52 protein-coding genes and 1 tRNA gene (2 of these 53 only partly in view) are annotated in these 57671 nt (G+C 59.4%); 35 read left to right on the top strand and 18 right to left on the bottom strand.

The window, feature by feature from the left end:
- A protein-coding gene (locus Mal15_RS20145; RefSeq protein WP_233902912.1) for a sulfatase family protein crosses the window boundary here: on the top strand, positions 1-1127 show its 3' portion. The gene continues 1000 nt to the left of window position 1, outside the view; 1127 of the gene's 2127 nt are visible here — the last part of the coding sequence; the start codon falls outside the window, past its left edge; its stop codon occupies positions 1125-1127.
- Positions 1128-1435: 308 nt separating this feature from the next.
- On the opposite strand, the gene Mal15_RS20140 is transcribed toward Mal15_RS20145, so the two are convergent.
- Entirely contained in the window at positions 1436-1972 is a 537-nt protein-coding gene (locus Mal15_RS20140) for a MarR family winged helix-turn-helix transcriptional regulator (protein ID WP_199773697.1), read from the bottom strand.
- Positions 1973-2257: 285 nt separating this feature from the next.
- On the opposite strand from Mal15_RS20140, the gene Mal15_RS20135 reads away from it, so the two are divergent.
- The 18 genes from Mal15_RS20135 (at position 2258) to Mal15_RS20055 (ending at position 24217) form a co-directional block, all read left to right on the top strand.
- The gene (locus Mal15_RS20135; protein ID WP_147869401.1) at positions 2258-3097 is read left to right on the top strand and encodes a glycine/sarcosine N-methyltransferase; all 840 of its coding nucleotides are present in this window, start codon (positions 2258-2260) and stop codon (positions 3095-3097) included.
- A 14-nt stretch (positions 3098-3111) separates the two neighbouring features.
- A complete protein-coding gene (locus Mal15_RS20130) occupies positions 3112-3942 on the top strand; it encodes an SAM-dependent methyltransferase (protein WP_147869400.1) in 831 nt (276 codons plus the stop codon).
- Positions 3943-4087: 145 nt separating this feature from the next.
- On the top strand, positions 4088-5800 hold the full coding sequence (locus Mal15_RS34435; RefSeq protein ID WP_199773696.1) for a BCCT family transporter: 1713 nt from the start codon (positions 4088-4090) through the stop codon (positions 5798-5800).
- A gap of 12 nt (positions 5801-5812) precedes the next feature.
- The gene (locus Mal15_RS20120) at positions 5813-6037 is read left to right on the top strand and encodes a hypothetical protein (RefSeq protein ID WP_147869399.1); all 225 of its coding nucleotides are present in this window, start codon (positions 5813-5815) and stop codon (positions 6035-6037) included.
- A 71-nt stretch (positions 6038-6108) separates the two neighbouring features.
- The gene (locus Mal15_RS20115) at positions 6109-6651 is read left to right on the top strand and encodes a hypothetical protein (RefSeq protein WP_147869398.1); all 543 of its coding nucleotides are present in this window, start codon (positions 6109-6111) and stop codon (positions 6649-6651) included.
- 41 nt (positions 6652-6692) lie between these two features.
- The gene (locus Mal15_RS20110; RefSeq protein WP_147872264.1) at positions 6693-8240 is read left to right on the top strand and encodes a sodium:solute symporter family protein; all 1548 of its coding nucleotides are present in this window, start codon (positions 6693-6695) and stop codon (positions 8238-8240) included.
- Positions 8237-8359 carry a hypothetical protein gene (locus tag Mal15_RS34930; RefSeq protein WP_261344512.1) on the top strand — a complete coding sequence of 41 codons (123 nt, stop codon included), beginning with the start codon at positions 8237-8239 and terminating at the stop codon, positions 8357-8359. The genes Mal15_RS20110 and Mal15_RS34930 overlap by 4 nt, the downstream gene beginning before the upstream one ends.
- A gap of 13 nt (positions 8360-8372) precedes the next feature.
- Positions 8373-9449, top strand: a complete 1077-nt coding sequence (locus Mal15_RS20105) for an aspartate/ornithine carbamoyltransferase family protein (protein WP_147869397.1) — start codon at positions 8373-8375, stop codon at positions 9447-9449.
- 36 nt (positions 9450-9485) lie between these two features.
- Entirely contained in the window at positions 9486-11405 is a 1920-nt protein-coding gene (gene asnB / locus Mal15_RS20100) for an asparagine synthase (glutamine-hydrolyzing) (RefSeq protein WP_147869396.1), read from the top strand.
- A gap of 28 nt (positions 11406-11433) precedes the next feature.
- Entirely contained in the window at positions 11434-12687 is a 1254-nt protein-coding gene (locus Mal15_RS20095; RefSeq protein WP_233902910.1) for a Zn-dependent hydrolase, read from the top strand.
- A 37-nt stretch (positions 12688-12724) separates the two neighbouring features.
- Positions 12725-13507, top strand: coding sequence for a cysteine hydrolase family protein (locus Mal15_RS20090; protein WP_147869395.1), 783 nt, complete (start codon positions 12725-12727; stop codon positions 13505-13507).
- A 108-nt stretch (positions 13508-13615) separates the two neighbouring features.
- Positions 13616-15091 carry a sulfatase family protein gene (locus Mal15_RS20085; protein WP_147869394.1) on the top strand — a complete coding sequence of 492 codons (1476 nt, stop codon included), beginning with the start codon at positions 13616-13618 and terminating at the stop codon, positions 15089-15091.
- Between the two features lie 56 nt (positions 15092-15147).
- Positions 15148-16479, top strand: a complete 1332-nt coding sequence (locus Mal15_RS20080) for a TlpA family protein disulfide reductase (protein WP_147869393.1) — start codon at positions 15148-15150, stop codon at positions 16477-16479.
- Between the two features lie 131 nt (positions 16480-16610).
- The gene (locus Mal15_RS20075) at positions 16611-17771 is read left to right on the top strand and encodes a transposase (protein WP_199773673.1); all 1161 of its coding nucleotides are present in this window, start codon (positions 16611-16613) and stop codon (positions 17769-17771) included.
- Positions 17772-18454: 683 nt separating this feature from the next.
- On the top strand, positions 18455-20191 hold the full coding sequence (locus tag Mal15_RS20070) for an esterase/lipase family protein (protein WP_167546925.1): 1737 nt from the start codon (positions 18455-18457) through the stop codon (positions 20189-20191).
- A 261-nt stretch (positions 20192-20452) separates the two neighbouring features.
- A complete protein-coding gene (locus Mal15_RS20065) occupies positions 20453-22333 on the top strand; it encodes a potassium/proton antiporter (RefSeq protein WP_147872260.1) in 1881 nt (626 codons plus the stop codon).
- Positions 22334-22516: 183 nt separating this feature from the next.
- On the top strand, positions 22517-23338 hold the full coding sequence (locus Mal15_RS20060) for a hypothetical protein (RefSeq protein WP_147869391.1): 822 nt from the start codon (positions 22517-22519) through the stop codon (positions 23336-23338).
- A gap of 180 nt (positions 23339-23518) precedes the next feature.
- Positions 23519-24217: a CatB-related O-acetyltransferase gene (locus tag Mal15_RS20055; protein ID WP_233902909.1), complete on the top strand. Its 699-nt coding sequence runs from the start codon at positions 23519-23521 to the stop codon at positions 24215-24217.
- A 25-nt stretch (positions 24218-24242) separates the two neighbouring features.
- Here Mal15_RS20055 and Mal15_RS20050 read toward each other — a convergent pair whose 3' ends face one another.
- Positions 24243-24803, bottom strand: coding sequence for a dihydrofolate reductase family protein (locus Mal15_RS20050; protein ID WP_147869390.1), 561 nt, complete (start codon positions 24801-24803; stop codon positions 24243-24245).
- Positions 24804-24936: 133 nt separating this feature from the next.
- On the bottom strand, positions 24937-25278 hold the full coding sequence (locus Mal15_RS20045) for a winged helix-turn-helix domain-containing protein (RefSeq protein WP_167546924.1): 342 nt from the start codon (positions 25276-25278) through the stop codon (positions 24937-24939).
- A 594-nt stretch (positions 25279-25872) separates the two neighbouring features.
- On the opposite strand from Mal15_RS20045, the gene Mal15_RS20040 reads away from it, so the two are divergent.
- Complete coding sequence (locus Mal15_RS20040) at positions 25873-26259, top strand: tellurite resistance TerB family protein (RefSeq protein WP_147869388.1); 387 nt, start codon at positions 25873-25875, stop codon at positions 26257-26259.
- 383 nt (positions 26260-26642) lie between these two features.
- Positions 26643-27623, top strand: a complete 981-nt coding sequence (locus tag Mal15_RS20035) for a universal stress protein (RefSeq protein WP_147869387.1) — start codon at positions 26643-26645, stop codon at positions 27621-27623.
- A 58-nt stretch (positions 27624-27681) separates the two neighbouring features.
- On the opposite strand, the gene Mal15_RS20030 is transcribed toward Mal15_RS20035, so the two are convergent.
- The gene (locus Mal15_RS20030) at positions 27682-28152 is read right to left on the bottom strand and encodes a CBS domain-containing protein (protein WP_147869386.1); all 471 of its coding nucleotides are present in this window, start codon (positions 28150-28152) and stop codon (positions 27682-27684) included.
- 491 nt (positions 28153-28643) lie between these two features.
- On the opposite strand from Mal15_RS20030, the gene Mal15_RS20025 reads away from it, so the two are divergent.
- Positions 28644-29048 carry an FKBP-type peptidyl-prolyl cis-trans isomerase gene (locus Mal15_RS20025; RefSeq protein ID WP_233903560.1) on the top strand — a complete coding sequence of 135 codons (405 nt, stop codon included), beginning with the start codon at positions 28644-28646 and terminating at the stop codon, positions 29046-29048.
- Positions 29049-29244: 196 nt separating this feature from the next.
- Here the strand turns inward: Mal15_RS20025 and Mal15_RS20020 are convergent, their stop codons facing one another.
- Together Mal15_RS20020 and Mal15_RS20015 are read right to left on the bottom strand one after the other, a co-directional pair.
- Positions 29245-31266 (bottom strand): dipeptidyl-peptidase 3 family protein, encoded by a 2022-nt coding sequence (locus Mal15_RS20020; RefSeq protein ID WP_147869384.1) that lies wholly within the window; start codon positions 31264-31266, stop codon positions 29245-29247.
- Between the two features lie 223 nt (positions 31267-31489).
- Positions 31490-31954 (bottom strand): RidA family protein, encoded by a 465-nt coding sequence (locus Mal15_RS20015; protein WP_147869383.1) that lies wholly within the window; start codon positions 31952-31954, stop codon positions 31490-31492.
- Between the two features lie 182 nt (positions 31955-32136).
- Here Mal15_RS20015 and Mal15_RS20010 point away from each other — a divergent pair, with 182 nt between their 5' ends.
- Together Mal15_RS20010 and Mal15_RS20005 are read left to right on the top strand one after the other, a co-directional pair.
- The gene (locus Mal15_RS20010) at positions 32137-32922 is read left to right on the top strand and encodes an SDR family NAD(P)-dependent oxidoreductase (RefSeq protein WP_147869382.1); all 786 of its coding nucleotides are present in this window, start codon (positions 32137-32139) and stop codon (positions 32920-32922) included.
- Positions 32923-33120: 198 nt separating this feature from the next.
- Complete coding sequence (locus Mal15_RS20005; RefSeq protein WP_147869381.1) at positions 33121-34356, top strand: EAL and HDOD domain-containing protein; 1236 nt, start codon at positions 33121-33123, stop codon at positions 34354-34356.
- Positions 34357-34572: 216 nt separating this feature from the next.
- Here the strand turns inward: Mal15_RS20005 and Mal15_RS20000 are convergent, their stop codons facing one another.
- The 5 genes from Mal15_RS20000 to Mal15_RS19980 form a co-directional block, all read right to left on the bottom strand.
- A complete protein-coding gene (locus Mal15_RS20000) occupies positions 34573-35274 on the bottom strand; it encodes a DNA alkylation repair protein (RefSeq protein WP_147869380.1) in 702 nt (233 codons plus the stop codon).
- Between the two features lie 4 nt (positions 35275-35278).
- Positions 35279-36643, bottom strand: coding sequence for a GDSL-type esterase/lipase family protein (locus Mal15_RS19995; RefSeq protein WP_147869379.1), 1365 nt, complete (start codon positions 36641-36643; stop codon positions 35279-35281).
- 180 nt (positions 36644-36823) lie between these two features.
- Complete coding sequence (locus Mal15_RS19990) at positions 36824-37558, bottom strand: SDR family oxidoreductase (protein WP_147869378.1); 735 nt, start codon at positions 37556-37558, stop codon at positions 36824-36826.
- Between the two features lie 129 nt (positions 37559-37687).
- The gene (locus Mal15_RS19985; RefSeq protein ID WP_147869377.1) at positions 37688-38725 is read right to left on the bottom strand and encodes a hypothetical protein; all 1038 of its coding nucleotides are present in this window, start codon (positions 38723-38725) and stop codon (positions 37688-37690) included.
- Positions 38722-39525 (bottom strand): hypothetical protein, encoded by an 804-nt coding sequence (locus Mal15_RS19980; protein ID WP_147869376.1) that lies wholly within the window; start codon positions 39523-39525, stop codon positions 38722-38724. Before Mal15_RS19980 ends, Mal15_RS19985 begins: the two co-directional genes overlap by 4 nt.
- A gap of 384 nt (positions 39526-39909) precedes the next feature.
- Between Mal15_RS19980 and Mal15_RS19975 the strand changes: the two genes are divergently transcribed.
- Positions 39910-39983 (top strand) — tRNA-His (locus Mal15_RS19975).
- 59 nt (positions 39984-40042) lie between these two features.
- Here the strand turns inward: Mal15_RS19975 and Mal15_RS19970 are convergent.
- Positions 40043-41560 (bottom strand): sensor histidine kinase, encoded by a 1518-nt coding sequence (locus Mal15_RS19970; RefSeq protein ID WP_167546923.1) that lies wholly within the window; start codon positions 41558-41560, stop codon positions 40043-40045.
- A gap of 310 nt (positions 41561-41870) precedes the next feature.
- On the opposite strand from Mal15_RS19970, the gene Mal15_RS19965 reads away from it, so the two are divergent.
- The 3 genes from Mal15_RS19965 to Mal15_RS34430 are packed head-to-tail and all read left to right on the top strand — an operon-like array spanning position 41871 to position 46278.
- Entirely contained in the window at positions 41871-42992 is a 1122-nt protein-coding gene (locus Mal15_RS19965; RefSeq protein WP_147869374.1) for a sugar-binding protein, read from the top strand.
- On the top strand, positions 42989-44605 hold the full coding sequence (locus Mal15_RS19960; protein WP_233902908.1) for a sugar ABC transporter ATP-binding protein: 1617 nt from the start codon (positions 42989-42991) through the stop codon (positions 44603-44605). Before Mal15_RS19965 ends, Mal15_RS19960 begins: the two co-directional genes overlap by 4 nt.
- The gene (locus Mal15_RS34430; protein ID WP_199773695.1) at positions 44602-46278 is read left to right on the top strand and encodes an ABC transporter permease subunit; all 1677 of its coding nucleotides are present in this window, start codon (positions 44602-44604) and stop codon (positions 46276-46278) included. The genes Mal15_RS19960 and Mal15_RS34430 overlap by 4 nt, the downstream gene beginning before the upstream one ends.
- Before the next feature lie 82 nt (positions 46279-46360).
- Here the strand turns inward: Mal15_RS34430 and Mal15_RS19945 are convergent, their stop codons facing one another.
- On the bottom strand, positions 46361-46753 hold the full coding sequence (locus Mal15_RS19945; protein ID WP_147869373.1) for an acyl-CoA thioesterase: 393 nt from the start codon (positions 46751-46753) through the stop codon (positions 46361-46363).
- 126 nt (positions 46754-46879) lie between these two features.
- Between Mal15_RS19945 and Mal15_RS19940 the strand changes: the two genes are divergently transcribed.
- Positions 46880-47887 (top strand): peroxiredoxin-like family protein, encoded by a 1008-nt coding sequence (locus Mal15_RS19940; protein ID WP_147869372.1) that lies wholly within the window; start codon positions 46880-46882, stop codon positions 47885-47887.
- On the opposite strand, the gene Mal15_RS19935 is transcribed toward Mal15_RS19940, so the two are convergent.
- The 3 genes from Mal15_RS19935 to Mal15_RS19925 form a co-directional block, all read right to left on the bottom strand.
- Positions 47827-48093, bottom strand: a complete 267-nt coding sequence (locus tag Mal15_RS19935) for a hypothetical protein (protein WP_147869371.1) — start codon at positions 48091-48093, stop codon at positions 47827-47829. The genes Mal15_RS19940 and Mal15_RS19935 overlap by 61 nt on opposite strands.
- Before the next feature lie 783 nt (positions 48094-48876).
- On the bottom strand, positions 48877-49257 hold the full coding sequence (rnpA, locus tag Mal15_RS19930; RefSeq protein ID WP_147869370.1) for a ribonuclease P protein component: 381 nt from the start codon (positions 49255-49257) through the stop codon (positions 48877-48879).
- A 9-nt stretch (positions 49258-49266) separates the two neighbouring features.
- A complete protein-coding gene (locus tag Mal15_RS19925) occupies positions 49267-50250 on the bottom strand; it encodes a DnaJ C-terminal domain-containing protein (protein WP_147869369.1) in 984 nt (327 codons plus the stop codon).
- A 163-nt stretch (positions 50251-50413) separates the two neighbouring features.
- Between Mal15_RS19925 and Mal15_RS19920 the strand changes: the two genes are divergently transcribed.
- The gene (locus Mal15_RS19920) at positions 50414-51961 is read left to right on the top strand and encodes a CehA/McbA family metallohydrolase domain-containing protein (protein ID WP_147869368.1); all 1548 of its coding nucleotides are present in this window, start codon (positions 50414-50416) and stop codon (positions 51959-51961) included.
- Positions 51962-51985: 24 nt separating this feature from the next.
- Here Mal15_RS19920 and cmoA read toward each other — a convergent pair whose 3' ends face one another.
- Together cmoA and Mal15_RS19910 are read right to left on the bottom strand one after the other, a co-directional pair.
- Positions 51986-52717, bottom strand: a complete 732-nt coding sequence (gene cmoA, locus Mal15_RS19915; protein ID WP_147869367.1) for a carboxy-S-adenosyl-L-methionine synthase CmoA — start codon at positions 52715-52717, stop codon at positions 51986-51988.
- A gap of 18 nt (positions 52718-52735) precedes the next feature.
- Entirely contained in the window at positions 52736-53686 is a 951-nt protein-coding gene (locus Mal15_RS19910; protein WP_147869366.1) for a DNA integrity scanning protein DisA nucleotide-binding domain protein, read from the bottom strand.
- Positions 53687-53885: 199 nt separating this feature from the next.
- Between Mal15_RS19910 and Mal15_RS34425 the strand changes: the two genes are divergently transcribed.
- The 5 genes from Mal15_RS34425 to accC all read left to right on the top strand — a co-directional run.
- On the top strand, positions 53886-54113 hold the full coding sequence (locus tag Mal15_RS34425; RefSeq protein ID WP_199773694.1) for a PDDEXK family nuclease: 228 nt from the start codon (positions 53886-53888) through the stop codon (positions 54111-54113).
- The gene (locus Mal15_RS19900; RefSeq protein WP_147869365.1) at positions 54113-54877 is read left to right on the top strand and encodes a leucine-rich repeat domain-containing protein; all 765 of its coding nucleotides are present in this window, start codon (positions 54113-54115) and stop codon (positions 54875-54877) included. The genes Mal15_RS34425 and Mal15_RS19900 overlap by 1 nt, the downstream gene beginning before the upstream one ends.
- The gene (locus Mal15_RS19895) at positions 54874-55959 is read left to right on the top strand and encodes a M24 family metallopeptidase (RefSeq protein ID WP_147869364.1); all 1086 of its coding nucleotides are present in this window, start codon (positions 54874-54876) and stop codon (positions 55957-55959) included. Before Mal15_RS19900 ends, Mal15_RS19895 begins: the two co-directional genes overlap by 4 nt.
- 39 nt (positions 55960-55998) lie before the next feature.
- Positions 55999-56472, top strand: a complete 474-nt coding sequence (gene accB / locus Mal15_RS19890; protein WP_147869363.1) for an acetyl-CoA carboxylase biotin carboxyl carrier protein — start codon at positions 55999-56001, stop codon at positions 56470-56472.
- A 131-nt stretch (positions 56473-56603) separates the two neighbouring features.
- Positions 56604-57671: the 5' portion of an acetyl-CoA carboxylase biotin carboxylase subunit gene (gene accC / locus Mal15_RS19885; protein WP_147869362.1), read on the top strand. The gene runs 279 nt beyond the window's last position; only the first 1068 of its 1347 coding nucleotides appear in the window; the start codon lies at positions 56604-56606; its stop codon lies off the right edge, out of view.

The raw sequence follows: 57671 nt of genomic DNA, 5'->3' as shown, positions 1-57671 counted from the left end.
TTACTAGCGACAACGGGGCGGAAAAAAACAGCGACATCGCCACCGGGCCGTTTCGGTCGCACAAGGGATCGGTGTACGAAGGAGGGCACCGTGTGCCTTTCATCGCGGCGTGGGCGGCCGGCGGGATCGGTGACGGGGATGCATCGACCGATGGACAAACGAATCGCACGCCGATCGGGCTGCAAGACGTGTACGCAACCGTAGCGGAAATGATCGGTGCCGACCTGCCGGATCTGCGCCGCGGAGAAAAAGGCGCCGAGGATAGCTTTAGCATCCTATCGGCATTGCGGGGTGAGTCCATCGACCGACGTCCTCCCTTGTTTTTCAACGACCACAAGGAGGCCAAGGGAGATCCCGCGGCGGTCGCGTTGCGTTTGGATTCACCGACGATCAACGGGGAAACCTATCACGGGCAGTGGAAACTGTTTTTTGATGCCCGGTTGCTTCGCGCCGGCCAAGCGAATCCCTACGAGCTGTACAACTTGGCGGTGGACCAGTGGGAGACGAACGACTTGATCCACGATGCGGCGCTGGAGCCGCTGATTGATTTCATGACCGGCCAAGCCTTGCTTCATCGTAACGCGGGTGGCCACCGTACCGCGGCGATCGCCGATGACCGGCGCATCACGATCGACTTACGCTCCGGTTCGCAGGTTGCCAATCAATTGGAGGGGGCGAAAGTCGCCGAGACGGCGATCAAAGTCGGGGACACCGCAGTGTTGATGACGATGACGGCGGTGGCCGGCGAACAAGCCGATGCCGATGCCGAAGTGACGTTCAACACCGATGCCGTCGGACTGGGCATCGTTGGCGGCGGCGCGGACCGAGTCGATCATCGCGAAGCTTTATTGATTCAATTCGATCGTGACGTGATCGTCGAGTCCGTGGGGCTCGTCGCTGGCAAGGACGGAACGTGTGGCGGTTTCTACACGGTGGGCGACGCAGAACCCCTGGCCATCTATTGTGTGGACGCCGACATCGATGCGAAGGATCAAAGCGGCTTGCTAAGCGATTTGGGAGTGCTGCGGGCCGGAGCGACGTTGCGACTCGATAGCAGCCCGCACTTCGGCGTGGAAGCCGCGGGGAGTTGGCGGCTGCGTGAAGTGACAATCCGGTTGGTCAAGTGAATCGAAACCGTTTTCGCCAAGGCACCATCCCAGACGCGCTGCGTCGGTTTTGAAGTTGCGCTGGTGATACGAGCCCGACGCGTGAGCGAGTGGGCTTGGCTCGCCGGAAGCTTCGGTTCATCAGTCGTGGACGACGCGAGGAGTCCTTGCGAGTCGCAATCCGAATGGACTCCTCGCGTCGTCCACTACCAAAAACCAAGCTATCGAGAACGTAGCTACCGTCGCCAGAAGGTGGATCTCCGGGGCTTTCCACGCTCTGGCGAGCGTAGCTACGTCAAAGCGTCGCTATCCATCTAGAAATTAAAAACCTAGCCCACTTCGTTGCCGACCTGCTGGTCGATCGGCGGATCGGGCTTGGCCAGGTGATCTTCGTTGGCGGCGATTTCGCCCGGCGTCAAGTGAGGCGCCGCCTCCAGGTCTTCGGCGTCCATCAAATTGGCGACGCGTTGCAGCGTGGAGAGGATTTGCAGTCGCTCCCATTCTTCCAGCGAGGAGAGCGCGTCGCGGAAACGGTCTTGCAGCAGCGACGGAGAGGACTCGAGGACCTGCCGGCCTTGGGACGAGATTTCGATCAATACGGAGCGTCGATCGTTCGCGCTCGGTTTTCGGACAATCAATTCACGCCGCTCCAACCGCTGCAAAATCCCCGTCACCGTCGCTTGGCTCAGGTGGACGGCGCGGGCGAGGGCCTTGGGCGAGGCGGTGCCGAGTCGCTGCGTCTCCTGCAGCACGGCCAGTTGCGGGCCGGTAAAGCCGTGGCCGTTGACCAATTTTCGTGAATGCAGGTCGACCGCGCGGATGATCTGTCGGATCGCCGCAACGATCTGGTCCTCATGCGTCAACAATGCAGTGGATTCCAGATTAGAAGGGACCGGGAGGGGGGGGCGCCGATTCGCTCGACTCGGCGCTAAGGATTCAACTTATTTTAACGGAACATCAACGTTCTGCGCCAGTAACGCCAAACGCCGGGATCTGCGGGAAAACACGAGGTTGACGTGATGAGCTTGGCGTCCATAAGCTCTTGTCTGGGCCGGAAGTGCTTTCAACACAAACCATTTTCTGGTACCCTGGGTCGCTCGTCCAGTGCGGCCCGGCCGCAAGTCGACGATTTCTTTCCCAAGGCAAGATGTATGGCGCCCGACGAATTTCTGCTCGAATACAAATCTCAAGACTACGGCCCCGACCCGACCGAAGTGCGGTCAACAGATAACTACACCGACGAATATGTGCGCGGGTTTGTTGAGAAATGGGACGAGTTGATCGATTGGCAGCAGCGTTGGGAGTCGGAGGGTGATTTCTTTATCGAGCAACTCCGCTCGCACGGCGTCAAACGCGTCTTGGACGTTGCCACCGGGACGGGGTTTCATTCGGTCCGGTTGCTTGAAGCGGGGTTCGACGTGGTCAGCGTCGATGGCAGCCCCTACATGCTTTCGCGAGCGTTTGAGAACGCGCGGCAGAGGGGGAGGGTGCTGCGAACCGCCCAGGCCGATTGGCGGTGGCTCAATCGAGACGTCTACGGTCGGTTCGATGCCGTGATTTGTTTGGGGAATTCGTTCACGCACCTGTTCAGTGAGCGGGACCGGCGAAAAGCGCTGGCCGAGTTCTACTCGGCGTTGGTTCACGACGGCGTGCTGATTCTGGACCAGCGGAACTACGACGAGATCCTCGATCACGGTTTCAGTTCAAAGCATAAGTACTACTACTGCGGCGAAAAGGTTTCCGCAGAGCCGGAGCACGTGGATGAAGGTCTGGCTCGGTTTCAGTATTCGTTCGCCGATGGCTCGGTTTATCACCTGAACATGTATCCGCTGCGGAAAGACTATACCCGCGGTCTGATGCAGGAGGTCGGGTTTCAGTCGGTCAGCACGTACGGCGATTTTCAGGAAACCTATCACGAGCGCGAGCCGGACTTCTTTGTCCATGTCGCGTCGAAGAAATATGCGGGATCCCCCGAGGAGGCGCCGCAGTGAGCACGAGTTCGAACATGAGTTCAGAAATGGCCACCCAGGTCGCGCGGGAGTATTACAACAGTTCCGATGCGGACGGTTTCTATTCGGAGATCTGGGGCGGTGAGGATATTCACATCGGGCTGTACGGGTCGGACGAAGATGCGATCAAGGATGCCAGTCGGCGGACGGTCGATCATCTGTTGCAGCGAATCGGGGACCTGGATGCCGATTCGACCGTCATCGACATCGGGTCGGGATACGGCGGCGCAGCGCGTCGCATGGTCGAGCGGTTTGGTTGCCGAGTGGTGTGCGTGAATTTGTCGGAGACCGAAAACGAACGCAACCGGCGACTGAATGAGGCGGCCGGGGTTTCCGATCGGATCGATGTCGTCGACGGAAGTTTTGAAGACTTGCCGCTGGAGAATGGGACCTTTGATGCGGCGTGGTCGCAAGACGCGATTCTGCACGCCGGGAATCGGCCGCGTGTCTTGGGCGAGGTCGATCGGGTGTTGAAGTCGGGGGGGCGATTCGTTTTCACCGATCCCATGCAGTCCGATGATTGCCCTGACGGTGTGTTGGATCCGATTCTCGCTCGCATCCACCTGTCCGACCTCGGGTTCCCGAAGTTCTATCAGAGTGTCGCTCGTGACCTGGGCTGGGAAGACCTGGGATTCGAGGACTTGACCGGCCAACTCGTTAATCACTACTCGCGTGTGCTCAAGGAGACCGAGGACCGTCAGGCGGACTTGAGTCGCAAGATATCCGACGACTACTTGGAACGCATGAAAGCGGGGCTTCGGCATTGGATTGAAGGGGGCCGCAAGGGGCACCTCAGTTGGGGCGTGTTTTTGTTCGGTAAGCCATAAAGGCCAGATCATCGCAGCAGCGGCCGACACTGCAGCGGTCGCCGCTGCAGATCACGGGCTTCCGGCACGTTCCATTTCCTCCACCGATTGATTCTTGAGCCATACGACCACCACAGAGCGACCTTCAACACCCCTTGCCCGGCAGATGCCGCGCGTGGCAATCGGTCCGCATTTCGAGATGCACCCGGTCGTCTTTCTGACCAGTGCCGCGATCGTGTTGATGGTCGTATTGCTTTGTTTCGTGTGGCCGGCCAGCGAGTTGCAACGCGCGTTCGTTTCAATTCGTGAGTCGGTCGCGGTCAACTTCGGCTGGCTTTACGTCGCCTCGATGGCATTCTTTTTTGGTCTAGCCCTCTGGCTGGCGTTCGGAAGGCACGGCCATGTCCGGCTGGGGCGAGATGGCGAAACGCCGGAATTTAGGCGCGGTTCGTGGTTCGCCATGTTGTTCAGTGCCGGGATGGGCATCGGATTGTTGTTTTTTGGCGTCGCCGAGCCGATCGTTCACTATCAGGACACGCCGCCGGGTTTTGCCGACGGCCTGGACCGATCACGGTTGTCGATGGCCGTCACCATTTTTCACTGGGGGCTGCATCCCTGGGCGCTGTACTCCGTTGTCGGCCTCGCGATTGCCTATTTCGGTTTTCGCAAAGGGCTGCCGCTCAGTTTTCGCTCGTTGCTGCATCCCGTGCTGGGCGATCGAGTGTGGGGCCGTGCGGGTGACCTGATCGATGTGCTGGCCATCGTTTCGACATTGACGGGTGTTGCGACGTCATTGGGGATTGGTGCCCAACAGGTCAACGCCGGTTTGGCGCATCTGTTCGGCATCGGAACGGGGGTCGGCGTTCAGATGCTGTTGATCGCCGGGATCACCGCGATGGCGACGGCATCGGTCGTGGTCGGATTGCACGGCGGGATCCGGCGATTGAGTGAGTTGAACCTGTTGCTGGCCGCATCCTTGATGCTGTTGGTCGTCATGGGCGTCGGTGTGTTCACTTACCTGGGGGCCGCGATCGAAAACACGGGCGCCTACCTGCAAACCTTGCCATTCAATTCACTGAGAACCGGGGCGTTCAATCAACAATCCCAAGCGTGGGTCAACGGTCAAACCGTTTTCTATTGGGGTTGGTGGATTTCCTGGTCGCCATTTGTCGGGATGTTCATCGCCCGCGTGTCTCGCGGGCGAACGATCAAGGAGTTTGTGATCGGCGTGTTGCTGGTCCCGACGGCGGTGGGCATTGCCTGGCTGACGGCCTTTGGGACGACGACGCTGCGGCAATACACGGACCATGTCGATCGTTTGGCACATGACACAAGCTATGACCCGGAAAGCGTGCTGCCGAAGTACTGGGTGGGTGAGGTCGGCCCGTCGGGCGAGCTGGTGCGGCTGGCTTCCGGGGAGATCAAACGCGAGCAGCAACCCTTGACAGCCGTCGAATACTATCAGTCCAACGTGGTGACGGCGGACGGGCAGTCGACGGTCGAGACCTTGCCGACGGTTTTGTTTGTTTTGTTGGAAGGTCTTTTTTCTTCGGTTCTGATTCAAACGATCGCGATCGGGATTGCAACGATTTGCATCGTTCTTTTCTTCGTCACCTCGTCGGATTCCGCGTCGATGGTGATCGATATCATCGCGTCGGGCGGGTCTCGAAATCCGCCTGTTGGCACGCGACTCTTCTGGGCGATCAGTGAAGGGCTGGTCGCCGCTGCACTGCTTTATGGCGGAGGCCTTGTCGCACTGCAGGCCGCATCGATCGCGGCAGCACTTCCCTTGACGTTCCTCTTGTTGCTGGCCTGTTACGGGTTGGTGACTTCGCTTCACAGAGATTCTCAAATCTCTTCAACACCACTTTACTCCTAGGGAGACATGACGATGGAATGGTCGGATTCACTACACAAAACGTATGAAGTCAAACAGATCGATGGCGATGGCGCCGTGCTGGACTCCTTTCCGGTCGACGCCAAGAGCGGCGAAGCGGCCGCGAAAGAGCTGGAGAACATCGCCGCGGGAACCGAAAAAATTGCGGTTTGCTTAGACGGCGATCCCATCAATGAGATGGGCGTGGATTACTGGATCAAACGCGTGCGACGTCGTTAGACAAAAGGCCCGATCGGATGTGGAACTTTGGTCAATCAATCGGTCCGCGGAATCGCTGCGTCGCATCATCGATGGTTATTCCGGTGGGGCGTCGGGCGGTTACCGCCGCATTGTTCATCGGAATCATTGCGGCAACATTCAGTTCGGTTGCCATGGCGGACGAACATGAATCCGCATCGCCGCCCGTGTTGTCATTCGTTGAAACCGAGTTGGGCGAATCGCGCGAAGGCTACTTCACGCTGGAGTGGTCGGCGGTCGACGGGGCTGCCCTGTACCGCGTCCGAGACAGCGCGAACGAAATCGCCTATGAGGGCATTGCGACAAAATCTTTTCAATCGGGTTTGAGCGACGGGAGCTACCTGTATCGTGTCGAGGCGATCGGCGAAGACGGCCAGACCATCGCGATATCGGACGAGGCAACGGCAACGGTCAGGCACTGGGGGCTGGTTCCTTCGTTGACACTGTTCGCGATCGGAGCCGTCGTCGTCGCGGGAATCGTGTTTGTCATCTTGCGGGGCCGAACGGTCGAGTTGCGGCTGCTGCGGCAGGACGCCGCTCGCTTGAGCGATGCGTCAAGATTGCAATCCATGGTCGAGCCGGGGCATGTCGAATGAATCTTGAGATCGGCTTGGAAGAACCATTGATTGGCGGCGTGATGCTATTGTCATCCACCGACACCGGACGCATTCTCAGCCAGGAGGCCGGATACGGGATGCTGGTCCTGTTCGGGCTTGCGTGGATCGGGCTGGGCGTTTGGTGGGGCCGCCGGGCAACGACCTACGACGGCTTTGCCGTGGCGGGCCGGAATGTCGGATTGGCTCTTGGAACGGCGACGGCGGTGGCGACCTGGGTGACGTCCAACACGACGATGCTGGCGCCGCAGTTTGCCTTGCAGTTGGGCCTATGGGGAGCCTTGGCCTATTCCACGGCCAGCTTCGGCTTGTTTGCCTTTGCCCCGTTGAGCGGCCGGATTCGTCGTCTGATGCCGCATGGCTACACGGCGGTGGAATTCGTTCGGCGTCGCTACGGGCGTCTCGGTTCGATCCCCTTCCTGATCATCTCGCTGTTCTACGCGTTGACGTGGCTGATCTCGATGGCGATGGCCGGAGGCAAGTTGCTGAACGCCCTGTCGGGGATTCCCTATGAAGTGGGGATGACAGTCGTGTTGGTCGTTTGTGTGCTCTACACGCTGTTCGGCGGCATGTACGCCGTCATCGGCACCGACTTTATTCAAAGCATCATCATCCTGGTCGGATTGGTTGTCGTTGCGATCGCCGTGCTGGCCCATGTCGACGTTGCGGATGTGCATCAAAAACTGCAGGCAGATCGACCGATGCTGCTGTCAATTTTGTTTCCTGCCGCGTTGATGGCGTTGTTCAATAATATGCTGTTCGGATTTGGAGAGATCTTTCACAGCAACGTGTGGTGGAGTCGCGCGTTTGCGATGCGTGAAGGCATCGGTCCCAAGGCGTATCTGCTCGGTGGGTTGTTGTGGCTGCCGGTTCCGATCGTCGCCGGGTTTTTGGGGTTGGCAGCTCCGGCCCTGGGGATCGGTGTCAGCCAACCCGACACGGTCGGGCCGATGGTGGCCGCGACGCTGCTTGGAACCGGCGGCGCGTTGCTGGTTTTTGTGGTGGTGTTTTGTTCGCTGGCGTCCAGCATCGACAGTTTGCTGGCCGCGACGAGCGACTTGGTGGTCAACGACATCGCCGAGCCGATTGCTGGACAAATGATGAGTATCCAGGCGACGGACGCGATTAAACGCCGCTGGTCGCTGTTTGCGATCATCGGATTGGGGGTGATCACCTGGTGTGCGGCGTATCCCAACATCGGAACGCTGGCAACGGTGCTGTTTTTTGCCGGACCGATGGTCGGCAGCTGCATCTGGCCCATCATCGGCGGGCTGTATTTTCGCCGCTCGAGTCCGATCGCGGCCTGCGCGGCGATGGTGGCTGGGACGTCGCTCGGTCTGGTCGCGTACTTCATGATCGGCTGGTTTGTCGCATCCTTGGTCGGCGCGGCGGTCTCTGGCGTGGTGTTCCTAATTGCCATGGTTTTCTATCCCGACGACTTTGATTTTAAATTGCTGTCGGATTCTCCCGATGCACCGCTGGCTGTCGGATCGGCGGATGTCGCCCCCATCGACCCGGACGGACGAGGTGGTATGGTTGGGGATAGTCGTGTTGGAGGTGAGACGCGATGATGTTTCCTCTCTGGTTCTTGGAACTGATGGTGATGGGTGGGCTCCTGCTTTGTGGCGTGGGCGCGGCGGCACTCATCGTGTTTTGGATTCTCGACTTTAAAGAAAAACGAATCTGGTAGATCCGTATTGATAATGAACACGAAACAAATGCGCCGCGCGTTGACGGAGTTCGCGACCAATTCGAAGGGTCGCAAACTGGATCCGGTGGACCTTCTGCGGCGAACGGACATGCAGGTCGACTGGGAGACGCTTTCCAAACTCGCCGGTAACTCGATCGTTAATCCGCGGCAATTTGATCGCGAGACGGTGGTTGCCATCGCACAGCTGGCGGCGTTATTGGAGACTCGCAACGTCGAAATGAAGAAACCGCTGGACGGGAAAATCGCAATCACGGCGTTTTTCGAAGCGAGCACGCGGACGCGGCTGTCGTTTGAAAGTGCCGTGCTGCGGCTGGACGGCAAGGTGCTTTCGGTTCCCGACGGACAGGTCACCGGCATCGCCAAGGGTGAATCGCTGGCCGACATCGGCGAGATGTTCAACACCTATGGGGATGTCGTCATCATGCGGCATCCCGAAACCGAAAGTGTCGATGAGATTCAAAAGAATCTCGAGCGTCCGCTGATCAATGCCGGCAACGGCAGCGGTCACCATCCGACGCAGGCATTGCTGGATTGGTACACGCTGTTGAAATGGCGACCGGAATTGAGCGATCGGTCCTGCCCGAGCGAGAAAAAAATTCATTTGGGAATCGTCGGCACGCCGGGGTCGATGCGCGCGGTCAAGAGTTTTCTGCGACTGTCGCTGATGTTCGTCGATGCGGTTTCCAAAATCACCTTGGTTTCCGAGATGGCCGATCCGGTCGGGTTGGATTTGACCGAGCCGATCGAAGAGTCGCCGATCCCGATCGAAATCACCAACGATGTTCAGGAGGTCCTGCCCGACTTGGACGTCGTCTATGTCAACTCGATCGCGTTCCTGGGCGACAGTTACCGGAATCTGGACAGCCGATACGGATTGGATGCGTCCAGCAAGTTGAAACCGGGGGCGGTGATCATGCACCCATTGGCCCGCAACGAGGAGTTGTCCGAAGACCTGGACGACACCGTTCACAACCTTTATTTCGCCCAAGCCGCGGGCGCCGTGTTTGTCCGTCAAGCCGTGCTGGCCGCCGTCCTGAATCGGTTGGACCGGATTTCGGACCTCTGCTAACGACACCACGATCAAAACATTTAACGAAGATACACCATGTGCGGAATCACTGGATTTTGGAATCCCGGGCGGACGAATGAACGCGAATTGCGTTTCACGCTCGACCAGATGTTGGACGTCTTGGACCACCGCGGTCCGGACGAACGGGGCAGCAAGTTTTTTCTCGACCAAGGGTTGGCCCTGGGGCATACCCGTTTGTCGATCATCGGATTGGACCATGGGCACCAACCGATCGAAACCGCCGACGGTGACTACGCGGTCACCGTCAACGGCGAATTGTACGGCTATAAGCGCGAACGAACCCGGTTGGCCTGTCAGTCGTTGCCAAGTGATGGCAAGAGCGACAGCGCGATCACGTTGCCCATGTACCTCCAGCACGGTCTGTCGTTTGTCGAACGGCTTCGCGGTGAATTCGCGATCGTGCTGTACGACCATCGCGAAAAACGGTTGATCCTGATCCGTGATCGATTCGGCATTAAACCGCTGTACTTCGCGGTCAGGGATGACGGAATTGTTTGGGGGTCCGAAGTCAAGTCGATCCTGAAACACCCCAGTGTCGAACCGCGGTTGTGCCCCAAGGCCGCGATCCATCAAATGATGCAGGTGATGGTGCCCGGGACGACCGCGTTCGAAGGTGTGCAGGCGATTCAACCGGGACACATGTTGATCGTCCGGCAGGACGGCGATCGGCTGGTGACCGAATCGAAGCGCTGGTGGGACCTGGAGTTTCCGACGTCGCACGAATCGGGGGCTGATCCGGCGGAATACGTTCAAGGGGTTCAGGACCGATTGATCGATGCCGTCGCAACCCGTTTGGAGGCGGATGTGCCGGTCGGATGCTACCTTTCCGGCGGCATCGATAGTTGTTCCATCTTAGGTTTGGCGACGACGCTCCAGCAGTCACCGGTCAAAGCGTTTACGATCGCGTTTGACAGCGACGAGTACGACGAATCGAATATCGCCAAACTGATGGCCGAGCGGACCGGCGCCGAGCAAGAGCTTTTGCGGCTGACGGAAAAGGAACTCTATGGTCCTGCGTTCGAACGCGCGACCTGGCATGCCGAGCGGACGTTCTACAACACGTTGGCGGTCGCGAAATGGCACATGAGCCGACGCGTGCGGGCCTGTAACTACAAGGCGGTGATCACCGGCGAAGGTTCGGATGAATTGTTCGGCGGGTACCCGTTTTTCAAGCGTGACTGGCTCGGTCGCGATGACGAGGGCGGGATCTTTGCCGGCGCGATTTTGGCCGAGGAGGACCAATTGCACCCCGCTTGGCAAGATCTTTGCGGATTCACTCCGTCGTGGATTCAGCCTTGGATGCTGACGTTGCGTGCCGCCCGAGCCCTGTTGTCGGACGATTTGATCGAGCTGCTGGAAACCTACGATCCGATCGCGGAAATCGCTGCGGCGATCGACCCCGATCAGGTTCGCGGAAGGCATCGTCTGGACATTTCGCAGTACACCTGGAGCAAGACCATGCTGGAAGGGCAGATCCTGACTTGGGGCGGCGACCGGATGGACATGGCCAACAGTATGGAAGCCCGCCCCGCATTCTTGGATCACCACGTCGCCGAGTACGCAGTGACGATTCCGCCGGACGTTCGGATCCGTAACGGAGTTGAAAAATGGGTGTTGCGTGAGGCGATGGTCAACGTGTTGCCCCGAGAATTGTACGAGCGAAAGAAGTTTGCGTTCATGGCGCCGCCGGCACACACGGATCCCGTCAAACGAAACGCGGTGCAGGAGATGATCAATCATTGGTTGACTCCCGATCGGATGAACGAACTTGGGATTCTTAATCACGAACGGTTTGATCAGTTTGTCGACCAGGCTTGGCAGGAAACCGACGGCACGATCGCTCGGCGAAATGACATTTTGATGAACCATGCGTTGCAGTTGCACATGTTGCAGGGGCAGTACGTCGAGGGCATGCCGCTGCCGACGGTCGACTGAGGGACAGACATCTAAGGGACAGACTTCGATGAGACAGGCATCGATAGATTTGAGCGTCAAGCTAGATCGAATCAAGAACGACATTCATGAACTCGCCCAGATCGGTCGTTGCGAGGACGACCGGGGCATTTACCGCATGGCATTTACCGATGCCGACATGCAGGGTAAACGCTGGCTGGAGAATCGGATCAAACAGGCCGGTTTTGAGCCACGAACCGATGGCGCGGTGAACGTGTCGGCCGAACTCACCGGGGCGACCGATGATCCGAGAATCTTGGTGGGGTCGCACATCGACACCGTTCCGTGTGCGGGACCGTTGGACGGGACGTTGGGCGTCATTGTCGGCTTGGAGTGTTTGCGTTGTCTTCGCGAAAACGGCATCGTGCCCCGGCGGACGGTCGAACTGATTGCCTTTAGCGATGAAGAAGGACGCTTCGGCGGCATGTTCGGATCGCAATCGGTCTGTGGTCAATTGAATCCCGACGCGTTGGCCACGCTGTCGGATTTAGATGGCGTGCTGTTGGCCGATGAACTGAGACGCCACGACGTGGAACCGCTCGGCGCGTTGGATGCGGCTCGCGATCCGGAGAGCATTGCCGGCTATTTGGAGCTGCACATCGAACAAGGTCCGGTGTTGGATCGCGGTCAAAAATCCGTCGGCATTGTCGATGAGATCACCGGGTTGTTCACGTGGTCGGTCACGCTCAAGGGCGAGGCCAACCATGCCGGAACGACTCCCATGGAAATGCGTCACGACGCGTTTATGGGCCTGGCCGACTTTGCCCACGCCATCCCGCGAATTTTGGATGAAAACGGCACGGCCCGAAGCCGGGCGACGATCGGCAAAGCGCAAATCTTGCCGGGGGCGGCGAACACGGTTCCGGGGATCGTCGAGTTTTCGCTCGATGTTCGAGACACCAGCGCCGAAATCCTGGCCGACCTTGGCAATGCGTTTCGCAAGGCGCTTTCGGCGATCGGACGTCGCCGAAACCTGATGTTCGAGTTCCAGCAAAAAAGTTATTTGCCACCGGTCGCTGCCGACGCGGGCATCGTCAGCGGGTTGTTGCAGCAGGCCGAGCGGCTGGGATTGCTGCACCTGCAAATGCACAGCGGGGCGGCGCACGATGCGCAGATTATGGGTAGCATGGTGCCGGTCGGAATGATTTTTGTGCCCAGCAAGAATGGGCAGAGTCACTCGCCGGCCGAATGGACATCGTGGACGGACATTGAAGCCGGAGCGAACCTGATGCTGCACTCGATCATCGATTTGGCCAATCGCTAAGGCGGCGTTGCACTGTAAGAAAAAGGAAACCAAACGCATGAATCAAGATCCGTCCGAGCCATTTGTATCTCCCTATCACGATCCGTCTCACGTCGACCCGCTTCGAGAGGTCTATCACGAGGCGATCGTCGACAATCCCTTGCGAGAGGAATTGTTGGTCGAGGGGCACACGGCGTTGCTTTGCATCGACATTCAGTATTTGGACGCGGCGCGCGGTCACGGCGTCTTTCGCGATGCAGAGAATAGCGGCGTGCCGTTGGAGGCTCAGGAGTATTATTTCGACAGGCTGGAGCGATTGGTGCTGCCCAATGTCCGACGGCTGCAGGACGCCTTTCGTGCTCGCCAATTGGAGGTCATTCATACACGGATTCAGTCGCTCACTCGGGACGGTCGTGACCGCAGCAAAGGGCATCGACGATTGGGGTTGCTGGCCGCGCCCGGTTCGCGTGATGCGGAATTCATCGAGATGGTGGCGCCGGATGAAACGCGGGACGAGATCGTGATCAACAAGACCGCCAGCGGAGTGTTCTCGTCGACCAACCTGCACTACGTCTTGAACAACATGGGGATTGAGTCGTTGATGGTGGTCGGCGTGTACACGAACGAATGCGTGGAAACGACGGTCCGGGACGCCTGTGATTTGGGGTATCTGGTGACGGTCGTAGAAGACTGTTGTGCGACGGTGACGCCGGAGCTGCATGAGGCGTCGTTGGCGACTTTGTGTGATCGCTATGCCCGCGTGGCGCGTCTGTCGGACGTGTTGAAGACGATTCGCACGGCGCTGCCATCCGAAGCGGCGGTCGAAGCGGCAGATTCTTGACCGAAAACGCGATGCGGAGCTGACTCGACGGTCGCGAGGATCGACTACAATCGTGCGCGTCAGGCACTCGATGCCGTTCGATTTGCAATTCCCCTACGCGACCGAATCATGCTCTCCCATTCCAAACAATTCGCGATCGCCGCGCTGGTCGCCTTATTGTGGCTTCCGACCGCGTTGAGTGATGCGGCCACCGCGCGCCCGAATCTGGTCTTTGTCATCGCCGATGATTGTACGTTTCGTGACATCGGGTGTTACGGCGGCCAGGCTCACACGCCAAACATCGATGCGTTGGCCGAACAGGGAATGAAGTTCACGCGGTGTTTTCAAGCCGCCCCGATGTGTTCGCCGACGCGGCACAACATTTACACCGGTTTGTATCCGGTCAAGTCGGGGGCGTATCCCAACCACACGTTTGCCAAGGCGGGGACGCAGAGCATCGTCCACTATCTAAAACCGTTGGGTTATCGCGTCGCATTGTCCGGAAAAACGCACATCGACCCGAAAGAAGTGTTTCCGTTCGAATACAGTGGGGTGAAGAACAACCCGGATATGTCGGCGATCGATCAGTTGCTTTCGGAATGCGCTGAATCGTCGACGCCGTTTTGTTTGTTTGCGTGTTCCAATGAACCGCATTCACCGTGGAACAAGGGGGATGCGTCGCGGTATCCGCCGGAGCAGGTCAAGCTTCCACCGTACTTGGCGGACACGCCTGTCATGCGGGAGAACTTCAGCCGCTACTTGGCCGAGATCACGTATTATGACGACCAGGTCGGTCAGATTTTGGAACTGATCGACAAGCATGAGATGGCTGACAACACCTTGGTGGTCGTCGTCTCCGAGCAGGGTAATTCGTTTCCGTTTGCCAAATGGACGTGTTATGGGAATGGGCTGCAGTCCGCGATGATCGTGCGTTGGCCGGGGCGGGTGCAACCGGGGGCGGTCAGCGACGCGATGGTGGAATACGTCGATGTCACGCCGACGTTTGTTGAAGCGGCCGGTGGGGAGCCGGCGGAGGTGCTCGACGGAAAGAGTTTTGTCCCGGTGTTGACGGGGCAAACCGACACTCACAAGTCAGTCACCTATGGCATCATGACGACGCGGGGGATCATCAACGGCAGCGACGCCTATGCGATCCGTTCGGTGCGTGACGATCGGTATCGGCTGATTTGGAATCTGAACCACGAGACGAAGTTTACCAACGCTTGTACCAAGGCGGATTATTTTCAATCGATGGTCCAGGCCGGGAGGGGCGGTGACGCCGAAGCGGCAAAGTTGGTGCGGAAGTACCAATACCGTCCCGAATTCGAGTTGTTCGATTGTGACGTCGACCCGTTGGAGATGAACAACATCGTCGACGATCCCCAACACATTGAAGTCGTCACGCGGCTCAAGGGGCAGCTTCGCCAATGGATGCAATCGCAGGGAGACGAAGGGGTCGAGACGGAACTCGACGCGCTGGCGCATCAAGGTCGGTACAAGGGAAAGAGTCGCGCGGAAGCCATGGAAGCGTTTCGGCGTCGCGATTCGGGGGCGAAGCCGAAATCGCAAAAGCGACCCGGCGGGAAGAAAGAGAACGTGAAATAGGGGCGGACCGTAGAAACGCGTCGATCTGATCTGAATTGGTTTTGTGGAGTGAAGTGATGCAGCGTCGATCGACGGTTTGGTTGACAGGCCTTAGCGTGCTCGTCGTTGCTGTTTCGCCATTGGCGCGGGGCGATGAAGGAGGCAAAGTGCTGCCGTTTTTTGCGGCGGCTATTCGTACCGAGGCGCAGCGGAGCGAAATATCAGCCACGGCGAGCGCGTTTGCGATTGTTGACTGCAATGCGTTTCTGGTTGATTCCAAATTTGATTCCGATGCCGTTGACCGATCGGGGCTGGCGTCACAACTGCGGAGGGTTGCCGCGGTCGCACCGGAAGAGTTGAAGCTGGTGATGCGATTCCATTTTCCCGTCGAAGTTACGGGGCCGGTTCGCACGGAGATCAAGAAGACGCTTGACCGAATCAGCCGAGCGGCAGGATTTCGATCCGTTTTCATCTCGGAAGTCAACACCTCGGTTCGTTGGGCGGACCAGTATGCGGCGTTAGGGCAGCGTGACGATTCGGAGTCCAATGTCGAACCGATCATTGCTGATCGATGGATCAAGGCGTATCCGATTCGTACCAAACTGTCCCGCCTTGCCATCGGCGATGCGGATGGTGTGATCGAGATTAAGCAGCCGTTTGATGGTCGGCAGATGGATTTGTCACCCGAACTCCGCTCTGTGATTGAGCGTGCGGTCCGGTCAATGGGGCTGGGGCCGGCGAAAGAGAAGCTGCTATTCCGGGTGCATAGTACCGACGCGGGGCGGGAGCTGGTGGAACAGCTCTTTGATGCCCGCCGACCGCCAACCATTCCGGAGAATGTCACGGAGGGTCCCCTGTTTGAGTTTATCCAATCCCAGCAAAAACGGTATCGTCCTTCACCGGCGATGGCATTGGCGCGAACGTTAGGGTTCGAATCGATCGGGTATGTCCATTCTCCGGGAGGAGGGGCGCCGGAAAAACTGATCGGACAGACGGTACCCACGTTCGACTTGGATCTTTTGGGCGGGGGCAGATTGGAGCTGAGTCGGTTTATCAGTGGCCGGCCGGCGCTGGTGACCTTCTGGGGTGTCGCTTGCGGGCCGTGTCGCCAAGTAGCCCCGCATTTAACTCGGATGAATCAGAAATACGAAGGTCGTTTCGCGATCGTTGCGGTCAATGGGTACGACGAAGCACCGGACGTGGTGGCCGAGTTCGCGGCGCAGAACCGGTTGGAGCATCCGATCGTGCTTGGGGGAGGTGAGGTCGCATCGAACGCGTACTTTGTTGGCGCCTACCCGACGACCTTCTTTGTCGATCGCCAAGGAACGGTGGTCGACTACAGCGTCGGATTTGACTCGGCCGAGGCACTCGAAAGCCGGATTAGTGAGCTAGTCGCTGACGACCGCTAGCAGACCGCGCAACCGGCCCAAGCACCTCATCCATCTATCTCGTGCCACCCATCTATTTAGGTGCCACCCATCTATTGACCATCGGGGGGTGAGTGCTAGAATTGCCGGACTCACTTTTGGGGGGGACAACCATGGGACGTGCATTGCGGTCGGAGCAGTTTGATCCGGCGGAGATTTCGATGATGCACTGCGTGCAGCGGTGCGTGCGAAGGGCCTATCTGGCCGGCGTGGATCCGCAGACCGGAAAGGATTACGGCTTTCGCCGTGAATGGATCCGGCGGCGGATGGAGGCCCTCGCTTCGGTTTTTGGCGTCGATGTGCTGACCTACGCCATCCTCTCCAATCACATGCACCTGATCCTTCGCAATCGCCCCGACGTCGTTCAAGCCTGGTCGGATCAGGAGGTCGCGATTCGCTGGCTAAGAGTCTTCCCCGGGCGGCGATTGGAAGAACACCTCGCCGAACCGACCGAAAATGATGTCGCCACTTTGGCACGTGACAAGGAAAGGCTGGCAGAGATTCGACATCGACTATCGGATCTGTCCTGGTTCATGCGTGCACTGAGTGAACCGATCGCCCGCATGGCCAACAAACAGGATGAATGCACGGGACGGTTCTGGGAGGGCCGTTTCAAGGCGCAGGCGATTGCCGATGAAGCGGGCTTGCTGGCCTGTGCGATGTACGTGGACCTGAATCCGGTTCGGGCGGCGATGGCGGAAACGCCGGATCAGGCCCCTCACACCTCGGCCTACGACCGCATCAAAGCAGATCAAGGTGACCAGATCGACTCAGCGGCGTTTGACTTGGTTCCCGTTGACACGGCGGAGGCAGGGAAAACGATTCGCGAAACGCCGGTCGAAGCGTTGAAGGAGCGACGCAAGAAGAAACGCGTCAATCCGACCGGCAAGCGGATTCGGCGTGACGGCTGGCTGGCGCCGTTTCGGCTGGGGAAGAAGCCGGCGAGTGACCCAGAGCTCAGCGAAGGCGGCGTGCGCGCCAGTGACAAGGGGTTTCTGGATCTGGACTGGGGCGACTATTTGAAGTTGCTGCGGTGGACGGCCAAGCAAAGTGACGAAGGGTCGGGGCGCGAAGTTCCCGAGGGCATGCAGTCGGTGCTGACCCGATTGGGAATCGATCTGTCGATGTGGCGTGACTTGGTATGGAACTTCAAGCGGTACTTTGGCCAGAGCTGTTGCGCGGGATCACCGAGCGCGATGGGCAAGTTCGCTGAATCGACCGGCCGTCACTGGTCCAAGGGGCAGCGGAGCGTCGCCCAATGCTTCGCCGCGTGAAAGTGATGGTGTGCGGCAGGTGACGCCTTCGAATCGCTGTGGGGTCGCGCGGCGGAACACTTTCCGGCAGTCCCGCGGTCGGCCGCAAGGGAGTGACGAGGGCAGGGCGACGCGTCTGAGCCTTGATCACCAACCGTCGATGCGCGGCCGCGATCTTCTGCGGAGCAATCTGCTCAGCGGTTATGTCTCTAGGCGATCTGCTGGATGATCGAAAGATCCTCCGCCGTGCAGCACCGGTGGTCTCCTCAGCGCCGCCGCATTGCCCTGCGCGGGAGAATCTCTGGCGGCTCGTAAAATGAGCTGGTCGTGCGGCTGCCTGTGCTTTGAGAAACCGCGAACACCATGACTGAAGGCTCCGGGGGGCTGCGCGCCCGAACAATTAGCGAATGCCAAACGGAAGGGGCATAGTTAGATGGGTGGCACCACTTGGAAGGTGGGGTTGGAGTGTGTCGTCCGTGCGACCGGAACTTGTTGCGCAGACCGTGGACTTCTTTTAAATGTGACGATGGCAAAAACTTTTGTGGCGCGTTCAATCGGCGCCGATACACATCTCCCGGGCCGGTCTTGTTCCGCTCCCGGCGACGTCTTCCGCGAAACTTTCCGCGGGGCGTCTGACATGGATGTCAAGGTTCTTGGGTACTCGAGATCATACTTTGTCTGTCCATGGCATGCTGAATCGGTCCGTGCTCCTTCTGCTCCAGCTGCTCTGGTTTGCTGGACCGGGTGGGAGAGCCTGCGCACGTGACATCTGGCGTTCGCCGACCTTCGCACTGCCCGCCAGCAATGCGTCTTCTCGTGATGATCTATCCGAAGTCGAACGGATATATGCATACGCGATCGAATTACAAGATCGGGCCGACGAGTCTTGTGTCGACTTTTTCTTTGCAGCCGCGCGACTGACTATCAACGCAGACGGGGTGCCAATTCAAACTGGTGATCAGCGGGTCGGTCGCGCCCGCCAATTGCATCAATCTTCCTTGCAAAAGCTGGTCATCACCGGCCAGCAGTACGGGCGACTCGATCCACGTAGCGGACTCACGGTGATCCAATGCGGCAAGGTCGTACGTATTCCTATCCGTCATCGAGGATTTGTTTGGCAGGCTGAGGACTTTGATTTCCTTTCTGCTGTTGGGGATTACCAGACTGCGAAGCTGAGCAAGTACTACGCCCGTCCAGGCGTAGGGATCCCGCTCGTTGTCTCAAGCTGCCGGCGGCAAGATCGGTCATTCCGGCCACGAGAGAGCGTCTTTGCTGCAACAATGAGGCTAGAGGATTCGCAACAACCTGATCCCATCACCGATAGGTGTTCTCAGCACTTCAATTGGTCGAGGCAGACACTTGCAATTGCGCTTTATGATCCGTTGCGAGTGGATACCGTCCAGGTCGGTGCAATGCCGTGTCCGATTGCGAAGGATCTGTCGGCGCCGATCGTCTATCGCTTGTCGACACGACAAGGCGGTGTATTCGAGGGGTTCCTGCAGCCTTTCGCGACGGGGCCAAGATTGGGCATCTCGGGTGCTCGTCTGTACACACTTGAGCCCTATCAGCCAGGTAAAATCCCAGTCGTATTCATCCATGGATTGCTTTCGGACCGCTTCACGTGGGCCGAAATGGTCAATGAACTGAAAGCCCGTCCCGGGTTTGATGAGCGTTTTCAGATCTGGGTTTTCGAGTACCCGACCGGCCGCACTTTTCTAGGCAGTGCAGCGGAGTTGCGAAGCCAGCTTGAAACCATGTGCCGAAGATTCGATCCTTGTGGAAGAGACCCCCAACTGTCCAACGTGATTTTGGCAGCCCACAGCATGGGAGGCCTCGTCGCCAAAATGCAAATCACTTCCAGCGGTGACCTGTTATGGAGGAGCGTCGCTGACCGTACATTTGACCAGGTCTCCATGACTCCAATGACGCGTCAGCGCCTCGCCGAGACCTTCTTTTTCGATCCATCACCCAGAATCTCACGGGTTGTCTACTTTGCGACGCCGCACCGGGGATCAGAATTCGCAGCTCGCTTGATTGGCAGAATCGGTTCGGCCTGCGTTGAAGAGCCGGAAAACGAGGTGCGGATGCATCGGATGCTTATCACCGCCAACCCCGACGTGTTTGCGCGCGAAGTGCGTCGCAGGATCCCTACAAGTCTGGATCTGCTTGAACCCCAAAGCAAGCTCCTGCAAGCCTCTGACAGGTTGCCGATCCGCTGTGGGGTTGTGACCCATTCCATTATCGGAGCTCACTGCTGGACGCTCTCATTGGGGCGATCCGACGGCGTGGTCTCGGTCGAGAGTGCGAGGGATAGAAATGCAACAACCGAGCGACTCGTTGAAGCAACACATTCGCGTGTGAAATCTGCCCCCGAAGCAGTCGAAGAATTTCTGGCGATCCTAAAGTGGCACCGAGGGAGTGGAATTGGCCTGGAGCCCTGACTCCAGCTCAACTCGCCGTGTGGCAGCTCCGACGAAGTTCGCTTCAATTTGCTAGCGGATACGATCTTTATTGGGGGAGTTGCTAGATTGTGGGTGGCACCAATAGAGCTAATTGAGATTGATGGGTGGCACCAATTGAGCTATTGAGCTGGTGGCACCAATAGAGCTCTCGCTCTGTTTCGATACGGTAAATTGGACGGGGGAGGGCTGATGTTCATGTAATTGCCCCGCCAAGGGATCTCGCGGCAGGTTGAGACGTTGTTGTTAAGTATCGAATCGTTGATCCTGTTCACCGGGATTCTGCTTCTGTTGGGCATCGCGTCGAATCAGTTTTCGACGCGGATGGGCGTGCCGGTTCTGTTCTTGTTCCTGGTCGTCGGGATGCTGGCCGGCTCGGAAGGGATCGGCGGGATCGAGTTTGAAAACTACTCCGCCGCGAACACGATCGGCACGATCGCGCTTTGCTTGATCCTGTTCGATGGAGGCCTCCGCACAACACTCGGTGCCGTGCGAACGGCCTGGAAGCCGGCCGCGTTACTGGCAACGCTGGGCGTGGTGGTGACAGCGGCGATCACCGGCTTGGCCGCCTCATGGATTCTGCAAATCACGATCCTGCAGGGACTGTTGATCGGCAGCATCGTCGGTTCGACCGATGCTTCGGCGGTTTTCTCGATCCTCCGTTCCGGCGGCGTCAACATTCGCCGGCGACTGGCCGACACGCTTGAGGTGGAAAGTGGATCGAACGATCCGATGGCGATTTTCCTGACGGTCGGATTGATCCAGGTGCTCACCGGTGCCGTTCCGCTCGGCGGGGGGCTGTTGATGTTATTCCTGACGCAACTTGTCTTTGGGGCGATCGTCGGGTTGCTGGTCGGTTACGTCGGTGTTTGGATTCTGCAGCACGTTCGGCTGGGCGCCGCCGGTTTATATCCCGTACTGGCAACGGCACTGGCCTTGCTCGCCTTCGGCCTGGCCGCGGTCTTGGGCGGCAGCGGGTTTTTGGCGGTCTATCTGACCGGCATCGTGATCGGCAACCGGCGTCCGGTCTTTCACCGAGGCATCTTGCTGTTCCATGACGCGGCGGCGTGGATTTGCCAGATCCTGATGTTCATGACGCTCGGGCTGTTGAGTTTTCCCAGCCGTTTGCTGGACGCCGCGGGCCCGGCGTTGTTGATCTCGGCCGTGCTGATCTTGATCGCCCGCCCGATCGCAGTTTTCGCGTTGGTGTCGTTCTTCAAATTTCCCAAGCGAGAAGTGCTGTTTCTGTCGTTGGTGGGATTGAAGGGGGCCGTTCCCATCACGTTGGCAACGTTCCCGATGCTGGCCGGCCTTCCGATCGCGGCGCAGATGTTTGATACGGTGTTTTTTGTCGTCCTGGTCTCGGCCCTGATTCAGGGTTGGCCGCTGCCGCTGGTGGCTCGCTTGATGAAGGTCAATGAAGCGGTGAAACGACCGCCGCCGGTCACGCTGGAAATCAGCACGCTGCAGAATGTCAACGGAGACATCGTGGACTACTATGTCGACACCGGATGTCTTGCAGCCGGCCGAATGATCAAGGAACTCGCGTTGCCAGATGGCGTCGTCGTGGCCTTGATCGTCCGCAACGACGAGATTACGCCGCCCCAGGGGCGTTCTCGAATCGAAGTCGGTGATCACATTGTTGTCATCCTGCGGCCCGCGGTCCGAGCGATGGTGGACCGCGTGTTTTCCCATCGCCAGCAAACGCCTGTCACGCTGCCTGCATCCTTGGAGTTTCCGCTGCGTGGTTCGACCAAAGTGGGGGCGATTGAAGAGTGCTACGACGTGAAGCTTGGCGAATCGCCCGAGATGACCGTCGACGAATTGATGCGTTCGCGGCTGGCCGGGCAAGCGCTGGTCACAGGCATGGCGGTGCCCTTTGACCAGATCGTCCTTTACATCCGTGAAGTCACCGAAGACGGATCGATTCAGTACGCCGGAATGGTGATCTTGCCGGTCGAAGAAACACCGTGGCTGGAAAAGGAAATGGCAATGGGGCCAGACACTCAAGCTGCCGCCAATCCGACGAATTCAGTTGGAAAGAACGATGCGGCGGAGGAAAGGTCTGCAACGGGCGATTCCCTCGAACCGCAGGACGCTGATCGACCGAACGAGTCGACGTAGACGACGGCAGAATGATACGGGGCAGAATGATGGGGCAGAATCATCGCGTTCTGCATCATTTTGCCATCCAACATGCTTTCTTTCATCCTGCTCAATTCGATTCGATGCCGGCAATCGGGGAACACTTCTGGTACACTCTAGACGGTTTGTCGTAGATTGCGTGTTTTTTACCGAGGAGTCGTGATGCGCTGGGAATTTGCTGTTGCCCTGCTGTCGTGTTGCTTGCTTTCGCCGCCTGTCAATGCGGACGATGACAACGTGATCCAGTTCTGGCTGGATGTGGCCGAAGAGACGGCCGAAGCCCAATCGATTTCACTGTTGGATGACCAGCAGCAGGTCTTCGAGCTTCACAAGCCAGCCGTCTTTCGGCACACCCAACCGATTCGTGGTGACGATATCGGGTCGATGTTTGTCTGGAAATCAACCACGGGACGACCAGTCGCGATCGGCGTTTTCTTTTCCTGGTCGCAGGGACGCAATCGTTGGGTGATGGAGGAGTTTCACTCACTGCACGATCATGCGATCCAAAAGCAGATGCCTGGTCATGAAACGTGGCGTTGCCCGAATCCCGGGTTGGATTGGAAACCCTTTCCGGATGCTCCGCCGGCGGTGGGCTCGACCGCTCGGATGAGACTGCAGGCCAAACAACTCGCCAACCAAGTCGAGGCGTACACCGAAAAGACTCCGGGCGAACGCGTCGTGTTGCGCGCCGTCCCCAAGCCGATTTACGAGTACGAAGATGCCGAAGCCGGAGTGGTTTTCGGCGCGATCATGGCTTTCTGCCAAGGAACCGACACCGAACTGTTGCTATTGGTGGAAGCCAGAAAGCAGGGAGAGGATGTCGCGTGGCATTACGCGCCCGCCTCCTTCACCGACTATGGGTTGAATCTTCAGTTGCCCGACGGAACGAAATGGACCAGCCGGAAAGGACAGCTCGCTGAAAACGGTCAGCCGCATTACTGGAATTTTGTGGAGCAACGCGCGAAACCGGATTTCGAGAAATAGCCGGATCGCGGTGATCGAAGGCGGGGACGCGTTGGAGAACAGGCAGAATGATACGGGGTAGAATGATGTTTCAACCCCAGCGCGGCCCACCATCCTTCTGCCTTTCATCGTTTTTCCCCCATCGTTTTGCCCAAAAACATTCTGCCATCATTTCCCAATCAAACCGGAGTGTTTGAGCCATTGCTTGATCCCACAAAAAAACACCCGATGGTCCTGCCCGACGGAACGGTCATCAAGACGGTCGTTCATCTGAATCAGGTCATCGACCACCCTCGCATCTCGATCGGCGATTTCACTTACTTCGGCCACCTGGAAGAACTCGAGGACTACGCCGGCTACCTCGCGCAGTTCCTGTTTCCGCTCAGCGGCGAGCGCCTGGTAATCGGAAAGTTTTGTCAGATCGCTCACGGCGTGCGATTCATCACCAGTTCCGCCAACCACAGCATGCGCGGTTTCTCAACGTATCCGTTTGCCAACTTCATGATGAATGAAGCGACCACGGCAGATGACATGAAGGCATTGTTTGACGTTGCCGACCGGAAAGGCGACACGGTGGTCGGCAACGACGTCTGGATCGGAACCGAGGCGGTAGTGATGCCGGGGGTGACCGTCGGCGACGGCGCGATCATCGGCGCGCGGGCTGTGGTGGCTCGCGACGTACCGCCCTACACCGTGATTGCCGGCAACCCGGCCAAGCCAGTCAAGAAGCGATTCGATGACCAAGTCACGGGGGCGCTGCGTGATCTCCGCTGGTGGGATTGGCCGATCGAGACCATCCAAGCGAACATCGACGCCATCTCCGGGGCTGACATCGATACCCTGAAACGCGTGGGTGATCGTATTGACGCCGCTCCGAAGCGTGATTCAAAACTGTCATGAAGTACCCGACCGACGAACTTACCGCTCAGCTATACCGACCGCCATGTGCGACAGCGTATGTTACCTGCACGAATCCGCAATCATAAGTCGTTGTGTTGCGATGGGTCAGGTGGATGTCATTGCCCAGCGGCCCGAACAGGGGAATGCCTTCGCCGAGCAGGACGGGGATGATCGTGATGATCAATTCGTCGATCAGGCCGGCCGAGAGGAATCGTTGAATTGTGATCCCGCCGTCCACGTACAGCTTCTTCGCACCTTCACCGGAAAGACGTCGGTGCAACTGCTCCGGTTCTTCCGACGAGAACGAGACACCGGGAGGCAGTTCGATTGAAGGATCGGCCGGATGGCGGCTCAGGACAACGACGGGCGTTTCGCCATATGGCCAATCACCGAGCGTTCGCACCTTCTCGTACGTGTTTTTGCCCATGACCAACACATCGACCGATTCCATGAACGCTGCGTAGCCACAGTCCTCTCCCGCAGACACGGTGCTGCTGGCTTGATCGAGCCAGTCCAAATTCCCGTTGGTGCGAGCGATGAATCCGTCCAAGCTGGTGGCGATGTAGACTGATGCTGTCGCTGCCATCAGGTCTCCGTGACACTCGTTGAAGAAAATGGGTCGGGTAGGTTCAGGGAACCGTTCGGAACGACGTGTCTTCCAGGTTGTCGGTGCGTCACGCGACGGTCCGGAAGGGCCAGCGTACGTCAGGAACCGATTTTTACTGCAGCGTCACTTTGGTGGTCCGTCCCGACTGGACGAAGCGGAGTTTGTTTTCGCGGGCCAGCCAGCCGACCGCCGCGGTCACGAGGTCTCCCGGTGCTTCGACGCTCTTTTTGACTTTGGTCAGGGTTTGCTCACCACCACTTTCGAGCGTCTGCCAAACCTCTCCGGCGACCAGACCGATCTCGGAGTTGTCGAAGCTTCGCCGCGGCGCCGGAGGTTTCTTGGCGGCACCATTGGACTTCTTCGCCGCCCCATTGGTCGGCACCGGGGTCGGCTTGGCGTCTGGCGTTGCCGCCGCTTTTGCTGCCGAAGTTTTGTCCGCTTTCTTCTTTGCCATCGATACGTCCCTTGTCAGGTAGTGATCTAAATTCGGGGAACGCGCACGACTCCATTTTGCAGACCCGCCCGCGGTCACACAACCTCTCGGCCCGGCTTCGATTGCCATCACGGTAGGTTGCCCATCAAAAACCTGCGTCAATCTGACGCGACTGGGTGCTCGGCGCGTCCCGTGTCCTTGCCGATCGGCGGTCAGACTGCCGCAAGAGGGGGCAACAAAAGAGTTCGCCGTAAACTGAGAAAAAGGGAGGAGCGGTCGTGTTGTGAGCTGGTTTTACGGGCCTGGGAACGCCTGCAAGTCCAGTAGCACGCAACACGAACCGCCGTCGGCTTGGCGGTGGCATCGTTCGCGCGGACGCTCTCTAGCAATCCGTCGTCGGTCGATCCTGGGCTGACGAACACGCTGCCCGAAGAGAGGGATGTCATACAGCTGGCCCCGGTTTGCGTGGAGAGAAGTGGGTGGGGGAATCGGGATGGCCGTCAAGCAGTAGAAGGCAGAATGGTTCGGGGCAGAACGATGATTGGGGGGCTGTTCGGCTAACGGTGACCTAGATTCCGATTGAAAACCCGTCTCCAATCGCGCGAGGATCGATCTGTGCCCCATCTGAAACAACTGAAGTCCGAACTGCTGAGCGACGGCGTCATCAGCCCCAACGAAGTCGCGCGGATTCGACGGCACATCGAACAGGACGGCGCCCTGGACTTTGACGATGTGGCGTTTCTGGTTGAGCTGATCGGGGAAGCCGGCGAAGTGTGTCCGGAATTTGACGAGTTGTTTTTGCCGCTGATGCGACATGTTCTGCTGAAGGACGGCAAGATTGATTTGGACGAACAAGCCATCCTGGTCGAAATGCTGATCGCCGGCGGATCGATCCGCCCGTCGGAATTGAAGCTGCTGCGCGATCTGCAGATCGAAGCGACCGAGACGACGCCGGGGTTTGAGAAGCTGTGCCAAACGCTCGATGCGATCCCGGCGAGGTGAGCCGACCAATTGAGGCGACCAGTTGAGCCGCCCGCCGTCGCTGCGTCGCAGCGAGGGGAGTCGCCTGAAGGCTAAACACCAACGATTGCGAATCCCTTTTTGCCTCGGCCTGTGCCATTCGTTTCTGGCGTCTTTCTCCGTTGCTCATTCACCTTTCGGCGTTTGTCACACCTGGTTCGCATTGTCGCGCTGTTGGCGTTGCAGCCTGTGCTTATTTGCACAGGCCGCGGTATTCGATAGGGCCCGGTGCGCAGTTGCGATCCGACCACCGGCATCGTCTTGCTGGTCGCAGCGCTGTTTCGCGTCCGAGCGCGACGATGGTACATGGTTTGCATTGAAGTGGTTGACGAGCGATCAATCACGTTGATTCCGAGGGCCCAGAGATGGAACGCTTCAAAAAGTTGTTGGTGTTTACGGGGACGGAGGAACCCGAAAGTGCGATCGCCCGCGCGGTGGTTTTGGCGATGGAAAACGGTGCCTCGTTGACGTTGATGGACGTGATCAAGCCGATCCCGCGGATCTTGCGTCTATTCAAGGGTTCTGCGACACCCGACGAGTTACAGCGGCTGTTGATCGAGGACCATCGCGCCAAGCTGCGGGATCTGGTCAGCGAATTCGACGAGTCAGAGATCGACATCGACATCGTGGTGACGGTCGGCGACCCGGCGATGGAGGTGATCCGCGAGGTGATGCGAAACGAACATGATTTGGTGATCAAGGCAGCCGACGGGTTTCGCGGTGCCGGGCGCGTGGTTGGAAGCGTGGCCCGCGCGCTGTTGCGAATGTGCCCCTGTGCGATGCTGTTATTGAAACCGCAGGTGCACGGCGATTTTGACCAAGTGTTGGCGGCCATCGATGTCGACCGACAAGACACGCCACACAAAAAACTCAATGAAGCGATCGCCGAGTTATCGCTGGAGATCGCGCGCAGTGATGACGCGACCGTGCACTGGATCAGTGCTTGGGAAATGCCGTTGGAAGTGCCTTTCGAATTGCCCTTGGAATCACCGCTGCAACCGTCGCTCGGTGAGGGCCAAATGGACGACGTGTTTTCGATCCACGCGGAGAATATCCGCACACACCTCGGCGAGCTTTACGGGGAAACGGGAATCCAAGGCGTGACGCCGGAAATTCACGTCCAACGCGGACCGGCTGCCGAAATGATCGCGGAGATGGTCGAGGAGGTGCAGGCAGATCTGTTGGTCATGGGAACCGTCTGCCGCACCGGCATCGCGGGGCTGTTGATCGGGAACACCGCCGAATCGGTCCTGGCCGGCGTTTCGTGCAGCGTTTTGGCACTCAAGCCGCCGGGGTTTGTTTCCCCGGTGGGCGGGGAAATCGTCGAGTCGCACGTTGCATCGTGAGGAGCGATCGTCGACGAGCAGGAAGCTTGACCCACGTTTTCATCAGGCGTCGGATTCATCAGTCGTCGGCTGCGAGGCGAACGAAGTCCATCGACGACAGGATGCCCAACAGCTTCATGTCCTTGCCGACAACGGGCAGATGATGGAGTTGGTGTTCGACCATCAAATTCGCGGCACTTTTGAGCGTGTCTTCTTGTTTGACTTTGAACATCACGCCGGACATCACACTGGCCACTTCATCGGTCCCCAGGGTTTCGCGGATCATGTCCGCGACCAGGAAACTGTTGTCGTAAATCGCCAAATCGCTGTCGAGCGTTCGTTCGGCATCCTGAACCAGCCGGACCAGGTCGCTCATCGTCAAGATGCCTCTTAGATAGTGGCCGTCGTCGACGACCGGCAACGCCGAAACATGATGCTCGGTCATCAAGTCAACGGCGTCGTGGACGGTTTGATAGTCATGGATGGTGACAGGGTGCCGCTGCATGACGCTCTGAACCTGAACGGGCAAATGGGTGTTGGTCGTCGTCATCGAGCTTTCCTCCGGCGTGAAACGGATCGAATGGCCCCCCGCCGTGGCTGTCGGTCACCGAGAGGGGCCTATCGGAGATGAGACCATCTCACGCAGCAAACCGTATGCCGGTCACGGGTGCCGTGACCCGAATCGACCCTCCCCCGTCTCGTTCCCAGGCGGAGCCCGGGAACGAGGTGTTGATGGCATGGCGTACATTCGGCGGCCAAACGTGTTTTGTTTCTCGCCAGAAACCACGTCGCGCGTGCCCCTTCAACGATTCGGCTACAATTTCGCTCTCGGGTGATCTTCTGATCGCGACAGCCGCGTTCGGCAGACCCCCATTCCTCTGACAGGTAGCCTCGATGAAACAATCCGTTATGGTTGGAGCCCCGCTGATCATGGTATTGCTGCTGGCATCTCCCTCGTGGGGGCAGGGCAGCGCGATCGGAGGCGTTTTAAAGACCGCGGACAAACTGCAACAAGATGTCCAGAAGAAACAAGGAGCAAGCATGACAGGACCGGCCGACAAATCAGAGAAAGTCTCACCGGGAAAAGTAGATTCGGATGCCCCCGAAGAATTCACCAAGACAGACTCGGGGCTTCAATATCGGATTTTGCGAAAGAGCGACAAGAAGAAACCTAAAGCCACCGACAGCGTGGTCGCCCACTACAAGGGCTGGCTGGATTCCAAGCAGATCTTCGACAGTTCCTACCGCCGGGGACAACCGATCCCGTTTCCGCTCAACCGCGTCATCGCCGGCTGGACCGAAGGGCTGCAATTGATCGGTGAAGGCGGGATGATCGAATTGGACATCCCCCATGAACTCGGGTACGGGGAACGTGGCACCCCGGGCGGCCCGATTCCTCCGCGGGCCCGTCTCCACTTTTTGGTCGAGCTTGTCGAGATCAAGTGAGATTGGCGTCGTTCGGTGCGGACGAAACACTTGACGGCTTGTTGATTTATTCCGATCACACGTGGGATCAGCCGTTTCGCGCGAGCGTACGGGCCTCGAACACCAAGAGAACGCATTGGCGCCCGTAGGCTCGCGCCAAACGGCTGATTAAATCAACAAGTCGTTGACGTGTTCCGCTACGGGACGGACGAGTGGTTTACTCGTCGCGCGCACCGGACCACTTCAGCATTTGCGTTTCCAGGTCTTGGGGGTAGCTGATCGTGACGTCGGTGATTTCGCCTTGGGCGTTGGTCACCGGGGTCAGTTCGGGCTGGACGAATCCGGTGTAGGCGGGTTGATCCAAGTCGGCGTAGCGTCGTAGCACTTCGTCACGCAGGGCGACGTTGATATTGATCGCGTAATCCTTCATCAACCGCTCTGCCGAAGGACGGTCGCCTTCGGATTTGATCCGCTGCACCTCGGCCAACAAGTCTCCGACCCCGCCGTGCCATGCGTCGACGTCGGCGACCCGGAAATAGGTCTTGCCGTCACGCACGTCGACGGTGATGGCATCGGTGTTAGCGGCCAGCCAGCCGACGATCATCTGCCGATTCCGCATGTGGTCTTCTTCGATGGTCGTGCCGGATTTGATCCGCCGCAGTTGAGTCATCACGTTGCGGGTGTAGGCCTCGTAGGCGGCCAGTTGCATTTCTCGCAAGTCGTCTTCGTTGTCGACCAGGCCCAATTCGATCAGCTTGGGGTTGCCGATGAAGTACAACGCGACCAAGTCGGCGCGGCCTTCCTCCAGGGCGCTGTAGTACTCCTTGATGGAGACGGCCGGATCGATGCCTTCGTTGACTTGACCGGAGGCATGGCCGATGACCTCGTGCATGTTGACCTCCAGCGCCAGCGCGGTGGATTTCCACTTGTCGGCTCGTGCGAATTCCGCATCATCGAAACAGAATTCCGCCCGCGCCGACGGGGTGCTCGCTTTTTCGTAGGCTTCCATGACGTTGCTGAGCGAAACGGATTTGCTGCCGTAGCGTTGGCGAATGGTGGCATCGTTGGGCAAATTGATTCCGATCGGCGTGACGGGCCCGGAATCGCCGGTTTCCATCACGACCTGGATGGCTTTGGCGGAGATTCCCTTGACGTTGTCCTTGCGAAACCGTTTGGCATAGGGCATGTGGTCTTCGAACCACTGGGCGTTGTCGGCGAATTTGCGAATCATGTCCATCTTGATCGGGTCGTTGAAGTACACCGCGGCCTCCCACGATCCCTTCATGCCCCGGGCGTCCATGTAGACTTCGATGAATCCGTTGATGGTATCGACCGGACTGTCTTTGTCGGCGACCCAGGCGATGTTGTACCCATAGAAATCCGCCGCTTCGCCGGTCCGGTAATAGTGAATCAACGCGCCCAGGGCACGTGCCATTTCGGGCGTGGCAAACGGGATGGCCGCTTCAAGATGGGAGACGATGTTTTCAATCTGCCGGGCGTACATGCCGGCCGGGACCAAGTGATCCAATCCGCTGCGATAGACGCGTTCGACCAGTTTCCCGTCGTCGCCCTTGGCCAGTTGAGAATTGAGCGGGTAGCGTTCGTTGAACCCTTCCAAGTCCGCCATGGTGACGTCGTCGTACAGGTTGTTGGCGCTGGCGGTCAGGATGTCGATGCTCTCGCCCGGCGATTTTTGCGTGACATGCGTTTCGAAGTCGGGGTCTAGCAGGACGGGACGAATCCGGCCGATCAACGTCGACAATGCTTCACCCTCAGCCGGCATCGTCGCACCGTTGTCGACGGCTTGTTGCACTGCATCGTCGAGCGCCTCGGCGGAGCACTCCAGCAGGTTTTTCTGGGCCGTCAGAGCGCTGTGGGGGCCGTTGTTGACCCAAAACAGTTTCATGTACTTTCGAACCGCGGCGATCGTCGCGTCGTCGATCCCCTGGGGATGCGTCAACACGGCTTCAAGCACGCCGCGGATGTCGAGCGAATGGCGATAACGCTGGTCGATGTAGATGTCGCGGCCGGCGATCGCGGCCTGGGACAGATGGTAGATCAGCGTTTTTTCCCGCAACGACAGCTGGTCAAACCCGTCCACATACAGTTGCACGATCGCAACATCGTCGACACGGTCGAGGAGATACTTGCGTTGATCCGACGATTCGTCCTGGGCAGACAGATTGCCGCTGCAAACGAGCGTCGCGGCGGTGAGCAAACAATTCAGAAACAGACGCATCGGAGACTCTCGAATGCAGTGACGGTAAACTCGGAGAAGTGACCTGGCGGATGTCGCGACAACCGCCGACGGATTCAATACGGAAATGGCTAACTGGACAGTGCCACTTTCTACATAACGCGTCGAGAATTAGCCTGCCAACGTAGCTACCTTCGCCAGAAGGTGGAGCCCGGCGCATTCCACGCTCTGGCGAGCGTAGCTACGTCAAAGTGGGGTTGTCCTGCTAGGCGTCGACTTCAAAGATGGCTTCGATTTCGACGGAGATCTTGCCGGGCAAGCTGTTGGTTCCGATGGCACTGCGGGCGCCGACACCGTTCTCTTCGCCGAACACGTCGCGGAATAGTTCGCTGCAACCGTTGATCACGGCGGGGGAATCGGGAAAGCCCTCGATGCACTGGACCAGTCCGAGCAACTTGACCACACGTTTGACCTTGTCCAGCGACCCGAAGTGGCTTTGCAGCGTCGCCAACATGGCCAGCCCGGTTTGACGGGCCGCGTCATAGCCGGCTTCGACATCCAGGTCCAAACCCAGTCGACCGGTCATCAGCGTTCCGTTGGACTTCAGCGGGCCATGGCCGGAAACATAGGCGATGCCGTCGACCACGACGACGGGTTTGTAGACGCCGGCCGGTTTGGGGGCCGGTGGTAGTTCGAGACCGAGTTCTTCGATACGTTTTTGGTAGGACATGGTTTGGCAGGGTTGGAAGCATCGGGATGGAAAGCCAAAGTGTGTCACGATGTCAGCCGTCTTTCAAGCTGCCGTTTCATTCCTCCCCGTCATCCGACCCGCGAGGTCCTTGTGACGAACCGATGCGGCGGTGCAGGTTGTCGGCTTCATAAACACGCTCCCACCCCCAACTAGAATCGATCATGAACGAATTGCGTGGCCGAAAGGCATTGATCACCGGCGGAACCCAAGGCATTGGCGGGGCGATCGCGGTCGCGGTCGCAAAAGCCGGTGCGGACGTGTTGTTGGTCGGATTGCGTCGTGATGCGGCGGCCGAACAGACGCTCCAGCAGTGTCGCCGGCACGGCGTCCAGGCAGAATTGGTGCTGTGCGATCTTTCACGCCAGCCGGGGGAATACTTGGAATCGTTGCTCGCGGACATCGACGTATTGATGCCGGGGATCGATTTGTTGGTCAACAATGCGGGCACCTACATCGACGTGCCGTTTTTGGAAATGGACTTCGATCGCTATCTGACCACGATGCACCTGAACGTCACTGCGGGTTACTTCTTGACCCAGGCGATTGCCCGACGCTGGGTTGATGGCAAAGTCCAGGGACGCGTGGTGTTCACCGGTTCGATCAACGGCCTGCTGTCCGAACCCAATCACACGGCCTATGACACCAGCAAGGGAGCGGTCGCGGCGATGGTCCGATCGCTGTGCGTGTCGCTGGCGCCCCTGGGGATCCGGGTCAATGCGATGGCTCCCGGTTTGGTGCGAACTCCCCTGACCGACGGGGCGATCGCCGATGACAAGATGCGTCGTTGGATGGAACTGCACACGCCCAATGGGCAAGTGCCGACGGCGGATGTCTGTGCGGGCACCGTGGTGTTCCTGTTGTCCGACGCCGCCGAACATGTCCACGGCCAGACGATTTATGTCGACGGAGGGATGAGCGTTTGGCAACAACCCGACGCACCGGAGTGACTGGCGGGGCGGCTGGGATGAGGGACGACGGACATTGGAACGGTCCGAACCGAGCGTGGCGACGCAATTCGTGACTTAAACTTCCTGAAGTAGGGTCCTGCGCCGTCATCAACGTTGTGGCGACGGTGACCTGCATCGGTCCCGCCGCGATAGGGATTTCCCCTCCATCACGCCCTCACCAACCGAACTCGATCTGACATGTCGACTTGCCCAACCGCACCCGGCGTTTCTTCCTCCCCGGCCGAAAACGCTTTCGTCGGGCGTCAACCGATTTTCACTCCCGATCTGGAGGTCTTTGCCTACGAACTGCTGTTCCGATCCGGAGAGCAGAACGCGGCGATGATCACCGACGGAGATCGTGCGACCGCCAACGTGCTGTTGAACACGTTCACCGACATCGGACTGGACACGATCGTCGGTTCGAAAAAGGCGTTCATCAATTTGACACGCAACCTGCTGACCGGTCGCAATCTGTCGTGCATGCCGGCGGATCGAGTCGTTCTGGAAATCCTGGAGGACATCCAGCCCGATGCGGACGTGCTGTCGGCGATCGAAGGATTGGTGGAAGAAGGATACACGATCGCGCTGGATGATTTCGTCTATCGTCCCGAATTGGAACCGCTGATCGGCTCGGCTGACATCGTCAAAATCGAGTACCCGTTGACGCCCAAAGATCAATTGCCGGACCATATCGGCAAACTCAGGGCGTTGGGCGTTCGCACGATCTTGGCCGAAAAGATCGAAACGCAGGAGGATTTTGAGCTCTGCAAAAGCCTGGGTTGCGATCTCTTTCAAGGCTACTTCTTTTGCCGCCCCCAAGTCATCAGTCAGCGCAAGACGCAAGTGAATGTGGCGTCGGTCGTCCGTCTGATGTCAGAGCTGCAAAACCCCGACATCACCATGAACGAAGTCGAGGGGATCATCCAAACGGACGCCAACTTGTCCTTCAAGTTGCTGCGGTTTGTCAATTCGGCCAACGCGGCGACCACCCGCACGATCGATTCGCTGAAACAAGCCACGACGTTGATGGGGATCGCGCGATTGCGTTCCCTGGCGTCGATGATGTTGATGACCAGCATTGACGAAGGCAAACCGCAAGAACTGATCCGGCTGGCCATGATCCGCGGCAAAATGTGCGAACAGTTGGCCGTCGACGCGTGCGCCACGCGACCGGATCGCTTCTACACCCTCGGCTTGCTTTCGGTGATGGATGCGTTGCTGGACAAGCCGATGGAAGAAGTCATTCCGCTGTTGCCGTTGGCCGACGACATGAATGACGCCTTGCTCAGCCGCGCGGGTGAATTGGGGCTGATCTTGCAAAGCGTCATCAACTTCGAAGCCGGCCAGATGACACCGCCCGTTTCCTTGTCTGCCGAACAGATGACGAAGGCCTACCAAACGTCGCTCCGCTGGATCGCTTCGATCACAAACTGAGCCGTCGGCGCTCGCCATGGGCCTTACTTCGATCACATACTGAGCCGTCGGCGCTAGCCTCGGGCCTCGGATTGCCCTTTGAGACTTGTAAGGCCCGCGGCTAGCGCCGTCGGCTCATCGAGTAGTTGGCATTGGGCTTGCGCCACACGGCTGATAATCATTCGGCATTAGGCCGGTTCGCTCCAACGCGAACGCCCTTTTCTTTGCCGCTCTCAACTACAGGCCCAGCTTTTTTTTGAGATGTTCGCTAGTCAGATGCTTGACGACGTCCAGCGGTTCGCAGGCGTTGTCGTCGCCGTAATCGATGTCGACCGGTCCGATCGCTTTGGCCGCCCGGAGCGCCGCTTTGTTGAGCTTCTTGTTGCGTTTTCCGATGCCCATCAAAGCGCTGTTCATGGATTCTCTGACCCACATGTCCTCCCCTTTGATTTCGTTCTTGATCCGCTCGATCAGCACCAGCAAGAACTCATCGTCCATTCCTTTCGGGTTTTTCTTGGAGAGTTCGTAGATCAGCGCGTACGCGCAGCGGCGCCGCACCGGATCGTCGCTTTCCATCCAGTCGCAAGCCAGATCAAACGCAAGCGGGGTCTTGGCGAGTGTCGCGTCGCAGGAGGCGAAGACGTGGGCCAGGTAACCGCCTTGCAACTGTTCGACCTGTTCTTCAGCCTGGGCCCGAGTGATCTGTTTGGGATCATCGATCAGCAGCCCGACGACTTTGGCGTCATAGACATCGGATTTCCACAATTGCAACGCCAGTGAATGATCGCGGCCGACCTGTTTGGCGATTTTTCGCAGCTGGGTCAAACCGATGCCAAAACTTTTCAGCTTGCTGTCTTTGACGCCGGATTTCTTCCAGTGCTCGATGCCGCGCTCGTTGGAGTGTTCCTTCAACAACTTGATGACATCGGCCTTCTTCATCGGGTTAGCTCCCAAGCTTGCGGAGACGAATGCGTCGGTATTCGACTTGGCCACGATCACCTTCCAATCCGATCGGACCGGACGCGGGCACCTGGAACGCGTCTTCGATCACTTCCCCGTTACAGGTGCAGTGCGCCGACGTCCCTTTGACGGTCACGACCAATTCATTCCAGTCGCCCGGTCGATATTGGTCCAACGTCTTGTAGGGGCCGGCTAAGGCATAATCGCGGCACTGTAATTGATTCCCACGGATAAAGACTCCGCTGTCGGCCATCGGCGTGGCGCGAAATTCTAGGATCAACTGGAAGTCCTCGTTGAACTCCTGGGTGGTCCATAATTGCTGAATCTTGCGGCCTTCGGGAGGCGTGGTGACAACCAATCGGCCCGCTATGGCACGGTAACGCCCCTCCGGCGTCTCTGTTTTTCCATCAAAGGTCACGTCTTGTTCGACGAGCGGCCACACCACCGCGCCGTTGGTGTTGGGGATCCAACGGTCGCGTGATTTTCGCATTTGGTCGGTCGTCCGACGATAGCCCCACCCCGTCAAATCCGTGCCGTTAAATAGGCGGACGGCGTCGGGTTCGATCTTAAATGAATCCGTCTCGGTTTCGATCAACCCCAACGTTGCGAAAATCGGACGTAACGCGGCTTCCCATTTGGTATAGCCGGCGGCATTGGGGTGCAGCAAATCGGGAAACTCACTCGGCTTCGCGTCACCGTTTTCATCGGCGAACAAGGTCCACGTGTCGATCACGGTGATCTGCGGATCGCCTTTGGCAAGCTCGCGATAAAGCCGGTTAATCTCCTGGATCTTTTCGGCGGGGCGAGACTTTGTGGCACTGCTGGGAAACACTTCGCACAACACGATCGGCATGTGGGGGTTGTGTTGTTTCAGCTCAGTGAGGATCAATTTGACGTTGCCGGCAATCTGTTCTGGCGACGCTTTTTCCTCCAGGTCATTGGTACCCATCAGCATCACGACCGCAGCCGGATTCAAGCCGATCACATCCTCTTCCAGTCGGTACAGCATGCCACGGGTGGTATCCCCGCTGATCCCGCGATTGGCTTTTGGCATTCCGGCAAGCGCGCCTGAAAAGTCATCGCGCCAGCCCTGGGTGATCGAGTCACCCAAAAAGACGACCGCCCCCTGGCTGGCCGCGCCGTTGGCTTCGAACGTGGTCCGGCGCTGATTCCATAGATTCTTGAACCAATCATAGCGGCGGACCGGCCCGGCGCCGGGCATCGCCTCGTCGGCCGGGATGGAGAACCGCCGCTGGACGGCTTCCACGCTGTCTTGCCCGAATACCGGCGTCCCGACGCAAAAGGCGGACGAAATCAGGCACACACACAGAAAAAGGCATCGCGTCATGGGAAGACTTCGGGGAATCGTCGTGTCGTTTTCGGGTAAGAAGATTTTGGAGGTAAGAAGATTTCGAGCAAGAAGAGAAGGACAGCGGCCTGCCCTCACTTCTCACCTTCCCGAATTCTCTTACCCCTAGTCCGAACGCCCCAGCATACTCGAATACCGGTCACGTCGTGCGTGGCTTCGTTAGACCCATTCCTGTTTGGTCGGCTTGATCACCACCTCGGGCACGTTGGCACGTGGCGGCAGCGCACAGATCGTGGCGACGACCGACGCGATGTCTTCCGGCTGCAGGATCGAATCCTTGTGTTCCTGCGAAACCGGGGTGGGGCGGTTTTCCAAGATTGGCGTGTTGACTTCACCCGGATACACGTTGGTGATGCGTACGCCTTCATCGCGGACTTCGTTGCTGATCGCGGTTCCCAGTGCGGTCATCGCGAATTTGCTGGCGCAATAAACGACCCCGCCCAGCGAAATCGCTCGTTTGCCTGCGACCGAGGAAATATTGACGACCAGACCGTCGCGCCGCGCACGCATCGCCGGCAACACCGCATGGATGCAGCGGTAGGCACCGGTGGCGTTGATCTGCATCACTCGGTCCCAGTCTTCGGGGACCATTTCAGCCATCGTCCGTTTCTGGATATTGATACCCGCGCTGTTGACCAGAATATCGGGGTCGCCGAAATGTGACTTCACGTCGGCGAAGAACGCGTCAATGCTGGCCGGATCGGCGACGTCCAAGGTGTGGCAGTGGATCGGGGTTTCCGATTTGACCGCGTCTGCGACCGCCTGAAGTTTCTCCAGCCGTCGGCCGCCGATCACGACGCGGCATCCCGATTCGGCGAGGGCCGTGGCGATCCCGGCTCCGATTCCGGTGCCACCGCCGGTGATCGCGACGATCTTTCCTTTCAAACTGCTCACGAATCAAATCCTATTAAAGATAAAGTGAATTGAACAAACCCGAGCGGCGCGGGGGCACGCTGGGAGTGCGATGGTAACAAATTGTAAATACCCGCCAGACCGCTGAGCACTTCTGCTCTGATAAAGCGTCTAGACCTTCGTTGCTGTGCTTCCGTCGTCGAGCGATTTTGCCCCGATCACTCCGGCGGGAGTGCGGTGACTTTCTAAAGCCCCGATGGTGGTGGCGATGATCCCCAGCGTCACGGCGTAGAGTAGGTTGGCCGAAAGCAGCCCGACGAAGCCGCTCCAGACAATCATGATCCAGACGCCGATCTTGCGCGTGGCCGGTTGCCAAGCCAAAAACACTCCGATCGGCAACATGCACACGATCAACGCCGTTAGCAACTCATAGACCAGGGGCGTTTCAAAAAACGTCCCGATCACGTTGAGGAAGCGATCTTCGGCGGGGGCCACCAACGCATACGCACCGGTGCCGTTCCACCAGACAGGGCTGGCCAACAACGTTGCCGTGGTGATCAACGCGATAAAGGTTGCTTGAACCGACAACAGCCGACTGGCCAGCGTCGCCCGCCAGCTGATCGGACCGGCACCCGATCCCCCCGCGGCGTCGGCAGCTGCGGTGACGCGGCCCGCAGTGACACGTCCAGCCGGGGCGATCGCGACCGCGGCCAGGGAAAGGCTTAGCACGGGTTCCACGGTTCCGGCGAGCAAAACGACACGGTTGGCCCAGCCGACGAACCAGATCCAAAGCAACACGGTCGGTCCGCTGCCGGTGCCGAAGGCAGCCAGTTTTTTCGGCGCGTTCCAGCCGGCCAGCCGGTCACCGGCCGCGGCGAAAATCGCCAACGCGATCCCGACCAACAGGTAAAGCCGATAAACCAATGCCGATTCACCGAGGGGGGATTCCCCGCAGACGGCATCCCAAATGAACAGTGGTGAGACCATCCAGCGGGCGTCGCCGGTCAGCTCGGCGGTGCGAAAAAACGTCGCCAGATTGGAGCTCGACGCCGGGGCACCGCGGGTCAACCAGGTGTCCACATCTGCGAGTGCGGAAGCGAAATACACGGCGGCCACCAGGCACAGCCCGCGGCGAACGTTTCGCAGCGACGAGATCGGGGACGGCGTGAACCAAAATTCGGTCCAGCGAACGAAGAACTGTCCAGTCATGGCTTCGCCGCCTCCCCGACCGGCGCGTTTGCTGCCGCATCCGCTTCGGTCTCGGCACCGGTTTCCGGGTCACGAGCATACGTCGACAATCGCTTTGCCCCGATGGAAACCAACCTCACCTGATCGCCGCTGCGGACGACACGGGCCAAATAGACAGGCGGCGCGGAGTCGTCGGCGACGGTGGTCAATTGGGTGGGCAAACGCACCACACGAACCGCATCGATCGAAGGGTCGGCCGAAATCAGCGGCATCAACAAGGCGGCCGCCAAACTGGGACGGTCCGATTGAGCCAGCGTCGCCGCCAACGCCATCCAGCGGCCATAGCGATCCGAAGCGGCCAACCCGGCAATCCCACCGGGCTGAACCGTCGTCCATTCGGTCTGCCTGTCGATCACCAAATCACCGTCTTTGCCGGCCGAGGCGAATTGCAGGCGATGGGGTTGCTCGTCAGGCGTCGCGTGTGCCAAATAAAACCGCCGGCCGTCGGCCGAAAAATGCGTCGAACGCAGGTACGGCGAGGCCAGATCCAGCAGGCTCGAATGGGTGGACGAGGGTTCGATGAGGGCCGAATAGGAAACAAACAGCGCCAACAGGTGCACCACGATCGCCGCGCTAATCAAGCCGACCCAAAACGGACTGGGGGGGCGGGGCGTCGCGACGGCCGTCGATTCCGCTGGCAGAGGCGTTTCCGCTTGCTGGGGCGTTTCCGCGGCCTCGGTTCCGGCAGGATCGATGGAGCCGTCGGGCTGTTGGGGGGAGGGACCGCGTGGGGTCTTTCTGGAGAGCTTGCGGCGGGCCATAGGTTAGGATGAAGCGAGAACGCAATGCGGGGATCGGGGTGGCAAGGCGATAGATTACCCGCTGCCGAAGGATCCGAAAACGGACCGTGCGACGCACCATCGATTTTGCAATGCAGCAGGGGCACGGCGAGAGGCGACAAAACGTGGCAGGTAGGCGTCGGTCCAGCTGAACGAGGTCCCGATTCTCTGGCGTTCCCCGATCGGGAATCCAACGCCGGTGGTCGACTCAGCCGGTTGGAGCGGTTTTTCCGCAGCCGCCCGGGCGAGACCCGAAGAGAAATTATTCGGACCGTTGACCGAACTTTCGGCGGCGGATAAAGTCTTAAATCTCGTTGGCAATTTCACCGCGAAAGCGGCCGCCGAATTTGCCACGACAACCTCGCGGTGGGTGTAGCTCAGTTGGTTAGAGCACTGGATTGTGGTTCCAGATGTCGCCGGTTCGAACCCGGTCATCCACCCTGCTTTTCTTGATCGAACCGGGAACCTCTTGGCAGCTCCCGTTACGCGGCGCGGTAACCTATCGGTTGGCCCGCAACCACTGGACGTCGAAGTCCAGGCGTGTGGCCGCGGCCGACGAGGCCAGCATGGAATCTGAGGTCGCTTGCGTCTGGTCGTCATCGTCGACTGCCTGTTGTGCGGCGGCCAACGTTTGACGCACGATGAGATCACTCAATCGACTTGAGAGTGGGGTTCCATAGACCGGATGCGGCGTGGCCGGGACGACATTGGCCGCCCCCCACGTCATTCGCATCGCTTCCATTTCGTTGTGCACTTGACGCTCCAGTTCCGTCCGTTTGGCGATCCCGGTCTGCAGATCGGCGTCCCACGCGATGACCCAGCTTCGCTGCCCGGTGCGGTAGGCCAATTCGGTGAACCGCATCGACCGTTGCAACAAGGCGTCAAAAGCATCGGAGCTTGCTGCAGGAATCGCGGCTCCCAACGAGACGGTTGTCAGACAAACGTGATCGGGAAAGGCAGGTTGAACCTCACCGGCACCCATTTCGATCATTCGCGACGGGACATCGATTCGCACACGACGTGGCGGAGCCAATGCAACCGACGGATTCGCCGTGCGTGACGGGCGGACCTCGTGGACGCGATGGTCTTCGTTCAGGACTTTCCGTTGCTGGATCGTGATCAGGTCCGACCGCCACTTGACCCAACGAGCGGCCACCGCGGCGGGGCCACCGACGATCGTTTGAAAGCTGACGGCGGTTCCGGTACCGACACGCGATTCAATCCGCAGTGTCGAAAAGTGTGCGGCGGCGAGTTGCCGGCTGATAATCAGCCCCAGCCCACCCATGCTTTTTGCCGGAGCCTTGCCGGCGCTGATCAACTCCAGATCCGCCGGTGAGATCCCGGCGCCCTGGTCGACGATGGACCAATTCATCACTCCCCGGTCACGATTGACATGGGTGCGAATCAATACGGGGCCGCCCTCCCGCGTGACCCGGATCGCGTTGCCGGCCAAGTTGACGATCAGGCGACGCAATAGTGTGACGTCGGCATAGACCTTCAGGCCTTCTTCGAACGGTCCGTCCCAAAGCAGGTGGATTCCGCGCGGCAAGATCCACGGTTGCAACGTTGCTTCGACCCCGGCTTTCAACTCGTCGATCGAAATCCATTGACGGGTGACGTTGGGAAAACCGGAATCGAACCGACGTGATTGGACCATCTCGTCGACCAACTGCACGGCACAGTTGCATTGATCGATCGCGGCCGACAAGCACTCGCCCTGCGCCGACGACACCGCGCCGAGTTCGCCATCACGTACCAGGCGGATGGCTTCGCGGATCGTTGACAACGGGGCGCGCAGGTCGTGAGCGGTTTCGCTGATCAATCGTGAGACCGTTTCATAGTCGGTCGCGTCGGAGGCGGCCGAACGGCGGGGCACGATCGTACCGTCGCGGTGGCCGACAGTTTGCCCGGGCAACCGCCTCGCCGCCGTCGCGACCTCGTGCGGAGCACCACGATCATCGACCGCGCGACTGTCCCGCATGGCGGTGCCGGCAGACATTGGAAACGTTGACGTCATGGTGTGGATTCTCCAAGAAACGAAAGGGGGGACAGGTAACGCCGATGACGCGCGGGAGGGGATCGCACCGGGAAGGCCCTCGACGTGACCTGTTAGGATGTGCATATCGGCTAGGTTGAGATTGCGGCTACACGTCCCTGCCAGGATCGACCGCCGGAAACTGGCTCTCTCCGTCAGACCTTGCCAGATGTGCCGATCGTGAGGCCGAAAAGCTTGCGACCCCATCGCGGCGAACTTAAACTCTCGCTTTACCGATCGCACGATCGACGTCCCCTGCGGCCCCGCTACTCCTCCTTTCCCACCGCCTCCCATGCGTCTGCCTATTCACGTGAAGTTCACGCCGCTCGTTGCCGCGGCCCTGATCGCCGTCGGTCTCGCACTGACCGGATGCAAGATCGAAAAAATCGACGACACCGCCGCGTCGGGCGATCGAGCCTCCGAAAACGTCCCCGGTGCGTCGGGGGTAAAAACGTCCTCGGATGGAAAGCTGCGGATCGCCTACGTGACCAACGGGATCGCATCGTTTTGGGACATCGCCGAAGAAGGTTGCAAGGCGGCGGCCAAGGACTTTGATGTCGAATGCCTGGTCCGCATGCCTCCCGACGGAACCGCGGATCAAAAACGCATGTTGGAAGAGTTGATTTCCGACCAAGTCGATGGCGTCGCCGTCAGCCCGATCGACCCGGCCAATCAAACCGGCATCCTGAACGATGTGGCTGCGGCGACCAATCTGATCACCCAAGACTCCGACGCCCCGGAATCGAACCGCCTGGCCTACATCGGCATGAACAATTACGACGCCGGGCGGATGTGCGGCAAACTGGTCAAAGAAGCGATGCCCGACGGGGGCGAAGTGATGCTTTTTGTCGGTCGCCTGGGCCAGCTGAACGCGGATCAACGACGCCAAGGCATCATCGACGAATTGCTCGACCGGTCCAACGACCCCGACCGGTCCTTCGACCCCGCCGACGGTGTGCTCAAAGGCGACAAGTACACGATCCTGGACACGCGGACCGACAACTTTGATTTTGCGATCGCCAAGAGCCGCGCCGAGGATGCGATCGTCAAACACCCCAGCATCGGCTGCATGATCGGTCTGTTCGCCTACAACCCGCCCAACATCCTGGAAGCGGTTCGAGGCGCCGACAAGGTTGGCAAGATCCAAGTCGTCGGCTTCGACGAAGACCCCGACACGTTGAAAGCGATCCAAGACGGTTCGTGTTACGGAACGATCGTTCAAAACCCGTACCAGTACGGTTACAAATCGGTCGAATTGCTGACCAAGCTGGCTCGCGGTGACGAATCGGCGCTCCCCGACGGCGGCTTTTTGAATATTCCGGCCCGCTCGATCCGGAAGGACAACGTCGACGAGTTCTGGGCGGAACTGAAGAAGCTGACCGGGGAAGAAGAAACGGACGCGACGGCCCAGTGAGCGTGGCGCAGGGAAAGAATCCGCGTCCGTTGCTGGAAGTACGATCGCTGGGAAAACGCTTTCCCGGTGTCCGCGCGCTGCACAACATCAACTTGACGTTGATGCCCGGCGAGGTCCTGGCGTTGGTCGGTGAAAACGGCGCCGGCAAAAGCACGCTGATGAAAATCTTGGCCGGCGTCCAGCCACCCGACGAAGGTCAAATCTTAGTCGACCAGACGCCCGTGGCCATCGGCAGCGTCGCCGACGCAATGCGGCTGGGCATCACGTTGATTCACCAAGAATTGAACCTGGCGGACAATCTGTCGGTCGGTGCGAACATCTTTTTGGGACGCGAACCGACGCGTTTCGGGCTGATCGATCGCGAAAAGATCGTCCACGAATCCCGCCGCCACTTGGCGTCGGTCGGACTGCAGGTCGATCCGCTGACCCTGGTCCGCGAGCTGACCATCGGACGTCAACAGATGGTCGAAATCGCCAAAGCGCTGTCGATCGACGCGCGGGTGTTGATCATGGATGAGCCGACCAGCAGCCTTTCGCAGCGCGAGGCCGAGGCCTTGTTCGACGTCGTTCGCGGCTTGCGCGAGCACGGCGTCAGCGTCATCTACATTTCGCACCGCTTGGCCGAAGTCGAAGCACTGGCTGATCGCGTTGCCGTGATGCGAGACGGCGAGAACGCCGGCGAGCTGGTTGGTGACCAAATCAATCACGACGCGATGGTCAGCCGAATGGTGGGCCGAGACGTGTCGCGGTTTTACGAACGGACGATCCGCACTGGGCTGGCGGCGGAAAGCACTGGGCAATCGGCAGAGAGCACTGGGCAATCGGCAGAGAGCACTGGCCAATCGGCAGAAGGCACTGAGCAGGCGGCAAGCGCCAAGCCCGCCTTGGAAGTGATCGATCTGGTCGTCCCCGATCACCCCACGCACAAGGTCTCGTTTCATGTCATGCCGGGTGAAATCGTCGGCGTTGCGGGGCTGGTCGGCGCCGGGCGGACCGAGATGTTGCGCTGTCTGTTCGGCGTCACACAGCCTCTGGGCGGCACCTTGCGAATCAACGGCCGACGTGTGCAATTGCGGAGCCCCAAAGACGCGATCGCCAGCGGCATGGGGTTGGTCCCCGAAGACCGCAAGGAGCAGGGGCTGGTGATCGACTTTTCGGTACGAACCAACGTTTCCTTGGCGAGTTTGTCGGACAAGGCGCGCGGCGGCTGTTGGATCAACTTCGCCGCCGAATCCGACGACACGATCCACAGCATCGATCGGCTGCGGATCAAGACGCCGACGGCCGACCAGGTGGTGCGTTATTTGTCGGGCGGCAATCAGCAGAAAGTCGTGCTGGGAAAATGGCTGGCCATGAACCCCAAGATTCTATTGCTGGACGAACCGACACGCGGGATCGACATCGGCGCGAAAGAGGAAATCTATCGGTTGATGGAGACGCTGGCGGCCGAGGGGCTGGCCATCCTGTTCGTCTCCAGCGAAATGGAAGAAGTGATCGCGATGAGTGACCGCACGCTGGTGATGCACGAGGGCGAGATCACCGGCCAGTTGGTCGGTGACGAAATCGGTGAAGAACAAATCATGAACTTGGCAACGGGTGTGACCAGTCGATGAACAAGATCCTAGGCATCTTTGGCTTGCTGATTTTCGTCTGTCTGTTCACGACGGTTTTGAATGACAGCTTTGTCGGACAATACAACCTATACAACACGACGCGCTGGAGCGCCCTGTTCGGCATCCTGTCGATCGGTGTCGCGTTCGTGATCATCACCGGCGGGATCGACCTGTCGATCGGATCGGTCGTGGGCTTGGTCGCTTGTCTGTTGCCCATGTTGGTCGTCGGCCAAGGGTATTCACCGACGGCCGCGGTGATCATCGTGATGCTTACCGCCGCCGCGATCGGATTGCTGCACGGGTTGTTGATCACTCGATTGGATTTGCAACCGTTTGTGGTCACGCTGTGCGGATTGCTGTTCTATCGCGGCTTTGCGCGCTGGTTGACCGACGACGATACGCTCGGGTTCGGCCAAGACCACGATGGGCTTCGGTTGTTGGCGATCGGCAAACCCTGCAGTTGGGCAACGATGCTGCTGGGCGGCGGGGTGTGTTTGTTTCTGTACGGGCTGTGGAAACTTCGTCGGCTGCGATCCGAGATCGACTCGGGCGATGGCCAAAGCGACGCGAACAAGATTTCCGCGTGGTCGATCCCGGCGATCGGGGTGCTGCTGGCGGTCGCGGGAGCGTCGCGTTTTTGTCTGGGTTGGGATTCGGGGCCGGGAACGACGCTGATCGAGGTCGCCGGCTATCGCATCCGCAGTCTGGGGATCGAGGTGTCGGACGCTGCCGCGATGATGCCGTCGACGGTGATGAAGTACGCCGGCACGTTTTTATTCGTCCCCACGTTGGTCCTGTTTCTCCGCTGGGCCTGGCAATCGGATGCCCGGCGTGTCAAGAAACCGTTGGCGTTGGTCCTGGTCTCGTTGGTTTTGTTGGCTCTGTGTGTTTGGCAGCTGGTGCCGCTGTACCGCAGCGCGGGAGGCGACGACCGCTGGCAGGTCGGGGCGATCATCGTGTCAGGCGAAATGTTGAAAAACACGTTGATGATGATCGTCTTTTTCGTCGTCGGCGGCGTGATCGGTTCGGTCGGCTGGCTGATCTCGGCGGCGGGCACGGCATCGAAAAAGTCCAAAGCGCTGACGCCCGCGTTGATTGCCACCGGTGTCATGGCGTTGCTGGGGCAAACCCAGCTTGCCGCCACGATGGTCCCGATGCCGATGTTAATCATGATCGCGCTGGCGGTGGTCGCGGCGATCTTTCTGAACCGAACCGTGTATGGCCGCTACTTGCTGGCACTGGGGCGCAACGAAGAAGCGGCCCGATACAGCGGGATCAACACCAAACGGATGATCGTGGTGGCCTACGTGCTGTGCTCACTGGCCGCGGGGCTGGGCGGCATCCTGTTCGCGTTGGACGTCAACTCGGTGCAGCCGTCGGGCTTTGGCAATTTCTACGAACTGTACGCGATCGCGGCGGCTGTGTTGGGCGGCTGCAGCCTTCGCGGCGGCGAGGGAAACATCTTGGGCGTGGTGATCGGCGCCGCGGTGATGCGCGTGCTGTACAACGCGATCAACATCCTGGGCATCAGCACCAAGTTGGAATTCGCGATCATCGGCATGGTGATCCTGGCCGGAGCGATCGTCGACGTCGTCGTCAAACGCATCGTGGCAAAACGAGCCGTCCTGGCGGCCGAAGTCGTTGACACCGAGCCGCCGGTCGGCGCCGACTAGCGGATTTCTAGAGCGTCGCCGTGTTCTCCGAACTCGGCGCCGGCAAGAATCAAAGCTTGTCCGAGCGGTTGGCGGAGTGACATCACTCCCCATATTGATCCAACAAGCTCTGTGGGACGCGTTGGACTTGGCCGTCGCGGTTGATCACGGCCAGGGTGACCGTGGCGGTGACCAGGATTTTTGAGTCGATCGAGATCGTGTACTCGTGGACGATCTTGCCGATCGTGACCTTGGCGATCCGCGTGTGGATGTCGATCAAATCGTCGTAACGGGCCGGTGATTTGTAACGACAGTCCACTCGAACCACCACGACCAGCAAGCCCTCGTCTTCCATGTCGCGGTACCGCCCGCCGCTGGCACGCAGCAACTCGGTGCGCCCCATTTCGAAGTACTGCAGGTAGACGCTGTGATGGACAAAGCCCATCGGGTCGCACTCGTCGTAACGAACGCGGTGTTGGATCGTGTTTTCTCGCATCGGTCGACCGCGGTCCAAATCGGCTATCGTAGGTAGGGTAGGCAATCCGCCGTCTGACTTGACGACAGTGCACTCTAAAGGCAGTGCACATTATTGCGGACCGACCTTGGATTGATAACCGAGCCGATGAATCGTTTCACCGCCACCACCGCCGCCACGTCGCATCCGCGTTGGATGACACATGTCTTGATTGCCGCGGCGATCTACAACCTCGTGTGGGGCGGCTGGGTGGTGTTGCGCCCGATGGACTTGTTCGACATCACGGGCATCGATCGGCCGATCTATCCGGGAATCTGGCAGTGCGTCGGGATGATTGTCGGGGTCTACGGCGTCGGCTACGCGATCGCCGCCCGCGATCCTTATCGGCACTGGCCGATCGTGCTGGTGGGATTCCTGGGCAAGACGTTCGGTCCGCTCGGCATGGCATACCAGTGGTTGGTGCTGCCCCCTGGGGCACCCGGCCGGTTGCCGATGGAGTGGGCAATCGTGAACCTGACCAACGATTTGATTTGGTGGGTCCCCTTTGGCATGATTCTGTTCCAGGCGTTCAAATCGTTCAGCGCCCCGGCAGCGGTTGGCGAAGCGGAATCCGTCAGCCGATTGAACGAGCAATTTCGGTCCCAGCAGGGTGCGACGATCGCGGAGTTGTCGCGGAATCAGTCGGTGCTGGTCGTGTTTCTGCGCCACAGCGGTTGCACGTTCTGTCGTGAAGCGTTGCAAGACCTTCGCGAGCAACGCGAGCGCATCGAAGCGATGGGGACGGCGATCGTGCTGGTGCACATGGGCGACAACGAATCGAGCCGGGCTTTCTTTGAGGCCTATGGTCTGGGTGATGTCCACCGGATCAGCGATCCCGATTGTCGCCTGTACCGGGGTTATGAATTGGGACGCGGCAGGGTGGGCCAATTGTTCGGGCTGTCGGTGTTTTGGCGGGGCTTCAAGTGCGCGATTCTGAACCGCCACGGTGTCGGCAAACTGGGTGGCGACGGATTTCAGATGCCCGGCGCGTTCCTGGTTCGCGACAATCAAATCGTGCGGGCGTTTCGCCACCAAACCGCCGCATCGCGACCGGACTATTGCAGCGTGGCCGACCCGGCAATTCGCTCGACGTCCGTCGAGCCCTCGTCACCTTGATCGGCCGACGTGTCCGATGGCGACGAACCCTGGCGTTGGTAGGGCGTGTTCGGCGGATCTTCGCTCCAGATCCAGTCGGCAAAGGTGGCGCCACAACGCATGCATCGCCAGCGGATGCGGAGCGTCAGCAAAAACGGCACCTGCTTGTACCAGCGGGACGGGTAACATTCGTTGGGCCGGTTCTTACAGCGGGGGCATTTCACCATCGATCTTCAACGGGCTTGGATCGTGTTTGCAGCTGGATTGTTCTAGGTGTTCTTCGACTTTCCACCCGTTAGGAGAATAGGTGAAATGAACACCGCAGGTCGGGAGCAGTCGTGAAAGTCCAGCTCGCTTCAGGATCACGCGGCAAAAGGAGCCCGATTGTCAGTGCAAGCGATTTAATTTGCAGGATCGATTCGAGTCGCCGCTTGGGGGCGTTGCAGGTGGCGGGCTGCGGGAATCGGGGCAAAACGATGGGGGCAAAACGATGGGGGCAAAACGATGGGGGCAAAACGATGGGGGCAAAACGATGGGGGCAAGGCGATGGGGGCAAGGCGATAAGACGGCAGAATGATGTGGGGTCAGAATGATGTGGGGGCAGAATGATGTGGGGGCAGAATGATGTGGGGGCGGAATGATGTGGGGGCGGAATGATGGGGACGCAGAATGATTGAGCGAGCCTTCGTCGTCCGGCTACTGCATCATTCTGCCCCGAATCATTCTGCCTCCGCCTCCTTCCTTCTTTTCCCAAGAGTCATCGTTTTGCCCCCATCGTTTTGCCCCGTATCTTTCTGCCTCTTCTGTACCGTCACCATCCTTTCACTCGCCGCTCGCTTACGGGGCTGTCGATTTAATCGCAACCGAAACAAGAGTGAGCCGATGGCGCTAGCCACGGGCCTCGAAGGGGCGATGCTGGCACCGCTAGGCCCGCGGCTAGCGCCGTCGGCTCACTAAATCGACAGCCCGTTACGCTTCCCGCTAGCATTCGTCCCTTCTACCAGCGCCTGCTAACCCCGTTTCGATTCGAGCCGCCGAGCTGCTTTTCGGGCCAGTTTTGGCAGCGAACGGCGGATGGAGGTCCAGTTTCCGGTTGCCCCTTTTTTGGGGCGAACGACGAAGTCATACCCGGTTGGGAAGTCCGCCTGCTGGGTACGAAACGACTCGCGGATCCAGCGTTTCCAGCGATTTCGGACGACGGCGTTCCCGGTTTTCTTGGGGATGGTCACGCCCAGTCGACGAGGTTGGTCGGAGCGGTCGTCGCCTTCGCGGCGGGGGAACGCGAAAACCACCAAGCAATCATCGGCCGCGCAGCCGCCTTTTCGCAGCACCAGCGTGAACGCGCGGCCGCTGACGACGCGTTTCGATTTGGGAAAGGCGTTGGGTTTCATCGCTGGCCGTCAGAAGGTCAAATCCTCACGCAGCGACTGGGGATTCTTGGCCGCGAACTTCTTCAGCAACTCCCGCGACTCGTCGTCGATCGATTCGGGCAACTTGATTTGAAGTTGGACGATCAGGTCCCCGCTGGCACCGGATTTGGAAGGAATCCCTTGCCCCTTGAGCCTCAGCTTGCGTCCGCCGCTGCTGCCTGCGGGAATGTTCAGACTGACGACTCCCGATGGCGTGGGCACATCCACGGTGGTCCCCAAGGCCGCTTCGCTCAGGGAGACCGGCAGGGTCAGTTCGAGGTTTTGGCCGCGACGGCGATAGTGCGGATGGGGTGACGTCTTGATCACCAGGATCAGGTCACCGCGCTGGCCGCCGCTGGGCGAGGGCTCGCCTTGCTGGCGGAGTCGCATTTTTGCCCCGTCGGCCACACCGGGCGGAATCGTGACGGACAACTTTTCGTCACCGACATAGAACTCCGTCGCCCCGCCGCGTACGGCCAGCGAGAGTGGCAGTTCGAGTTCATGGCGGATATTGGCGCCTTTCTGCGGGCCGCGGTTCGGGGCGGTTCGTGCACCGGCGGCGCGGCCGGCGCCGCCTCGCGGTCCGCGTCCGCCGCCGCCGAGGATCTGTTCGAAAAAGTCTCCGAAGCCGCCTTCAAAATTGAATCCGCCGGCTTGGCCGCCGCCTCCACCTCCACCGCCGCCGCCGAAGATCTGTTCCAGATCCAGTCCGTCAAAACCTCCCGGTGCGGCCCCTTGGTACCCGCCGCCACGGATCTTTTCGAAATCCTTGCCGTAGCGGTCATAGGCAGCCCGTTTTTCGTCGTCGCTCAAGACATCGTAAGCTTCCTGGATCCGCTTGAATTTCTCTTGCGCGTCCTTTCCGGGGTTTTTGTCCGGGTGAAACTTCAGTGCCAGTTTGCGATGGGCCTTTTTGATTTCGTCTTTCGAGGCGGTTCGAGCAACGCCCAGGGTTTGGTAAAGATCTTCAGCCACGATAAAGGTTTTCTCTAACGATTAGTCAGATGGTGGGTGGGGAAAGGGGCCGATCCGGCGCGGTTACCGTTTATACTTCGCCGACAACAAAGTTGGCACGGTCGGTGCCAACGGGCCCAAAGGAGCAAAGTTTGCGCCGCAATCACGCTGGAACCTGTCTCGGATGAAATTACGGCAAAGGTCGGCCCATTGGGCGTTTACTTTAGGGCTTCTGATTTCTGCGGCCAGTCCCTGTCTGGCCGCGGGCGGTTCATTGACGCTGCACCTGGAAGACGAATCGAGTGGACAAAACGTCATTTCACGGGTCGAGTTCTATCGCGGCGTTGCCCCGTCGGGACGTTCGGAAAAACCGCTGCCGGTCCGGCAGACCGTTTCGGCCGGGATCGGCGTTGTCGTCGATCGCAGCGTCGTGCTGGAATTGCCCGACGGGCCGTATCGCTTTCGAATCATTCGGGGACCCGAATACCGGGTGATCAACGGTACCTTCGAGCTGGAAAAAACCAGCTTGGATGAAAAAACCGTCGCGCTGCCGCGAATGGTCGACATGGCGGCCGAGGGATGGCTGGCGGGTGATTGTTGCGTCACGCCGTCGTCGGAAAGCGTGCCGCTGCGAATGGCCTCGGAGGACCTCCACGTCGCCGCCGTGCTGGGCAAGCGGCCGGCCAAGCCGATTCCCCACCGCGATGCCGACGACCCGATCGGTCACGACCCGCTCTGGGTCCGCACCGACGTGACCTGTGATCGGGGCTTGGCCTATTTCGGACTGGATGAACAGGCCGCAGAGACGTTCTCATCCACCGAAAACTCGCTGAAACACCTGGTCGCGGTCATCAACAGCGAAACCGAGACGGATGTCAAAATCGGAATCGAAAACCCCTTTGCCTGGGAGTTGCCGGTTTGGCTGGCCAGCGGCAAGGTGCAGGGCATCTTTGTGATGGGCGATTGGCTGCGTCTGGACAAGCGAGTCCTGGCGATCCGCGATGGCCACGCTCCGTCGTCGTTCTCTCTGGGCGAGCCCACCCAAGTCGGCCGCTACGCCGAGCGGATTTATCGACACGTCCTCGACGCGGGGATTCCGCTGGTCCCGCTGGCCGGCGGCGGAGACGCTTCGGCGCGAACCCCGATCGGCTACAACCGCTTGTACGTCACATCCGACACTTCCAGCGTTGGTGATGATGTGTCATCGCCGACCCAACCGGCCTCCGAGCAGGCCTGGTGGGAGGGCGTCTGGGCGGGCAACAGCGTGGCGACCAACGGACCGCTGTTGCGTCCCTTGGTCGGCGGCAAATTGCCCGGCCACGTTTTCCAGGGCCACAGCGGAGAAGTGTTGCGTTTGCAACCGGAATTGAATCTGGCGGTCCGCGATCCGGTCGACTATCTGGAGGTGATTCACAACAACCGCGTGCACTACAGCGCCCGCTTGGATGAATTTGCCAAAGCCGGCGGTGAGATCCCGCCCATCATGGCCGAAGAGAGCGGTTGGGTGATCCTTCGTGTGATGACGCTGCACGACGACCATTATCGCGCGGCGGTGTCGGCCCCCTGGTGGATCGAATTTGACGGCCGCCGCCGCGTGTCTCAGGAAAGCGTGCGGTTCTTCCAAGACTGGTTGTCCCAGTACGAGCAACGGTTGACGCGATTGCCGCCGGAGGAGATAGCCGGCTATGTGCCGTTCATTCGAGCGGCGCGGGAGTTTTGGGAGAATCGCTGACCCCACCGTGGGCTGGGCGGCTGTTTATTTCACGGCCAGGATGGATGCAAAATTGAAACATTGGAACCACGGGGCGACGACGCTGAAGCCGATCTCTGTCAGCCGATCCGAGTGAGCGGCAATCGATTCCGGGATCAAGGTGTTTTCCAGCGAAGTTCGTTTCTGGGCGATTTCTAATTCGCTGTAGCCGCAGGCGCGTTTGAAATCCAGATGCAATTCGGTCAGCAGGGATTGTTGTCCGGGATCGTCGAAACAGACTTTTTCGCTGATCACCAAACCGCCGCCGGGCAGCAGGGCATCGAAGCAGGACTGCAGCAATCCGCGTCGCTTTTCGGCGGGCACGAACTGCAGGGTGAAATTCAACACGATCATTGAAGCGTTGTTCATCGCGACGTCGCAGATGTCGGCCAGTTGCAAGTGGACTTCGCAGGCATCCGGGGCGGCCGCATCGGCGTCCAGTTTGTCTCGCAGTCGGTCGATCATCGCGGCGGAGTTGTCGACCGCGTGAATGCTGACGTCCGCTGGTGCCTGATTGCGGATCAGCAGCGTGGCGGCGCCCAGTGAGCAGCCGAGGTCGTAGACGTTGGTGCCGGGGAGCACAAAACGTCCGGCCAATTGCTCGATCACCGACAGGATCGAGGCGTATCCGGGGACGGACCGCGAGATCATGTCGGGAAAGACGTTGGCGACATCGGCGTCAAATTGGAATTGGCCGACTCGCTCACGCGGCAGGGAATAGAGGTTGTCGCGAGACATCAGTCATCGCCGGTGGCGCTAGTCATCGCCACTGGCACTCGGGGGCTTGAAGGAGATCTCCTGCCATTTGATGCCCTTGTCCATCGGCTCGATCTGCATCTTCAGGAATCCGTTTTGATACAGACGCACCGTCCCGGTGGACTGGCTGACGACGATCGCGACGGCCTTGGTGCGTCGAGTGATCGCGGCGGCGGCCCAGTGGCGGGAACCCAGGCCCTTGGACATGTTCAGGTCTTCGTGCAGCACTTCCAGCATCTGCCGGCTGCGTTCGATCGTCCCGTCGGCGGTGATCAGGAAGGCGCCGTCCAACTGAGAGAGTTCCTTGGCGTCTTCTTGGACTTTGGCGTCGAACAGGTTACGGGCCTTTTTGTTGTACCCGCGGAACGGGTCGACGCCGCTGTCGCTGGCGTGCTTGAGGACGTTGCGGGTGTCGCCGACGACGAACAGTGCCCCGACCGGTTTGCCTTCGCGGCCTTCGACGCCGATCTGGACGGCCAGATCAACGACCACCTTCATCGTTTTCAGCGGAACGCTGCTTTCGAGCGACTGCAGGTCGCGCGTCGTCAGTCGACGCATGCGTTCGTCCAGTTTCAGGTGGCTGATCGAATCGAGTCGGCCGGAAGTGAAACCGCCATAGATCGCGACGACTTCGTCGTTGGGTTTGATGAACTCGTCGGCTGCGGCTTCCAGCAAGGCGTGCTGCAACCGTTCCAGCAACGGGGCTTTTTCTTTGTTCAGCGCGATCGGTTTCAGCCCGGCCTCGGCCGCCCCGTCCAATTCTTCGATCGAGTCGACCGCGACGATCAGCGGTTTCTCGAACTTGTGCTTGGCCACCAATTCGGCCAATCGCTGCCAATCGGTCGCCCCTTCCAGCAGCAGCACGATCGCGTCGGCGGAAATCGCATCGACCAACGTCATCGCCGATGCAAGCATCGCCGTGTTGTGTTTGGTCAAGCGGAGGGTTGCCATAGCGCCGGTGGGTTGATCAATGAGCGAGAAACGTCGTCCCTAAACTGTAGCTCACCGTTAAAATCACGCCCAGTGATGCGGGCCTGTTCGAGCCTGTTTTTTTGCGATCCCATGGCCGATCGGAGCACGTGTCACTGACTCCGAATCGCAGCGGCGATGTTGTTTGCAGTCGGACTCCCCAAAGCGTAGACTCGCCGAGATGAACCCCGCCACAAACCACGACCGCATTTCCATCCAAGACTACTTGGCCGGAGAGACGCTTTCCGATCAGCGGCACGAGTACGTCGCCGGGATCGTTTACGCGCCGGCGGGCGGTTCGAACCGTCACAATGCGATCGCGACCCATGTGACCGTTTTCACTGCGTTTGCCGCTGCGGGAGTTTATGACGATGTGCAACTGGACGAATCGGACGCCTCGGACCAGTGATGACTGAGCACCTTCGCAACCGCAGATGGCGCCGCGCCATCGTGACCCTGCCAGCATTCTTTCCCCTGTTGCTGCTCTTGTCAGCGAGCGGGTGTCGTCGTCCGTCGCCGGAGCAAACGTCGACGGCATCGGTGGACGAATCGGCGACGTCGGAAATCGGCTTTGCCGAGCAACTTTCCGGCGGGCGGTCGGGGCAAGCGGATCGAATCAAACTATCGCAAACCTCGGTCGATGACTCGGACTTGAGCGCCGTGGAGCCCAGTGACGAGTGGCTGGAAGTGATTCAGTTGGATGCGGGGGCGGTCACCGACGCCGGGGCGGAGGCGATTGCCAGGCTGCCGAGTGTGGTTCATCTGCGGCTGCGGCTCTCGCCGCTGACCGATCGGGGGCTGAAGGCGATCGCCGGTTGCCAGTCGATTCAGATTCTGAACCTGCCGCACTGCGATGCCACCGCGGCGGGCGTTGGTGAGTTGGCGGCATTGTCCCAACTGCGAAACTTACGTCTGGGGGGCACGCGACTGGGGGCAGAGACGGCCGGCGCGGTGGCGACGATCGAAAGCCTGAGAAATGTTCATCTGATCGGGGTGCCGATCGACGACCTGGGATTGCGGCAGATCGCTTCGCTGCCCAAACTCCAGTCGCTCTATTTGGACGATAGCGCGGTGACGCAGTCGGGGTGGGATTGGTTGTTCGAGACTCACCCGAATCTGCACGTTCACGTCAACCAAAAACACCCCGATCGTGTGAAGCAACCTCACCCATGAACGACAGAATCCGAAAACTAAGTAGCCAGCTTGCGACGATCGAAGCGGACGCGTTCTTGGTGACCAACGAGATCAACGTGACCTACTTGACCGGGTTTACCGGCGACAGTTCGTCCTTGTTGGTGCATGCGACCGGCCAGACGATGCTGAGCGACGGGCGCTACACCGAGCAGTTGGAAGAAGAGTGTCCGGGGTTGGCCGTGGCGATTAAATCGCCGGCGGAAAAACCGATCGATTTTTTCGCCGAGGTGGTCGGTGGGACCGGCGCGGCCCGCATCGCGATCGAAGCCGACCAAGTGACGCTCGCGCAGGTCCGGCAATTCAAAGAACGGCTGCCCGAGATCCAGTGGGTCGAGACGACGGGCGTTGTCAGCGGACATCGGATGATCAAAGACGCCGAAGAGATCGACATCTTGCGGAGTGCGGTGCGGATCAATGAGCGGGCGCTGCAGTCGATCCTGGCGAAATTGGGGCCGGACTGGACGGAGCAGGAGATCGCCTATGAATTGGAGGCGACGATCCGCCGATTGGGGGCGACCGGGTTCAGTTTCGAGCCGATCATCGGCGCGGGGCCGGGAGGGGCAAAGCCGCATTACCGCAGCAGTCTGGCGGTGGTCGGCGATTATCCGACGCTGTTGGTCGATTGGGGCACCAAATTGGGGGGCTATGCGAGTGACATGACCCGCAGTTTTCATTTCGGCAACCCGCCGGCGCGGTTTCTGTCGGCTTATGAAGCCGTTTTAGAATCTCAGCTCGCAGCGATTGATGCGATTCGTCCTGGCGTGGATGCGTCAATAGTGGACGCGGCGGCTCGAAATGTGCTGAAAAGCGCTGGCTTGGATGAATACTTTGTGCACGGGCTGGGCCACGGTGTGGGACTAGAAATTCATGAAATGCCGCGACTTTCGGCGGTCAGTGAGGACGTTCTGGCACCCGGTATGGTGATCACGGTCGAGCCGGGGGTGTATTTTGGTGGCGAATTCGGAATCCGCATCGAGGATGACGTTTTGGTGACAGAGACTGGGCACGAGGTTCTCAGTCAAATGCCAAAGGGACTCGATGATTGTGGGTTGATCCTGTAAAACCTCGCCCAATCTTTTTTTTTCGCGATCGAGATAGGCATGAGCAAAGGCAAACAAGCGGGCGACAACGTCTTCGATTTAGAACGCATCCGTGACATCGTGAAGCTGATGGAAGAGCACGAGTTGACGGAGGTGGATTTGCAGCAGGGTGACGATCGAATCAAACTCGGTCGTGGCGGTTTGGCGCCCGTTGCCCCGGCGGCAGCCGCTCCGTTGCCCGCACCAGCAGCGGCCGCCCCGGCGGCGGCACCGGCAGCGGTCGATGACGGATCGATCACGATCAACGCCCCGATGGTCGGAACGTTTTATTCCAAGGCGAACCCCGAGGCGGAACCGTTCGTCCAGGTCGGACAGATGATCAGCCCCGACACGATCGTCTGCATCGTCGAGGCGATGAAGGTGTTTAACGAGATCCCTGCCGAATGTAGCGGCAAGGTCCTGGAGGTCTTGGTGGCCGATCAGCAGGCGGTCGATTTCGGAAAGCCGATGTTCCGAATTCAACCCAACCCTTAGACGCCTTTTCAGCCCCGGCGGCCGCAACGTCGGCCCCATCACCACCACATCGGCTAGCAGCCGATCGTCAGATTTAATGTGGCTGCCATCCCGGGCGCGCCGCATCACCACCGGGTACGTCAGAGAGAGCTGTGTTTCAAAAAGTACTGATCGCCAACCGCGGCGAAATCGCGGTTCGAATCATCCGCGCTTGCCGTGAGATGGGTATCCAAAGCGTCGCGGTCTACAGCACCGCTGATGCCGATTCGATGCATGTCCAATTGGCCGACGAAGCGTATTGCGTCGGCGGGCCCAAGAGCGCCGAAAGCTACCTGAAGATCGACCAGATCATTGCGGCCGCCGAGGTCGCGGGCGTCGATGCGATTCACCCCGGTTACGGGTTTCTGGCCGAGAACGCCCACTTCAACGAAGTCTGTCGCGAGAGCGGGTTCGAATTCATCGGTCCCAGTCCGGCCGCGATGGAAAAGCTGGGCGACAAGAACACCGCCCGGTCGATGGCGATCGCCAGCGATGTCCCCGTCGTGCCCGGCAGCGACGGGTTGATCGAAGACGACAAGGCGGCGATCGCGACGGCAGAGGGAATCGGATTTCCGGTGCTGATCAAGGCCACCGCCGGCGGCGGCGGCAAGGGAATGCGAGTCGCCCAGAGTGCCGAAGAGCTGGAAAAGGCGCTCAACCAAGCCCGCACCGAAGCGCAAGCCGCGTTCGGCAACGGCGGCGTGTACCTGGAACGTTACATCGGGTCCCCGCGGCACGTGGAAGTGCAAGTCATTGCCGACACCCACGGCAATGTCTGTCACCTGTTCGAACGCGATTGCAGCGTCCAGCGTCGTCACCAGAAGCTGATCGAAGAGGCGCCGAGCCCGAATTTGCCCGACGAGAAACGCAAGGCGATTTGCGAAGCGGCCGTTCGCATGATCCGTGGCGCCGAATACAGCAACGCGGGGACCGTCGAATTCATCGTCGACCAGAACGACGATTTCTTTTTCATCGAGGTCAACGCACGGATTCAGGTCGAACACCCGGTGACCGAGATGATCACCGGCGTGGATTTGATCAAGGAACAGATTCGCGTCGCCGCCGGCGAAAAACTCTCGTTCTCCCAAGATCAACTGAAAGTGATCGGGCATGCGTTGGAGTGCCGGATCAACGCCGAGAACCCCGACAAAAACTTCATGCCCAACCCGGGAAAGATCACG

The sequence above is a fragment of the Stieleria maiorica genome (assembly GCF_008035925.1).
GTDB lineage: Bacteria > Planctomycetota > Planctomycetia > Pirellulales > Pirellulaceae > Stieleria > Stieleria maiorica.
Note: the sequence above shows the minus strand (reverse complement) of the source record. Positions and strands in the feature narration are given on the sequence as shown.

Bases quoted from the DNA above. Each gene is read 5' to 3' on its own strand.
- Mal15_RS20135 (WP_147869401.1), top strand. From the start codon at position 2,258: ATGGCGCCCGACGAATTTCTGCTCGAATACAAATCTCAAGACTACGGC.
- Mal15_RS20130 (WP_147869400.1), top strand. From the start codon at position 3,112: ATGAGTTCAGAAATGGCCACCCAGGTCGCGCGGGAGTATTACAACAGT.
- Mal15_RS34435 (WP_199773696.1), top strand. From the start codon at position 4,088: ATGCCGCGCGTGGCAATCGGTCCGCATTTCGAGATGCACCCGGTCGTC.
- Mal15_RS20120 (WP_147869399.1), top strand. From the start codon at position 5,813: ATGGAATGGTCGGATTCACTACACAAAACGTATGAAGTCAAACAGATC.
- Mal15_RS20115 (WP_147869398.1), top strand. From the start codon at position 6,109: ATGGTTATTCCGGTGGGGCGTCGGGCGGTTACCGCCGCATTGTTCATC.
- Mal15_RS20110 (WP_147872264.1), top strand. From the start codon at position 6,693: ATGCTATTGTCATCCACCGACACCGGACGCATTCTCAGCCAGGAGGCC.
- Mal15_RS34930 (WP_261344512.1), top strand. From the start codon at position 8,237: ATGATGTTTCCTCTCTGGTTCTTGGAACTGATGGTGATGGGTGGGCTC.
- Mal15_RS20105 (WP_147869397.1), top strand. From the start codon at position 8,373: ATGAACACGAAACAAATGCGCCGCGCGTTGACGGAGTTCGCGACCAAT.
- asnB (WP_147869396.1), top strand. From the start codon at position 9,486: ATGTGCGGAATCACTGGATTTTGGAATCCCGGGCGGACGAATGAACGC.
- Mal15_RS20095 (WP_233902910.1), top strand. From the start codon at position 11,434: ATGAGACAGGCATCGATAGATTTGAGCGTCAAGCTAGATCGAATCAAG.
- Mal15_RS20090 (WP_147869395.1), top strand. From the start codon at position 12,725: ATGAATCAAGATCCGTCCGAGCCATTTGTATCTCCCTATCACGATCCG.
- Mal15_RS20085 (WP_147869394.1), top strand. From the start codon at position 13,616: ATGCTCTCCCATTCCAAACAATTCGCGATCGCCGCGCTGGTCGCCTTA.
- Mal15_RS20080 (WP_147869393.1), top strand. From the start codon at position 15,148: ATGCAGCGTCGATCGACGGTTTGGTTGACAGGCCTTAGCGTGCTCGTC.
- Mal15_RS20075 (WP_199773673.1), top strand. From the start codon at position 16,611: ATGGGACGTGCATTGCGGTCGGAGCAGTTTGATCCGGCGGAGATTTCG.
- Mal15_RS20060 (WP_147869391.1), top strand. From the start codon at position 22,517: ATGCGCTGGGAATTTGCTGTTGCCCTGCTGTCGTGTTGCTTGCTTTCG.
- Mal15_RS20050 (WP_147869390.1), bottom strand. From the start codon at position 24,803: ATGGCAGCGACAGCATCAGTCTACATCGCCACCAGCTTGGACGGATTC.
- Mal15_RS20045 (WP_167546924.1), bottom strand. From the start codon at position 25,278: ATGGCAAAGAAGAAAGCGGACAAAACTTCGGCAGCAAAAGCGGCGGCA.
- Mal15_RS20035 (WP_147869387.1), top strand. From the start codon at position 26,643: ATGGAACGCTTCAAAAAGTTGTTGGTGTTTACGGGGACGGAGGAACCC.
- Mal15_RS20030 (WP_147869386.1), bottom strand. From the start codon at position 28,152: ATGACGACGACCAACACCCATTTGCCCGTTCAGGTTCAGAGCGTCATG.
- Mal15_RS20025 (WP_233903560.1), top strand. From the start codon at position 28,644: ATGACAGGACCGGCCGACAAATCAGAGAAAGTCTCACCGGGAAAAGTA.
- Mal15_RS20020 (WP_147869384.1), bottom strand. From the start codon at position 31,266: ATGCGTCTGTTTCTGAATTGTTTGCTCACCGCCGCGACGCTCGTTTGC.
- Mal15_RS20015 (WP_147869383.1), bottom strand. From the start codon at position 31,954: ATGTCCTACCAAAAACGTATCGAAGAACTCGGTCTCGAACTACCACCG.
- Mal15_RS20010 (WP_147869382.1), top strand. From the start codon at position 32,137: ATGAACGAATTGCGTGGCCGAAAGGCATTGATCACCGGCGGAACCCAA.
- Mal15_RS20005 (WP_147869381.1), top strand. From the start codon at position 33,121: ATGTCGACTTGCCCAACCGCACCCGGCGTTTCTTCCTCCCCGGCCGAA.
- Mal15_RS20000 (WP_147869380.1), bottom strand. From the start codon at position 35,274: ATGAAGAAGGCCGATGTCATCAAGTTGTTGAAGGAACACTCCAACGAG.
- Mal15_RS19995 (WP_147869379.1), bottom strand. From the start codon at position 36,643: ATGACGCGATGCCTTTTTCTGTGTGTGTGCCTGATTTCGTCCGCCTTT.
- Mal15_RS19985 (WP_147869377.1), bottom strand. From the start codon at position 38,725: ATGACTGGACAGTTCTTCGTTCGCTGGACCGAATTTTGGTTCACGCCG.
- Mal15_RS19980 (WP_147869376.1), bottom strand. From the start codon at position 39,525: ATGGCCCGCCGCAAGCTCTCCAGAAAGACCCCACGCGGTCCCTCCCCC.
- Mal15_RS19970 (WP_167546923.1), bottom strand. From the start codon at position 41,560: ATGACGTCAACGTTTCCAATGTCTGCCGGCACCGCCATGCGGGACAGT.
- Mal15_RS19965 (WP_147869374.1), top strand. From the start codon at position 41,871: ATGCGTCTGCCTATTCACGTGAAGTTCACGCCGCTCGTTGCCGCGGCC.
- Mal15_RS34430 (WP_199773695.1), top strand. From the start codon at position 44,602: ATGAACAAGATCCTAGGCATCTTTGGCTTGCTGATTTTCGTCTGTCTG.
- Mal15_RS19945 (WP_147869373.1), bottom strand. From the start codon at position 46,753: ATGCGAGAAAACACGATCCAACACCGCGTTCGTTACGACGAGTGCGAC.
- Mal15_RS19940 (WP_147869372.1), top strand. From the start codon at position 46,880: ATGAATCGTTTCACCGCCACCACCGCCGCCACGTCGCATCCGCGTTGG.
- Mal15_RS19935 (WP_147869371.1), bottom strand. From the start codon at position 48,093: ATGGTGAAATGCCCCCGCTGTAAGAACCGGCCCAACGAATGTTACCCG.
- rnpA (WP_147869370.1), bottom strand. From the start codon at position 49,257: ATGAAACCCAACGCCTTTCCCAAATCGAAACGCGTCGTCAGCGGCCGC.
- Mal15_RS19920 (WP_147869368.1), top strand. From the start codon at position 50,414: ATGAAATTACGGCAAAGGTCGGCCCATTGGGCGTTTACTTTAGGGCTT.
- cmoA (WP_147869367.1), bottom strand. From the start codon at position 52,717: ATGTCTCGCGACAACCTCTATTCCCTGCCGCGTGAGCGAGTCGGCCAA.
- Mal15_RS19910 (WP_147869366.1), bottom strand. From the start codon at position 53,686: ATGGCAACCCTCCGCTTGACCAAACACAACACGGCGATGCTTGCATCG.
- Mal15_RS34425 (WP_199773694.1), top strand. From the start codon at position 53,886: ATGAACCCCGCCACAAACCACGACCGCATTTCCATCCAAGACTACTTG.
- Mal15_RS19900 (WP_147869365.1), top strand. From the start codon at position 54,113: ATGACTGAGCACCTTCGCAACCGCAGATGGCGCCGCGCCATCGTGACC.
- Mal15_RS19895 (WP_147869364.1), top strand. From the start codon at position 54,874: ATGAACGACAGAATCCGAAAACTAAGTAGCCAGCTTGCGACGATCGAA.
- accB (WP_147869363.1), top strand. From the start codon at position 55,999: ATGAGCAAAGGCAAACAAGCGGGCGACAACGTCTTCGATTTAGAACGC.